Origin of the sequence: Rossellomorea arthrocnemi (genome assembly GCF_904424705.1) — a bacterium.
Classification (GTDB): Bacteria; Bacillota; Bacilli; order Bacillales; family Bacillaceae_B; genus Rossellomorea; species Rossellomorea arthrocnemi.
Genome location: NZ_CAJGBF010000024.1, coordinates 1 through 49,535 on the forward strand (window position 1 = coordinate 1; position 49,535 = coordinate 49,535).

A 49,535-nucleotide genomic window follows, 5' to 3' on the forward strand; every position below is an offset into this window, starting at 1 on the left:
ATTTCCCATCACGTAAGTGAGTAAGATCCCTAGAAGATGACTAGGTAGATAGGTCAGAGATGGAAGCATGGCGACATGTGGAGTTGACTGATACTAATCGATCGAGGACTTAACCATAAAGAGTCATGATTTTAATGAACAACAATTGGTCGATATTCGGCTTTCTTGACATCAATCCTTTATCTAGTTTTCAGGGAACAAATTTTATATGAAAATATAAAAAAGCCTTGAAAAATTATATCTACACGATATAATAATACTTGTCCTTAATAGAGACGAGACATAGTCTGGTGACAATGGCGAAGAGGTCACACCCGTTCCCATGCCGAACACGGAAGTTAAGCTCTTCAGCGCCGATGGTAGTTGGGGGATCTCCCCCTGTGAGAGTAGGACGTCGCCAGGCTATATATTATGGAGGATTAGCTCAGCTGGGAGAGCATCTGCCTTACAAGCAGAGGGTCGGCGGTTCGATCCCGTCATCCTCCACCAAAGATTTTTGCTTTAGCAAAATATCTTTCCTTGAACTGTTCTGGTGAAACACTTTTCTTAACGAGCGTTCTTGGAAAAAATAAACATAATCATACATGCCGGTGTAGCTCAACTGGTAGAGCAACTGACTTGTAATCAGTAGGTTGGGGGTTCAAGTCCTCTTGCCGGCACCATTTGGTTTGTGAGCCATTAGCTCAGTTGGTAGAGCATCTGACTTTTAATCAGAGGGTCGAAGGTTCGAATCCTTCATGGCTCACCATAGATTTTTGCGAAAGCAAAATATCTTACCTGGGATTTTCACCAATGTGAAAATCAAAAGTATATGCGGGTGTGGCGGAATTGGCAGACGCACCAGACTTAGGATCTGGCGCCGCAAGGCGTGGGGGTTCAAGTCCCTTCACCCGCACTTTTATTTTGCGGAAGTAGTTCAGTGGTAGAACACCACCTTGCCAAGGTGGGGGTCGCGGGTTCGAATCCCGTCTTCCGCTCCAGAAGTATTGCCGGGGTGGCGGAACTGGCAGACGCACAGGACTTAAAATCCTGCGGTAGGTGACTACCGTACCGGTTCGATTCCGGTCCTCGGCACCAACGTTTTTTGCGAATGCAAAATAACGTTCATTAATTTTGATTTTCAAATACTATTAATGAACAAATAAATATGCGCCCGTAGCTCAATTGGATAGAGCGTTTGACTACGGATCAAAAGGTTAGGGGTTCGACTCCTCTCGGGCGCGCCATATATTTCGGGAAGTAGCTCAGCTTGGTAGAGCACTTGGTTTGGGACCAAGGGGTCGCAGGTTCGAATCCTGTCTTCCCGACCACTTCATTTGGGGCCTTAGCTCAGCTGGGAGAGCGCCTGCTTTGCACGCAGGAGGTCAGCGGTTCGATCCCGCTAGGCTCCACCAATCTTTTTGCGAAAGCAAACTAAACTTCATTGGTTTTACGAAAGTAAAATTCAATAGAATATTACATGTTTCTTGGCGGTGTAGCTCAGCTGGCTAGAGCGTACGGTTCATACCCGTGAGGTCGGGGGTTCGATCCCCTCCGCCGCTACCAATAGGGACCTTTAGCTCAGTTGGTTAGAGCAGACGGCTCATAACCGTCCGGTCGTAGGTTCGAGTCCTACAAGGTCCACCAAGTACCATTTTATTAGGGAGGAATACCCAAGTCCGGCTGAAGGGATCGGTCTTGAAAACCGACAGGGGTGTAACAGCCCGCGGGGGTTCGAATCCCCCTTCCTCCTCCATAATTCCTTTAACTTATATCGTCGCGGGGTGGAGCACGACCGAATAATCTTCGGAGCGTACACATCAGCGCACCGACTGAGCAGCAGCTTGAATAAGCATACTGAAGTCGGGGTGGTTCTACGTGATGCACAATTGGATAGTAGGAACTCAATTATTTTATATCGTCGCGGGGTGGAGCAGTTCGGTAGCTCGTCGGGCTCATAACCCGAAGGTCGCAGGTTCAAATCCTGTCCCCGCAATACCATTTTGACTCGGATATGAATTAAGATGTTGATAATTCTCAATGAGTCACGTATGGATAGTTATTTTCGCTGTCGCGAGGTAATGAAACCTATTTTGCTAGCGCAAATAATGAAAGTTATTTTGACTATCGTCAAGGTAATGAAAGTTATTTTTGCTGACGCAAAAAACTCTGGTCCGGTAGTTCAGTTGGTTAGAATGCCTGCCTGTCACGCAGGAGGTCGCGGGTTCGAGTCCCGTCCGGACCGCCATTTTTAATTTGATTTTAATGAATGTTTATTGAAAAAGAAAAGGGTTTCGATAAGCAAGAAGGTCGAGGAAGCGATCGAAGGAACACCGGAGCGTATTCAACATACGTGAGGATGTGACTGAGTGAGCTGACGAAGAGATTCGAAGCTTAGTGGAAGCCGAATACTATTTGGCTCAGTAGCTCAGTTGGTAGAGCAATGGACTGAAAATCCATGTGTCGGCGGTTCGATTCCGTCCTGAGCCACCATTTTTTCTGTTTATTCACATTATGGCGATTGTGGCGAAGTGGTTAACGCACCTGATTGTGGTTCAGGCATTCGTGGGTTCGATTCCCATCAGTCGCCCCATATTTTCTTGAATAAATTGTGCGGGTGTAGTTTAGTGGTAAAACCTCAGCCTTCCAAGCTGATGATGAGGGTTCGATTCCCTTCACCCGCTCCAATTATTATGGGCCTATAGCTCAGCTGGTTAGAGCGCACGCCTGATAAGCGTGAGGTCGGTGGTTCGAGTCCACTTAGGCCCACCATTTTATTATTCCGCAGTAGCTCAGTGGTAGAGCTATCGGCTGTTAACCGATCGGTCGCAAGTTCGAATCTTGCCTGCGGAGCCAAATATGGGGAAGTACTCAAGTGGCTGAAGAGGCGCCCCTGCTAAGGGTGTAGGTCGGGCAACTGGCGCGAGGGTTCAAATCCCTCCTTCTCCGCCATTACGGCCCATTGGTCAAGCGGTTAAGACACCGCCCTTTCACGGCGGTAACACGGGTTCGAATCCCGTATGGGTCATTATGAAGAGACTATCATTTGGATAGTCTCTTTTTTTGTGTGTAAAGTAAAATACATGGCTAAAACAGGATTAAAATAAACGGTTTACGCTAGAAAGTATCTCCTGATTCTCCACGAATGATATATGATCAAACTTGATCATTTTATAATCGACTTTCTCCTTGCATTATCAACTTCTTCTCTTCTTCTCTTCTTTTCTACTCACATTTTCAATGAAAACAACAATGGATTTAAGTCATATTCTTCACCCCTTCATTCGACACCGCCATCTCCTCGCCCCTCCAGTCAAAAACTTTACAAAATAACGTAATCCTTCTGGGTTTTCAACAAATTCCACATTTATTAACAGAAAAATTTTCGACAAATTCCGCTACATATTCGCCATGATTTCCCAATGTAAACCCTGTCATTTCCTAAGACTTCCCTAATAGGGTCGCTAAAGCATTTGGTATGTAGGAAATTGTCGTAATTGAGCGACGATTATAAAGAGGATTTTATTGAAGTTGTTAGAAAGTAGTATATAGATTGAAAAAATGTAGGTGAGATGATGAACGCAATGACCATAACAGATTATGATGTTTTTTTGTTTCATGAGGGAAATTTGCAGCAGGCCTATCAGTTTATGGGTTCACATGTGCGAAGGGATTCCACTGGGACCTATACAGAATTTTGCGTTTGGGCACCGAAAGCAAGGCATGTTTCATTGGTGGGGTCCTTTAATCAGTGGAATGGAAATGGTTATGATCTAATAAGACGGAATAGCGAAGGTTTGTGGACGATTCGAGTCGATAAAGATTTATCTGGAGAGACGTATAAATATGAGATTACCACTCCCTCCGGAACAAAGAAGCTGAAGGCGGACCCATATGGTTTTGCCGCCGAGAAGCGCCCTCAAACGGCAAGCATCGTCTTTGAGCTTGCGGGTTTTGCCTGGGAAGATGAGAAGTGGATTGAGGACCGCTCTGCGTCATCGGTCTATGACAAACCGATGACGATTTATGAAGTTCATTTAGGCACGTGGAAGAAGAAAGCGGGAAAGTTTCTTTCTTATAAGGAATTGGCACAGCAATTGATTCCTCATGTGAAGGAACTGGGGTTCACTCATATCGAACTGCTGCCGGTCACAGAGCATCCGTTTGATCGTTCCTGGGGATATCAGGGAACTGGTTATTACTCCCCGACCAGTCGCTATGGCTCACCACATGAATTGATGACATTTGTGAATGAATGTCATTTACATAATATTGGCGTGATTTTAGATTGGGTTCCCGGTCATTTTTGTAAGGATGCACATGGCTTATATGAGTTTGATGGTTCGTTTGCCTATGAGTACAAAGAGGAAAGAGATCGTGAGAATTATACATGGGGAACGGCCAATTTTGATTTAGGCAAAGGTGAAGTGAGAAGCTTCCTGATTTCCAATGCTCGTTTCTGGATGGATAAGTATCATATCGATGGCTTTCGGATTGATGCAGTGGCCAATATCATATATTGGGCGAATCAGGGTCAGCTTGCTCCGAATGAAGGGGCCATTCAGTTTTTGAAAAACCTGAATAAAGCCGTTTTTGAGTTTGATCCTTCGATTCTGATGATCGCAGAGGATTCTACGGACTGGCCTCAAGTGACGTCTCCTGTTCATTATGGAGGACTGGGATTTAATTATAAGTGGAATATGGGATGGATGAATGACGTCCTTAAATATATGGAAACCGATACGTCTGAACGGAGGCATGTACATTCTCTTATCACTTTTTCACTGTTATATGCTTTTTCAGAGAATTATGTGCTGCCCTTTTCCCATGATGAAGTGGTGCATGGGAAGAAATCATTATTAAATAAAATGCCGGGGGATTACTGGCAGAAGTTCGCTCAATATCGGCTTCTCCTCAGCTATATGATGGCTCATCCAGGGAAGAAGCTTCTGTTCATGGGAAGTGAACTTGCTCCATTTTCAGAATGGAAGGACCTTGAAGAATTAGATTGGCATTTAATGGATTACGAATTTCATCACAAATTCAATTCATATTTTAAAGAGCTTATGCATTTATATAAAGGTGCTGAACCATTATTCCAGATGGATCATCGTTCAGAGGGATTTGAATGGGTGGATGTGAATAATACAGACCAGCAAATATTTTCGTTCATTCGTTATGGGATAGAGAAGCGGGATCATTTTGTGGTGATCTGCAATTTCAGTCCGATTGTGTATCACCAGTATAAGGTGGGAGTGAATAAGGTTTCTTCTTATGAAGAGATTTGGAATAGTGATGATGAACGGTTTGGCGGTTCAAACCAGGTGAATCCAAAGCCGCTTACCGTGCACAATGAGCCGTACCACGGAAGAGAAGGATATGTGGAAATGACGATTCCACCTTACGCAGCCGTTTATTTAAAACCAATTGATTGAAAGGGGAGAAGGAATGATGGCAAAAGGTAGATGTGTGGCCATGTTATTAGCAGGTGGAAAAGGGAGCAGGTTAAGTTCATTGACGAAGAGTCTGGCGAAACCGGCTGTACCATTTGGAGGGAAGTACCGTATCATTGATTTTACCCTGAGCAATTGCACGAACTCAGGCATCGATACTGTAGGGGTCCTGACTCAGTACCAGCCACTGGTATTGAATTCTTATATTGGGATCGGGAGTGCCTGGGATCTGGATCGTAAAAACGGTGGCGTGACCGTGCTGCCCCCGTACGCTGAATCATCTGAGATGCGGTGGTATACGGGTACGGCAAGTGCTATCTATCAAAATATGAATTACCTTGAGCAATATGATCCTGAGTACGTATTGATTCTATCTGGTGATCATATTTACAAAATGGATTATAGTAAAATGCTTGATTATCATATTGAGAAAAAAGCAGATGTCTCGATTTCAGTCATTGAAGTAGGATGGGATGAGGCCAGCCGTTTCGGACTGATGAACACGAATGAAGAAATGAGAGTCACAGAATTTGAAGAAAAACCGGCTTTTCCTAAGAGTAACCTTGCTTCGATGGGCATCTACATTTTCAATTATTCCGTACTGAAGGATTATCTGGAGATGGATGAACGCAACCCTGATTCCAGTCATGACTTTGGGAAGGATGTCATCCCACTCCTGCTTGATGAAAAGAAGAAACTGATGGCTTATCCATTTGAAGGGTATTGGAAGGATGTCGGAACTGTTAAAAGCCTTTGGGAAGCGAATATGGATCTGATTGATGAACAGAATGAGCTGAATCTGTTTGATCATGACTGGAGAGTATATTCGGTTAATCCGAATGAGCCTCCTCAATATATTTCAGAAGAAGCCCTTGTAGAGGGATCTCTAGTGAATGAAGGGTGTACGATTGAAGGGACGATTCAGAAGTCGGTACTTTTCCAGGGAACAACGGTGAAAAAAGGAGCGCATGTCAGCCGCTCAGTCATTATGCCGGATGCCGTCATTGGGGAAAACGCCTATATCGAGCAGGCGATCGTACCGTCGAATATAAAGATTCCGAGCGGTTTGTGTATCATGCCGGAAGAGGGGTCTGATGAAATCATCCTGGTGACGGAATCATTTATTGAAACACTACTGGAACAGGAAAAAGTGTAAGGTTTGAGACCAACATTACAATATTACAACATTAGAGGAGGAAGTGTTTTGAAAAATACAATGCTTGGTGTTATTGACGCTACGAGTTACTATAATTCATTGGAGGATTTATTATTACATCGCTCATTAGCAGCTCTTCCGATTGCAGGGAGATACCGGTTGATCGACTTTGTACTCTCCAATATGGTGAATTCCGATATTGGTTCCGTTGCCATTTTTCCTAAGTTTCAATACCGTTCCCTGATGGATCACCTGGGATCAGGAAAGAACTGGGATCTGAACCGGAAACGTGATGGATTGTTTTTCTTTCCTGCACCGGGATTGGAAGCAAATGAAGAGGGGGTAGGTTCCTTTAATCACTTTGCTCATCATCTGGACTATTTTAATCGCAGTACCCAGGAGTATGCATTGATCAGCAATTGCTTTACGTTGTGTAACATAGCCTATCAACCGGTTCTTGAACGACACATCAGGATCGGCTGTGATATTACGGAAATGCGTCACAACGGGAACTCGTTGGATATGTACCTGGTTAAGACGTCTACGCTTATCGAGTTGATTAAAGGACGCCGTGAAACAGGCTACACATGTATGAAGGATGTCGTAGATGATATGGATAGCGGCTTTAAAGTATGCGGCTATGAGCATGAGGGGTTTGTTCAAACGATTGATTGTATCGAGGAGTACTATGATGCCAGCATGAAGCTGTTGAATTTATCTTATTGGAAAGAGTTGTTTAAAAAGGATGCCCCGATCTATACAAAGGTGAAAGATGAGCCGCCGACTCGCTATACTTCTCTTGCCAGTGTGAAGAATAGCATCATTGCCAATGGGTGCTATATTGAAGGACAAGTACGGAATTCAATGATGTTCCGGGCGGTGAAGGTCGGGAAGGGTACGTCGATTTCAAATAGCATCATTATGCAAAAGAGCCAAATTGGAGATAACTGTGTACTAGAGAATGTGATCTTGGATAAAGATGTGAGAATAGAGGATGGCGTCAAGCTTATCGGAGATCCAAACAATCCAATTGTCATTCGCAAAGGGATGATTCAAGGAGCGCTGATGAATTCGTGAAAGTGTTATTTGTAGTATCGGAGTGTGTCCCTTTTATTAAATCTGGAGGCTTAGCGGATGTTGCAGGCGCTTTGCCTAAGGAGTTAAAGAGTTTAGGCACAGATGTCAGGGTGATTTTGCCTAAATACGGCGGGATCCCTCAAGAGTTTCGTTCAAAAATGAAACGAAAGAAAGAGTTTTTCGTGTCGGTTGGATGGCGAAACCAGTATTGTGGAGTAGAAGAGTACAGTGAAAATGGAGTAACGTATTATTTTGTCGACAATGAGTACTATTTTAATCGGGAACGTCTATACGGATACTTTGATGATGGGGAGCGCTTTGCATACTTTACAAGAGCAGTCCTGGAAAGTATCGCAGTACTTGATTTTTATCCTGATGTGATTCATTGTCATGATTGGCACACTGGCATGGTTCCCTTCCTGTTGAGAAGCGAGTATCAAGAGAGACCGGGCTATTCATTTATCCGCAGCGTTTTTACCATTCATAATCTGCAATTTCAAGGGATATACCCTAAACAGGTGATGACTGACTTATTAGGCATTCCGGAGAAGTATTTTCATCATGAGTACCTCGAGTTTTATGGAAATGTCAATTTTATGAAAGGGGCGCTCATCTCAGCGGATTTTGTCACAACTGTGAGCCCTACCTATAAAGAGGAAATCCTGACGCCTTACTATGGAGAAAAGCTTCATAATATCCTTGGTCAGCGGTATAACCAACTATTAGGAATCCTTAATGGAATCGACGATGAAGTGTACAATCCTGATGAGGGGGAGTTTCCTTATTTCAGCGGTAACCTTCATGGTAAGAAGCAGACAAAGCGTCTTCTGCAAAAGAGCCTGGGATTTGAGGAGAATGAAAGTATCCCTCTCGTGTCCATCATTTCAAGGTTAACGAACCAAAAGGGCCTTGAATTGGTCAGGGGCGTCTTTCATGAAATGATCCAGGAGAATGTTCAGTTTGTCTTATTGGGAACAGGGGATTGGGAGTTTGAACAGTTCTTCAGGGAGATGGAATGGACGTATCCGGATAAGGTCAGAGTACAGATCGGCTTCAATGAGGAATTGGCAAAACAGATCTATTCTGCCAGTGATTTGTTCCTGATGCCTTCTAAATTTGAACCGTGCGGACTGGGGCAATTGATTGCCATGAGGTATGGAGCCCTTCCACTTGTTCGTGAGACAGGTGGACTGAATGATACGGTAGAGTCCTACAATGAAGAAACAAAGAGCGGCAACGGCTTTTCTTTCAAAAATTTTAATGCTCATGATCTGCTCTATACCTATCGAAGAGCTCTTTCGTATTTCTATGAAGATCCGGAAACATGGAATCATATTGTACGAACCGCCATGAATAAGGATTATAGTTGGGCACAATCGGCCTTTAAGTATAATCAACTATATGCTGACCTGGTATCAAGGAGTGAAAGCCATGTTTTCTGATCCAATTGAATTTAAAGAAATGTTTCTGAAGAAGCTTGAAATGATGTATGGAAAGACCTTTCCTGAATCCACCACCCAGGACCAATTCTTCACATTAGGTCATCTTATACGGGAATATATCTCGATGAACTGGATTCATACGAATGAGCAGTACCGTTTCAGTAAACAAAAGCAGGTGTATTACTTATCGATTGAATTCCTCCTGGGACGCTTGCTTCGCCAGAACCTGATGAATTTAGGAATATACGACATAGTAGATAAGGGATTGAAGGACCTGGGAATAGAGCTTGCGGAAATGGAAGAAGTTGAGCACGATGCAGGGCTTGGAAACGGCGGTCTGGGCCGCTTAGCTGCATGTTTCCTGGACTCATTGGCGTCACTTAATTTACCGGGCCACGGCTATGGTATCCGTTACAAGCACGGGTTGTTTGAACAAAAGATCGTGAACGGATTCCAGATGGAACTTCCAGAGCAGTGGCTGCGTCATGGACATGTGTGGGAGGTTCGAAAGTCAGATCTTACCGTCGAAGTACCTTTTTGGGGTAAGGTGGAATCTTATAAGGAAAATGAAGTATTGAAGTTTCGCCATGTGGATGCAGAAGTAGTAGCCGCTGTTCCTTATGATATGCCTATAGTAGGGTATGAAACGTCGACGGTCAATACCCTTCGTTTATGGAGTGCTGAGCCCGCTGCCTATAAGGCTGGGAAAGATATGATGAAATATAAGCGTGATACGGAAGCCATCACCGAGTTTCTATATCCGGACGACACCCATGAAGAAGGAAAAATCCTGCGTCTTAAGCAACAATACTTCCTGGTATCAGCAAGTATTCGCTCCATTCTTGATTCCTATCTGTACCGGAATGGGGACCTGAAGGAACTTCATGAAAACATTTCCATCCATATCAATGATACCCATCCAGTTCTCGCGATACCGGAACTAATGAGGGTCCTGCTTGATGAATATTCCTTTGAGTGGGAAGAAGCGTGGGAAATCACGACGAATACATTTGCTTATACGAATCATACGACCCTTTCGGAAGCACTTGAGAGGTGGCCGATCCGTATCTTCCAGCCCCTCCTGCCCCGCATTCATATGATTGTGAATGAAATCAATGAGCGGTTCTGCAGGGAACTGTGGGAAGAGTATCCCGGTGAATGGAAGCGGATAGAGGATATGGCAATTATTTCCCATGATGAGGTGAAAATGGCTCATCTTGCGATTGTAGGAAGCTTTAGTGTAAATGGCGTGGCAAAGATTCATACTGAGATCTTAAAGCTAAGAGAAATGAACTTATTCTATCAATATTATCCAGACAAATTTAATAGTAAGACGAATGGAATCACCCATCGAAGGTGGCTTCTCAATAGTAATCCCTCCCTTTCGAATTTAATCACGTCTTCGATTGGGGAGGATTGGATTAAAGATCCAGCCAAATTGGTGAAGCTGCAGGATTACCACCATGATCCGGCATTCTTGAAGGATCTCTATGGTGTGAAGCAGGAGAATAAACGGAAGCTTGCCGACCGGATACTTGAAAGCAATGGAATCATAGTCGACCCGACTTCAATATTTGATATTCAGGTGAAGCGGCTTCATGCATATAAACGTCAGTTGATGAATGTCTTGCACATTCTTCATTTGTATAACCGTTGTGTAGAAGATCCGGGATTTGAATTTCATCCACGAACGTTTATTTTCGGTGCAAAGGCGTCCCCGGGTTACTATTATGCAAAGAAAATCATTAAGTTGATTCACTCTGTAGCCGATCTCGTGAATGATCATCCACTGGTGAAAGGGCGGATCAAAGTGGTGTTCCTTGAAAATTACCGGGTGTCACTTGCGGAGGAAATCATCCCGGCAGCAGATTTGTCCGAACAGATCTCGACTGCGAGTAAGGAAGCCTCCGGTACAGGGAACATGAAGTTCATGATGAATGGTGCATTAACTCTGGGGACATTGGATGGTGCCAACATTGAGATTCTTGAGCAGGTTGGAAATGAAAATATCTTTATATTCGGATTGACGGCTGAAGAAGTGATGAAATATCAGAACCATGGCGGATATTATGCTATGGAGTATTTCCATTATGATACAAGGATCAAAAAGGTGTTGAATCAATTAATTGATGATACGTTACCAGATGCAGGTCTTCATTTCGAAACGATCTATGATTCGTTACTGACCGAGAACGATCAATTCTTCGTCCTAAGGGATTTCGATTCCTACGTAAGGGTTCATGAACAGGCCGGAAAGGCGTATGAAGACAAAGAGAATTGGTCCCGTATGTGTTTACAGAACATTGCAAATTCCGGGTATTTCTCAAGTGACCGTACGATTGAACAATATGCGAAGGACATATGGGGAATTGCACAGGGAAGTTTAATAAAGTAGAAAAAGCCGCTTGGGTGACCTTTCCCAAGCGGCTTTTTCTATTTTTTCTTCTTATCGGAAACATAACTGTCTCCGTCTTTATAAGGGATGTCCCCCATTGTGGATTCCATATTGTTCTCGTCCAGCATATCCTCATATTCTTCATGGGTTTTAGATGGATAGGCTCTACGGTTTGATCCTTCCATATCAGTTCCGACGAATGATTCAAAATCCTCGGTGAACCCTTCCGAAGTGTCTTCATCCTGATACAAGTCGGAATAATCCTCGTGATCCCCTTCAAAGTCTGAGGGAGTTTCCGATGTACCGAACCGCCCGACTTCCTGAAAACTGTCTTGATCGTCTCTTACATTTCCATCTGTTTCATGTCTGAATTCATTATCTACAGGTGGCTGCAGTACATCTTCCTCCACAGGTCTATCCTGAGGTGTCGATTGCTCGGGTGTATGATTCTTACAATATAGAGTCGTCGGGATGACTTCCAGACGCTCATAAGGAATATCCTGTCCGCATTCTTTACATTGACCGTAGGTACCATCTTCGATTGCGTGCAAGGCCTGTTGAATTTTATTCAGCTCAAGCTTCGCATGATCATCAATGGCAAAGTCTTTCTCCCGTTCATATAACTCTGTTCCCATATCGGCTGGATGATTATCGTAAAGAGAGAGTTCTCCTGAGTTATCGCGCTCGTTTGTATGGTGAAGATTATCTAAATCCTGATGTAAATGTTCTTGTAACTGCTTTTCCTGCTGAACCAATTCTTGTTTCAGTGATTGTTTTTGGCTGTCTGTTAGCAATTTCTTCACATCCTTCATTATGTTCGCTTAAATCTTGTCCTAACCATACTTTATCCGAAAGTGGGATGGTTAAAACATAAAAAGGTTTTTTCTAAACAATAATTCTATTAGCGGGTGTTGGTTGATTTCCGCGCCAGGTGCTCGCTTTCGGCGGGGCTAGGCGGTGAGTCTTTAGGCTTTGGGGGGGGTCTCACTTTGTCCAGCTCCGGCGGCTAGCCCCTCGAGGTCATAAGCTAAATGGTCCAAGAAGGCAAAAAACGCCTTCCCGGCCCATTCATCTTATGCTTGTCGGGGCTGATCAAGCCGCCTCCGCTTTTCGTTGTGGTCCAGCTCCGGCGGCTAGCCCCTCGAGGTCATAAGCTAAATGGTCCAAGAAGGCAAAAAACGCCTTCCCGGCCCATTCATCTTATGCTTGTCGGGGCAATTATTATGGATGAATGCCAAGAGAAAAAAACAATAAAAGAAGCTGCTTTAGTCAAAATAAAATCCGAACGCTCATTCCAAATTACAAATTTGAATGAGCGTTCGGATTTTTTTGTTAAAGTTAAAAAGTATTTTTAGACGGTTCTAGGTGTTGATTGAGTGCAAGACGATGACTCCTACGGGAAAAGCGGAATTTTATAATATATAAGCTAGTAATAGTCCTATGGACAATAGGAATCCGAAGATGGTATTTGTCTGGGCCGTGGCTTTCATGGCCGGCATCATTTCGATGGGTTGTGATTTTCCGATGAATCCTGTCGTTGCCTTGACGGCTTTAGGCATGCTCAGAAAGGCTACGAACAGCCATGGAGATGATATTCCTGTAACGACCAATCCGATAATCCAGGCATAGGATACGACAAACATACCACCTAAGAGGATGATGGCCCCTTTCTTCCCTAATAGGATCGCAATGGTTTTACGGCCGTTTTCCTTATCACCATCCAGGTCGCGGATGTTGTTGGACAATAAAATGGAGCCTACTAAAATGGATACTGGAATCGAAATGAGGATGCTTTCCCCATTGATATAGCCGGTCTGGATGTAAAATGAAATCAGGATGATCACCAATCCCATGAAAAATCCGGCAACGATTTCCCCGAACGGTGTGTACGCAATTGGCATTGGTCCCCCAGTATAAAAGTACCCTACTGCCATGCACACTAAGCCTATGAGGGCAAGCCACCAAGTACTGTAAAGGCAGATATAAATCCCTAAAAGAAGGGCGATTCCATATAGTGAAAAGGCAAGGTTGATAACCGTTGAGGGTTTGACCCCGTTACGGACAATCGCTCCTCCTATCCCGACTGAATGCTCTGTATCCAATCCTCTTTTATAATCATAATATTCATTGAACATATTGGTAGCAGCCTGTATCAACAGGCAGGCAACCAGCATGGCTGTAAATAGCAATACGTTCACTTTCGTAAATTGCAGTGCGAGTACCGTTCCTAATAATACAGGTACAAATGCAGCTGTAAGAGTGTGGGGGCGGGTTAATTGCCACCAGATTTTCCACCCTTTATCTGATTCCAACACGTTGGATGCTTGTTGTTCCATCATTCTCTCTCCCTTACGCAATAAGGAATTTTCAGAAAACATTACAATTCCTTTACAGATTAAAGTGTAGGTAATGGGAGAGGGACTGTCAATCATTTTCTACAAATTCGTGAAGGTTCTATTTTCCAGTAATTGAGGACTTTTACAGAGCTTTTGGTTTCTCAAAAGAAGAAAAAGGGTTTATTATATAATAAGGATAAATATTGTAAACATGTCTTAAACTTCGTTGACACACTATAAAGACAGGTGTATCTTATAGTAAGTTTGAAATAGTGCACGTGATTTTGTTTGGGGGAATTCAGTTGGTTACCATCCATAAAACCAATATTGAAAAAGCATATGATACAGCCAAAATGAAGGCTAAACAAATACATCACCCCGTCCTTCTCAGCATAGTGGAAGAAGTCGATGCCGTGGATCCTCTCTCTTTTTATTATGGAGGAAGCTCTTTTCATGGAGAGCGTTTTTTATGGAAGGACCGTGATCATACCATTACACTGGCAGGGCTCGGAGCGGCACACATTTTGTCGACAAATGAGAAGAAAGAGCGCTTTTTTACGGTTGAGAATGAGTGGAAGCGCTTTATTGATAGGTCTGTGGTCGTGACAGGGCAAAAATGGGCAGGCACCGGTCCACTATTATTCGGGGGCTTCAGTTTCGACCCTTTGAACGACAATGGTCCTGAATGGAGGCATTTCTCGACGGGATCGTTCCAGCTCCCCGCGTTCATGCTTACAAAGACGGGTAAAACGAATTATCTGACTACGAATGTCATCTGTCATCCGGAAGAAGACGAAAGCATATTTCATGAACGCATCCGTATGAAAGAAGAACTTTTGGCAAACGCCCGGAAGACCATTATTCCTGAACGGCCCCATTGGCTTGGAACACGTGATGTGTTGCCGGAAGAATGGAAAGATTCTGTCCAAAGCGTGGTAAATCGGCTTCAGCAGGGTGAGATGGATAAGGTTGTACTTGCTAGAAAATGTGAAGTGTCGTTCGACAAAAAGGTGTCATCGGATTTCGTACTGGATAATCTGTGGAAGCAGCAGCCTGACAGCTTTGTCTTCAGCTTTGAAAGGGAAGAAAGCTGTTTTATCGGAGCTACTCCGGAGCGGCTCGTGAAAAAGACAGGAGAAGAAATCCTCTCAACATGCCTCGCAGGTTCCATTGCGAGAGGAGATACCCTTCTGAACGACGAAAAACTTGGGGAAGAGCTACTGGAGGATGAAAAGAACCGTTATGAGCACCAGCTTGTAGTGGACAGCATTCAACAGGCTCTGAACCCTTTTTGTGATAAACTTTCGATCCCTCCTTCACCACAACTTATGAAGTTGAAGGATATCCAGCATTTGTATACTCCTGTCATCGGACAAGCATCTGAGCATACCTCCCTCTTAAATCTTGTTGAAAAATTACATCCTACCCCAGCATTGGGTGGAGTACCGAGGGATAAAGCTCTTTATGTAATCAGACAAGAGGAAGAAATGGATCGTGGGCTTTATGCAGGTCCGATTGGCTGGATAGACGCCTACGGAAATGGTGAGTATGCAGTCGCCCTTCGTTCAGGGCTGCTTCAGGGAGAGAAGGCTTATCTGTATGCGGGGTGCGGAATCGTGGCGGACTCGGAGGCCGAAAGTGAATTTAAAGAAACACAGATGAAATTTAGGCCAATGCTCCGGGCTTTAGGGGGAACCGTACATGATTGACGAACATCAATTGAAACTGACAAATTATTTGGCGGCATTCATTGAAGAGTTGGTTGGAAATGGAGTAGACGAAGTAGTCATCAGTCCCGGCTCTCGATCTACTCCTTTGGCGTTGTTATTCGCCCACCATCCAGGTGTGAAAACGTATATTAACGTGGATGAACGTTCTGCGGCTTTTTTTGCATTGGGGATTGCAAAGGCAAGGAATAAGCCCGTCGCTATATTGTGCAGTTCCGGGACAGCAGGGGCGAATTATTATCCGGCTGTCATCGAAGCACGCTACGCAAAGGTACCGCTCATTGTCTTGACCGCGGATCGCCCTCATGAGCTAAGGGAAGTTGGGGCACCTCAAGCCATTAATCAAATTGATTTGTACGGGAAACACGTTAAATGGTCCATTGACATGGCCTTGCCGGAAAGTATCCCGTCCATGATACAGTATGCACGATCATCTGCTGTCAGGGGAGTGGCCATTTCAACAGGAAATCCTGAAGGTCCGGTTCATTATAACTTCCCGTTCAGGGAACCTCTTATCCCTGATTTGCAGAAGGTTGAATTTGCAGGTGATCAAAAGGGAAAAAGAGTCCTTCAAGGAGACCGTCAATTATCCCCGGACTTTCAACATGAACTTCAAGAAACAATAGAGAAATCAAACCACGCCATTATTGTGTGTGGCTCAGGATTATGTGAAGATGCTGTTCAGTCCATTGTTGATTTTGCCGAGGAAAACGCATTGCCAATCATAGCAGATCCATTATCCTTTGTCCGGAGTGGTCACCATTCCAAGGATACGGTCATCGATTGCTATGACACATTCCTGAGAATTGAAGACCTTCAAGAATCGTTACATCCTGATCTCGTAATCCGTTTCGGTGCCATGCCAGTTTCGAAAGCACTTATGTTGTTCTTGAAAGGTCTACCGGATATTCCAACGTGGATTGTGAGTAAAGGAGAAGAATGGCAGGATCCGACGGCACGGGGAACGGATTATATTCATTGTGATGAAAGCCTGTTTTGTAAGAGCTTAATGAAACATACTTCCCAAAAGACTCTGAGTTGGTTAAACCATTGGCAGGATGTCAATAACCGGACAAAGAACTTACTTATAAACGGGCATCAAGCCTGGGATGAAGGGGCAGCTGTCCATCAGCTGATCCAGCACTTGCCGGAAGGGTCCACCATGTTTTCAAGTAACAGCATGCCGATCCGTGACTTGGATACCTATTTTTTCACAAATGAACGTTCCCTTCGAATCTTTGCCAATCGAGGGGCAAATGGGATTGACGGAGTGGTCTCCACGGCCCTCGGCATGAGTACGAAATCACAGTCGATGTATCTCCTAATCGGGGATCTTGCCTTTTTTCATGATTTAAACGGTTTATTAACAGCCAGGAAATATCAATTGGATATGACGATCGTTGTGATGAACAATAATGGCGGAGGAATCTTTTCTTATCTGCCCCAGGCAGTTGACCAGACTCACTTCGAAGACCTGTTCGGAACCCCGATGGATCTTGAATTTGCCCACGCCGCAAAGCTTTACGGTGCTCATTATTTTCATGTGACATCCCAACAAGAATTTATTCCAGCCCTCCAGGAAGCGGAGCACAGCAAGGGGATAAAAATTATTGAAGTGATGACCAATCGTGAAGAAAATGTAGCAAATCATCGTAAATTGTGGAATTTTGTTTCCCGGGAAATGAAGCAAAACATGAAGGGTGAACACCATGATTCTTCAAGTGAATGATATTCGTTATTTTGTAGAAGTTAAAGGGGAAGGGGAACCTTTGGTTTTCCTTCACGGCTTCACAGGGGATACGACAACATGGTCACCAATCACCGATCATTTGTCTACAACGCATCAATGTATTAGCATTGATCTAATTGGTCATGGGCTTACGGAATCTCCCAAGGATTTTACACGGTATAAAATGGAACGGGTTTCCTTAGACATACGTTTCATTCTCGATGAACTCAACATCGAGGAAGCAGTGTTGATCGGATATTCAATGGGAGGGCGCTTGGCTCTTCACTTCAGCTTGACCTATCCTCAAAGGGTAAAGGCATTAATCTTGGAAAGCGCCTCTCCGGGATTGAAAACGACTGAAGAAAGAGTGGATCGCATGAAGAAAGACCATGGACTGGCTGATAGAATCGAGAAAGACGGAATCGAAAACTTTGTCGACTTCTGGCAGGAGATTCCCTTGTTTGCTTCTCAAAAAAGGCTGTCAGATAGAGAGCGTTTCAACATTAGGAAGCAGCGCTTGAATCAATCGGCAACAGGCTTATCGAATAGCTTGCGGGGAATGGGGACAGGTGCACAGGATTCTTTGTGGGACAGGCTTTGCGATCTCTCTCTCCCTGTCCAAATACTTGTCGGCGAGCTTGATCATAAGTTCATCTATATTGCAGAAGAGATGAAAAAACGCAATTCAGACTTTCAAATTGTGACATTTTTCAACACGGGACATGCAATTCATGTGGAAGAACCGCTAAAGTTTGGTACAATAATAAAGGAACTACTGTTAACTACATAAAGGAGGAACAAACCAATGGCTTTTGAATGGGTTTCAGAAAGAAACTATGAAGATATTTTGTACGAAACGTACAATGGAATCGCTAAGATTACGATCAATCGACCAGAAGTTCGTAACGCATTCCGTCCTAAAACCGTAATGGAATTAATTGATGCATTTGCTTATGCACGCGACGACTCCAAGGTCGGTGTCATCGTATTAACAGGTGCCGGTGAAAAGGCATTCTGTTCAGGTGGGGACCAACGGGTACGCGGTCATGGTGGATATGTCGGGGAAGATGAAATTCCACGACTGAACGTATTGGACTTACAGCGACTGATCCGTGTGATTCCTAAACCGGTCATTGCAATGGTAGCAGGCTATGCAATCGGTGGAGGACATGTTCTTCACGTCGTTTGTGATATTACGATTGCCGCAGACAACGCAATTTTTGGTCAAACAGGTCCTAAAGTAGGAAGCTTTGACGCCGGATACGGTGCTGGATATCTTGCTCGCATCGTCGGTCATAAGAAAGCGAAAGAAATCTGGTATCTATGCCGTCAATACAATGCACAGGAAGCACTTGAAATGGGCCTCGTCAACACAGTTGTCCCATATGAGCAGCTTGAAGCGGAAACGGTTCAGTGGGCTTCAGAAATGCTCGAGAAGAGTCCGACTGCCCTTCGTTTCTTGAAAGCTTCATTCAACGCAGATACAGATGGACTGGCAGGTCTGCAACAGCTTGCAGGTGACGCTACCCTACTATACTACACAACGGAAGAAGCCAAGGAAGGCCGCGACGCATTTAAAGAAAAGCGTAAGCCGGACTTCGGACAATTCCCTCGTTTCCCTTGATCTAAGGCGGCCTGATGAATCTTATATGGATTCATCAGGCTTTTTTAAATGAAAGGTTGTGCTGTTGGTACCCGGGTGAATTGGTTGTTCACCATTCAGCATATGTTCAGTGGAAGTGCCATAACTAAAGAAAAACAAAACCGAAAGACCAAGCAACTCTCTTTAATGAATGACGAACAGGGCAACAATACGAAAGGAATGGAGAATGATTGATGACAACACAGCAATTGCCTAATTGGCTAAAACAAAGAACATTTTTAACACCTGACCGAATGGCTCTAAGTAATGGTGATGGGGAGTATACATTTGCAGAGCTGTGGGAAAAAGTCATTTCCATCGGTGAACAGCTAAATACCATCGTTAAACAATCGTCTCACCCCTATTTGGGACTCATGATCAAAAATAAAGTGAATTCTGTGTTGCTTGTTCATGCCATTCAACAGCTGGGCTTCACGACCGTACTCTTAAATCATAAGTTGAGTGAGAATGAATTATCTTTTCAAATTCAAGATATGGAGTTATCTACGGTCATATATGATGATGATTGTGAAGAAAAGCTTTCTTTTTTAGGAGAGGGCGTTAAGGGAGTCTCCTTCTCTCAATTGTTCCGCACACACCGGACACCTTTTGAGGTGAAGGATCATTTTCAGTTAGACCAAGCATGCTCGGTCATGTATACATCGGGTACGACAGGAGCGCCAAAGGGAGTTCTTCAATCATACGGAAACCATTGGTGGAGTGCCATTGGGTCTTCCTTGAATCTCGGGATAAGTGAAAATGATACATGGCTTTGTTCGGTTCCTCTCTTTCATATCAGCGGGTATTCAATCCTGATGAGGAGTGTTATTTATGGAATGAACGTCCGCCTGTTTGAAAGTTTTGACGTGGAAGGAATCAATAAGGAGCTCGCGTCGGGAAAAGTCACCATCATGTCTGTTGTCAGCAATATGCTTATGCGTCTAATGCAAGACATGAAGGACAGATGCTATCATCCAAATTTCCGTTGTATGCTGTTGGGTGGGGGGCCGGCGCCTCTCCCATTGCTTCAGGCATGTAAGGAAAAAAACGTACCGGTCTTCCAGACATACGGAATGACAGAAACCTCCTCTCAAATCGTGACATTATCGCCTGAATACAGTATGACGAAGCTCGGGTCAGCAGGTAAGCCTCTCTTTCCTTCTGAATTAATGATCCAGTGCAAAGACGGCGCTTCAAAAGCGAATCAAGAAGGGGAGATCCTTGTGAAAGGGCCGAATGTGACACCTGGATATTACCGAAGAGAGGAAGCCAACGTCAAGAGCTTTGAATCAGGCTGGTTTCATACGGGGGATATCGGCTATGTGGATGAAGAAGGTTTCTTATTTGTATTGGACCGCCGATCTGACCTGATCATCTCCGGTGGGGAAAACGTGTACCCCGCTGAAATTGAAAGTGTCCTGCTGGGCTGTAACGGGGTGGAGGATGCAGGAGTGACAGGAATTGCAAGTGACGAGTGGGGACAGATTCCATGCGCTTTTATCGTAAAGAAAGAACATCTTGCGAAAGAGGAAATCATAAGACATTGCAAAGAGAATCTTGCTTCCTATAAACGTCCGAAAAAAATTGTATTTGTGGAAGAGCTTCCACGAAATGCTTCAAATAAACTGTTGAGAAGAGTGCTCAGAGATCAGTGGGACAAAGGAATGTATGCCGATGAAGATTAAATCCATCACTCTCCACATCATTACGATGCCCTTGAAAAGACCGTTTGTGACCCATCTCCAAACGGTTGAGGAGCGGGAAGGGATCATTGTTGAGGTGCAGGACACTGACGGGCTATGCGGGCTAGGAGAATGCGTTGCTTTTTCGACACCTTGGTATACAGAAGAAACCGTTAAAACGTCCCATCATATGCTGAAGGATGTATTGATCCCACTTATGAGCAATACTCCATTCCTACACCCTGAAGAAATCGGTAAGCGGTTTGAAGCCGTTCGAGGTAACGCTATGGCGAAGGCTGCACTTGAAATGGCGTTATGGGATCTTTATGCAAGGCAGCACAATCTGCCTCTTTGGGATATGATCGGTGGCGTGCGAAAACAAGTTCTTGCTGGAGCCGTGGTCTCAGCAGGCAACGTGGAGGAAATGATCAAGCAGACGGAAGAACTGGTTCGGGATGGATATCAGCGAATAAAGCTGAAGATTTCCCCGGGGGCAGATATAGAGATTGTAAAAGAGTTGAGGGCTCATTTTCCAACCCTTTCCCTTTTAGCCGATGCTAATTCTTCGTATTTCCTTAAAGACAAAACACAGCTCCAGGCATTGGATGAGTTCGACTTGGAGATGATTGAACAGCCGTTGGGAATCGACGATTTAGTAGAACATTCTCTTTTGCAAAGGGAGTTAGCCACTCCGATTTGTCTCGATGAAAGCATCGTTACTCTTCACGACATGAAGAGCGCCATTCATTTAAACAGCTGTGGGGTGGTTAACATCAAGCTTGGCAGGGTTGGTGGGTATACGAGTGCTTTGGAAATCTATCGGTTGTGCCGGGAACATGATATTAAAGTGTGGTGTGGGGGAATGATTGAATTCGGAGTTTCCCGGGCCCATAATCTGTCTCTCGCCACTCTTGAAGGTTTTTCAATTCCAGGGGATATCTCGTCCTCCTCAAAGTATTGGGACGAGGACATCATTACCACTCCGATCATTGTGAAAAATGGTGTGGCGGATCGATTGGAGGGTGCGGGTATTGGTGTAGAGTTAAACCGAAAGCGACTTGGTGTCGTCACCAAATACAAGGAAACTATTTACGTTTAAATCATCAAGCCTCTAAACCTCACGAAAAAGTAGGGAATATTCTATTCCAAAAAATTTCTTGAAATAGAAAATATTGTATTTGGGGAACCAATCCATTTATACTTAAGTAGTACATGCTCAAATGACAAATCTTTGAGGAGGAAGCATGAAACTAGGTGCATTTTCTGTAAGTTTAACCGTGAAAGACATTCATCGATCAAAGTCATTTTACGAAAGCCTTGGATTTGAAATCATGGGAGGGGATATTGCTCACAATTGGCTCATTATGAAGAATGAAAATTGTATCGTTGGCCTTTTCCAGGGAATGTTTGAAAAGAACATTCTGACGTTTAATCCAGGTTGGAATCAAAATGCAGAAAATCTGGAGGCATTCACGGACGTTCGGGAACTTCAAAAGAGTCTGAAAGCAAAAGGGATTAGCATGCTGTCTGAAGCGGATGAATCAAGCGAGGGACCTGCAAGTTTCACGATTGAAGATCCCGATGGCAATACCATACTCGTTGATCAACACAGATAAAAAGCCAGAGAGCAAATGCTCTCTGGCTTTTCTACATATTAAAATGGATTCGTCGCCCACTGAAGGGATTGTTTGATAAAGATTCTGGGATGTAATTTCAGCTGTGATATCATATGCTCCGCCAGGTCCTCCGGCTGCATGTATTTATCCTTGTCCGCTTCATCAAGCCTATCGCCAAAGGTCAGGTCCGTTGCCACCAGGCTCGGGTTGAGGGTCATGACTCTTATGTTATGTTTTCGGACTTCCTGCATGAGCGCTTCTGTCATGCCCTGGACGGCAAATTTCGATCCACTGTACGCAGTGCTTCCTTCCGTACCTTTCAATCCGCTGCTGGATGAAATATTAATGATGTCACCCCGATTCTTCTCCATCAACTGGGGCAAAACGGCACGTGTGACATAATAGGTTCCGAACACGTTGACTTCAAAGGTCCGTTTCCATTCTTCCGGATCGATTTCCAGGAATGATCCGTATGTTCCGATACCTGCATTGTTAATAAGGATGTCAGCCGGTCCTAAGTCATTTTGTAATTTTGAAATAGCTTGGTCCACTTGATCCATTTGGGAAATATCTGCTACTGCTACACTGGCTTTCACTCCTAGTGACCGTGCTTCCTCAGCCACTTTTTCAAGAGTGCTCTCTGTGCGCGCCAGAAGTCCGACATGGACGCCTTCACGGGCAAGTTCCAATGCGGTCGCCTTACCGATTCCCCTGGCTGCACCCGTAACATAAGCGGTTTTGCCCTTAATCGATTGTGCCATTATCCATCATCCTTCCAATAGGGTTTCTACCGTAAGTGTAAAGGTAAGAAGTGGGATAGGCAACTATTCTACTTTCCGGGGCCGAATGAGAAAAAGCTCCGGAGGGGCCGGAGCTTTCATTCACTTTTTTGCCGCAAGTACCGTTTATCATTCATAAATAAACTCCAGAAGTAGACAAAACCAGGGAACAGGATGATGAACCCGACGATATACGTGATGAATACAGCCTTAAAGGAGTTGGGGTCGGTAAATCCGGACTGAATCGTGACCTCAGGGTAGATGATATAGGGCAAGTGTGCCTTACCGTATACATAACTCGCCAATACATATTGAAAGGTAACGGCGATGACGGCGACCCTGGGCATTCCCTTCATTCCTTCCTTATTTGTCGGCAGGAATAGTGCGCCTCCGGCAACGAGGAACCCTAAGAGGGAAACTAATAATATAGGTAGATCTTCCATCATCCGATCATAGATCCAGGTGGCCTCATTTTTCATGGTGAACATAATAAGAAAGGCCATGATAACCGAAATGGGACCGATGATCAGAGCGTCCCGGCGATACATCTTGAAGGCTTCGAATTCCTTTGAAGCCTTGGAGTAATCAGCGAGAAGCAAGGATGACAGAAACAGTGTACTTGCGACGGCGAATCCGAAGAAAGCAAATTCATGTGGACTCGTAAACAGTTTCCCAAGAAGAAGGGTCTGTCCGCCATCGAAATCAATATAAGGTCCGTGGGAAATGGGAAGGACACTAATGAGCAAGCCGGGAATCAGTAAGCCGGTGATCCCTGTTACATAAGTCAGCGGCTTTCTGTAGTCATCTGCTACATGAGAGAATACAAGAAAGGCACTCCGCAGTGCCAGAAGCAGTAGAATCAAACTTCCTGGAACGAGTAATACGGTTCCTAACGAATAGGCAGCACCAGGGAACATGCTGTACACGGCCACGACTAAGGCGACGATGAATGTATTCGTGACCTCCCAGGTAGGGGACAGGTATCGATTGGCAATATTCGTTGCTTTCGTCTTGTCATGATTAATATAGATCATCGACCAGAAGCCGGCACCAAAATCCATCGTTGCCATAACGGCATAGATAAAGACGAATCCCCATAGTATCGTGATGGCAATCAATGCTTGTGTCATATCTTCACCTCCAATTCAGGCTTGTTAAGTTGATAGGGGAATATCTTTTTGGTTGGCTTCCGCTTTGTTAATATCCTTTTCAGGTGGATTCCGTTTGAAATAATAGAGAAGGACCAGAACGACGGACACGGCCAAAATCGCATAAACGGAAACGAATAGAATGAAAAGGGTTCCTAAGTTCCCTGAAGTGGTCACCGAGTCTTCCGTACTGAGAATACGGTAGATCGTCCAAGGCTGGCGTCCTGTACAGGCGAAGATCCAACCGAATTCGATGGCCAGGATCGACAGTGGTCCTCCCGCAACAAATGCCCACATCAACCATTTTGGGAAACGGTCCTTTTTCAGTAGCTTGTTCCACACATAGGCGATGAGTGACAGTAATATTAGCAGTGATCCTATCCCTACCATCGCGTTAAATAATGTATGAACGAACAAAGGTGGCCAGTATTCTTCAGGGAAGTCGTTTAACCCGATGACTTCCGTATCGAAGCTGTTCCCGGCCAGGAAACTGAGTGCCCAAGGAACCTCAATCCCCCATTTCACTTCCTGGGTAATAGGATCGGTGAATCCCCCAATAGCAAGAGGGGCATGGGTCTGTGTTTCAAATAACCCTTCCGCTGCAGCTAATTTCTCCGGTTGATATTCATGGAGCTGCTGAGCTGATTCATGCCCATTGATTGCCGTCAAGAATGAGAATACTCCCCCGACTAATAAGCAAATCATGAGTGACTTTCGATGGAATACATAGATTCTTGAACCAAAGGAAGTCTTTAGCATTTTATAAGCGGAAACGGTGGCGATCGTAAATGATCCCACGACATAGGCGGATAAAGCTACATGTCCCGCCGTAACGAAAAAGCTTGGATTAAAGAATGCCTTCCAAGGATCCACGTTAGTGATTTCCCCGTTTATGATTTCAAAGCCGGCAGGCGTCCCTTCAAATGCATGGACATTCGTAATCAATACGGCTGAAGCGAGTCCGCCAATCGCCACAAGCACGAGGCTCACAATTCTCATCCAAGGTGCGATGCGATTGGCTGCATATACATAAATGGACATAAATAATGCTTCCACAAAGAAGGCATAGATTTCGATTTGAAACGGCAGGGCCATGACGCGCCCGATGACCTCCATGAATCCAGGCCAAAGGAGGGACAGTTGTACACCGGCAATCGTTCCGGTAGGAATGCCCACCCCTAACAAAACGGCAAAAGCCTTAGTCCAGCGTTTTGCCATCACGGAATAATCCAGATCATTGGTCCGTTGAAACATAATTTCTGCGACGAGAATCATTAACGGAATACCCACTCCAAGTGTGGCAAAAATGATATGGAACCCCATTGTGACTCCAAACATGGAACGAGCAATTACTAATTCATCCATTCTCAAAATCTCCCTTACTAGTCTTTAACATTTCCTTATTGTCCACTTAATGGAAAATAATATTCATGATATATGGGAGAAAGAGGTGATGTATATTTTCAGAGTCAATCATTGATGGTGGAAGATCGATCATATAATAATTGTTGGATCATAATGATCATCCGAAGTCTGATGATAATAGGGTCTGAAAAATAGGATGGTCAGTTTTGAATTAAACCTCATTAATAAGAAAAAAGAGCAGCCACCAAGGCTGCCCTCCCCACATTTTCTATTGCAAAGCTTGTTTCAACGTGTCAATATTTCTTTTCATCAGTGAAAAATAATCTTCATCCTTCTTACGATCTTCATCCGTGAGAACGGATAAGTTGTGAAGAGTGAGCGACTTCGCACCCAATTCATTTTGGACAACTTCTGTCAGTCTTGAAGAGACGTTCTGCTCAAAGAGGATATATTGGACATTGTCTTCTTTCCCTTTTTCAATGATTTTTTTCAGCTCCTGCTGGGACGGTTCGTCAGCAGTATTCAAACCGGCTATGGCTTCCTGATGAAGTCCGTAGCGTTCTTCCCAATAGCTATAGGCAGCATGGGAAACGTAGAATGTTTTCTTCGGTGCATGGTCAGCCATGTCTTTAAATTCAGAGTCTAATTCGTCCAATTCTCTGGTTAACGCTTCAAGATTCGCCTGGAACTCCTCCTTATGTTCAGGCAATTCCTTTGAGAGAGTGTCCGCGATGTTTGTTGCCATAGCCTTGGAGTACACAGGATCTAGCCAAATGTGCGGATCCACATCATGGTTATGCCCGTCGTGATCATGTTCATCTGCACTTTCCTTGTGGTGCACCTCAATTCCTTTACTTGCCGGCACAACGACGACATCTTCATTTTCTAATAGGGATTTGGAATCTTCAACGAATCCTTCAAGACCCATCCCGACGTAGAGGAAAATATCACCATCGGCCATTTTCATCATATCTTTCTGGGAAGGTTCGAAGGTGTGTTCATCAGCACCTGGAGGGTATATGCTTTCGACATTCACATATTCCCCACCGATTTTTTTCGTGAAATCCTCCAATGGATAGACAGTGGTGTAAATCTCTAATATATCTTTCTTTTTACCATCACCCTGGCCGGAATCGGCTCCACAGGCAGACAATACTAAAATCAATAATAATAGTGAACCTAAACGAATATAGTTCAAGAGGAATCCTCCTTTTTAAACAGATTTATTAATAACTGTAATGATTACGATTTAGCACAATGGTTATTTTACTACCGAAATGGGGAATAAGCAAGATAATTGGATGGATTTAATAAAAAAAAGACTCCCTCACGATTTGGAGTTAGTCTGAGTCACTTATCTTTTTCCTTGGCCATTCTTCTGGAACGTGGTCAATCCCTCCAGGATGAAACGGATGGCATTTTACAATCCGCTTCATCGTCAACCAGCCGCCCCTGAGTGCACCGAACCGGCTAACTGCCTCGACACCGTAATGGGAGCAGGTAGGATAAAAGCGGCAAGTAGGGGGTTTAAGAGGGGAGATGACGCGCTGGTATAGCATGAATAAAAACAATAATAATTTTTTCATAACCTGTCTCCTCATAGATTTTCTTTTACTATATCAGAACCCGGATGGGGAATGAAATGTTTCGATTGTCAGCACGTGGAGAAACAGAATAATGATAGGTTTTATGCCTAATTCATATTAAGTTGATGAAATAACTATGAATTTACGTTATACTATGAAGTAGAAACTAAATTGGGAGTGATATTAATGCCTTCAGTAGAAAGCTTTGAATTAGATCATAATGCAGTGAAAGCACCGTTCGTCAGACATTGTGGTGTGCATAAAGTAGGAAGCGACGGACTTGTGAACAAGTTTGATATCCGTTTCTGCCAGCCGAACAAGCAAGCAATGAAGCCTGATTCCATTCATACTCTTGAACATCTATTAGCATTCACGATCCGAAAATATGCTGAGCCTTATGCTCATTTTGATATCATTGATATTTCCCCGATGGGTTGCCAAACGGGCTATTATTTAGTCGTGAGTGGCCAGCCGAAAGTGGAAGAAATCATCGATCTGTTGAATGCAACGATGAAAGAAGCTGTAGAAATCGAAGAAATCCCGGCAGCCAATGAAAAACAATGCGGGCAGGCGAAGCTTCATGATTTAGAAGGAGCCAAGAAACTGATGCGCTTCTGGTTAAGTCAAAGCGATGAAGAGTTGAAACAAGTATTCGCATAAAAAAGAAAAAGAAATCCACCGTTTTATAGGGAACGGTGGATTTCTTTATGGGTTACTTTTTATTTTCTTTTTCTTCGTCCTGTTTCATCTTTTCGAGATGAGGATTATTTTCAAGTGGATCGACTGTATGTTTAACGGTTGTATAGGCCTTGGACGTTGTGAGGGCACTTACGAAAATCACAAGAATACAAATGACAACCGCAATAATTAGAACAAGAGTTACCGACATCATGCAACCCCCTTTTTTTTAACTATTTTACCATAGAAAGATCGGTCATTCATGGGGGAAAAACAACATTTTTATGACGTTTCCTATGTTTTCCAATGGATGTTTGTTATTCTGAATAGAGTGAATGTTTATAGTGTGCACTATTCTTAAAAGTCAAAGCGAGGGGGAAGTTTCCATGGAAATCTCTTCTATGATGGGGAAACAGGTTGCAGAGCTTCAAAGGACACTCAGTATGAATCTGCTGAAAAGTCAGATGGCGACTCAAGCGGCACAAGTCACGGTGATGATGAAGGATATGCAGGTAAGTCAGCCTGTTCCCCATCCAAGTAAAGGACATACAGTGGACGTGAAAGGATGAAAGAAAGACATAACTAAATGAAGGAGTCTTCGTCTTGCACTTCAATCCACAGCTAGAACCAGCTATATACACTAAGTATGCTTTATTAAATCCGAACGATCATTCGAAATTCTTTAATGAAAATCGAAATTGTTCGGATTTTTATTTGACTAAAGCACTTTCGTCTCAGCCTCTTTTTGTATGGGTAGTCCCTCGAGGTCACAACGGAGAAAATCCCCAAAGGCCAAGAGCGCCTTCAGGGATTTTCCCCGTTGTGCTTGTCGGGCCTGACCAACCCGCCTCCGCTTTTTGATTTGTCCAGCTCCGGCGAGTAGAGGCTCGAGGTCATAAGCGGGGAATGCCAAAAAGGCAAAAAGCGCCTTTCCGTCATTCCCCGCTTATGCTTGTCGTCTCTGACCAACCCGCCTCCGCTTTTCGGTTTGTCCAGCTCCGGCGGGTAGTCCCTCGAGGTCACAACGGAGAAAATCCCCAAAGGCCAAGAGCGCCTTCAGGGATTTTCCCCGTTGTGCTTGTCGGGCCTGACCAACCCGCCTCCGCTTTTCGGTTTGTCCAGCTCCGGCGGGTAGTCCCTCGAGGTCACAACGGAGAAAATCCCCAAAGGCAAAGAGCGCCTTCAGGGATTTTCCCCGTTGTGCTTGTCGGGCCTGACCAACCCGCCTCCGCTTTTTGATTTGTCCAGCTCCGGCGGGTAGAGGCTCGAGGTCATAAGCCGGGAATGCCAAAAAGGCAAAAAGCGCCTTTCCGTCATTCCCGGCTTATGCTTGTCGCCTCTGATCAACCCGCCTCCGCTTTTCTTTAATGAAGGCTCTTTTTTTCGAGTCTTACCCGTTCTTCACTGTTGGACCATTTTTCTTTCAATGTTTCGAATATGTATAAGCGGAAGAAGTATTGTAATTCTTCTGTTTCCATTTCCTGTATCAGTTCTAATAATTCATTCCTAGAGGTATCTTCTAAGATTGTAAGGGCAATGAGGTCTAAGTCTTCGTCGGTACCTTTGATTCTTCTGCGGTACATTTCATAAATTTCTTCGATCAACTTCATGCACTTCACCTCCCTTTTGTTCCATTTTAACATGAACGTTTATGAATTACTCTACATATTATGCTAGGACAACTCTTATTTGTCTTTTACCCTTTGTCGGACTTTTTAACCATGAGAAGAGGTTCTTGGTTGTTTCTGAGTTAAACTGAACGATCGTTTTGATACCTTGTAATGGTTTGTCTCACAATAACCAACTACTAGAAAAAGGAGATGCTTTCATTGGAGAAAAGCTTGCTGTTCGTTGGGTCGGGTCTCAGTGCCATCATTCTTAACCTATTCGGAGAGTGGGACATGTTAATCACTTTTCTTTTGATTACCGTGACTCTTGATTATTTCACCGGGATGATTGCAAGCGGGATTGAAGGAAAGCTGTCAAGCAAATTCGGGGTGAAAGGGATCGGCCGTAAGGTGCTGATATTCTCTCTTGTCACGGTCGCCCACCTTATTGATACTATACTAACAAATAGCCACTTTATTCGTAATGCGACGATTATTTTTTATTTGTGTAATGAAATGATTTCAATCATTGAGAATGTCGGGAGAGCCGGGGTACCTGTACCGGATTTTTTGCGGAAAGCGGTTGAGGTGTTAAAGAAGAAATCGAAGTGAATAGAATTTCGTCAATTGAGGAAAATGAAGGATAAGTACTGTGAAGGAGTGGGAAGATGAACGAAGAACGACACGATTATTATATTGAAGTAGCCACTGGTGAGATTTCAAGAAGCTCGACAGATTCCGAATGGAACTTTAAAATATCCGCTACCGATGAAGAAATCACCAAGCTTCGGGAAGTGTTCGATTCCAATCACTCAGTCGATTGGCAAAATTTCTACCGGTCTCACGTTCCTTATGTTCAATATCATTTTGACCGGGAAAATGATGCCTATGATGAAAACCTTCATCAAGTGTATGAAATGCTCCACCGGCTGGGAGATGAAGACGTTAAGACATTCATTGAAAGTATAGGAATCCTGGATTCTCAGCCGCATGAAAACCATGAGTAAGAATAAAAGTATTGGTTCAGGAGTAATATCTGTGGACCAATGCTTTTTATTTATGGTTAGATGGAAGAAAGCGTGTACGGATGAGGTGAGGTCAGATGGAACAGTTTATAGATGAAAATGGGAAGCGAGTGGAATTATCCTTTGAAAAAGGGAGATTCCAACAGGAATCGTATCATGTCCTGATTATATGCCGCTATAAGAGAGAGTGGCTGTTGACTCGCCATAAAATGAGAGGTCTCGAATTTCCAGGGGGGAAGAGAGAACAAAGAGAAACCCTGGAGGAAGCGGCGATTCGGGAAACATTTGAAGAGACCGGGGGAGTGATCAAAGAACCTTTATTTATTGGGGAATATAAGGTGTATGACCGCTCTCCATTTGTCAAAACGATTTTCTTTGCTGAAGCAGAAGAACTCATCCGCAAAGGGGATTACTTGGAAACAGAAGGATCCGTGCTTTGGAACGGTGATTTCTCACAGATTCAAGAGGATCCTTCCTTTAGCTTCATTATGAAGGATCAGGTGGTGGAATTGGCATTGAAACGACTAAACGAACTCGATCTTATGACTTGATCCATTTTTTCTCGAGCTGCTCCACAAGCTTATACATAATAGTGGCAAATACGGCAATCACGAGGAGGGAGAGAAGGACAAGGGTAAAGTTAAAAACTTGGAATCCGTATATGATCATGTAACCGAGGCCCTTGGCGGACACAAGGAATTCCCCTACGATGACCCCCACCCATGATAACCCTACGTTTACTTTCAAGGTTGAAATGATCGTCGGGAAAGAGGCTGGAAGGATGACTTCTTTAAACATCTGTCCCCGTTTTGCCCCAAATGTCTGCATTACCTTTAAGTAATTAGGGTCTACTTCCCGAAAGGATGTATAGACGACGATGGTGGTGATGATGACGGAAATGACCGTCCCCATGGCGATGATGGAAGTGAAGCCCGGTCCCAGTCCCACAATTAATAGTGGTCCAAGGGCTACCTTGGGCATGGCGTTCAGGATGACAAGATAGGGATCCAATACTTTGGAAAGGAACGGTGACCACCATAATAAAGCGGCGAGCATTGTTCCGAGCAGGGTGCCGAGGATGAATCCGATGACGGTTTCACCAAGGGTTACAGAAAGATTGGCTATAAGGCTTCCGTCCCCTAACTTCACGATAAATAATGTCCATATTTTAGAAGGTGAGCTGAAAATGAGTGGATCTACCCAGTTGTTTCGACTTGCTATTTCCCAGAGGGAAAAGAATACGGTAAAGATGAGGGCTTGATAAAACCAAACCCAGCGCTGCTCTCTTTTCAATGATTGAATATAATCCTGGTGTTTTTGTTTAATCGATTCGTGATTCAAGTTTTTCAAGCTCCTTCCATATGGTTTGGAAAAATCCCGGGTATGTTTCATGATTCCTGACTTCAAAGGGCATCATTTCTTTTAACGTGGAAGGCACTTCGAATATGGTGTGGATACGTCCCGGTTTCGAGCCGAATAGAATGATCCGGTCACTCATGGATATGGCTTCCCCGATATCATGAGTGACAAGAATGGCCGTTTTCCCAAAAGATTTCAAGGTTGAATGCACCAAATCCTCTAATCTCAATTTCGTTTGATAGTCAAGTGCGGAGAAGGGCTCATCCAAGAGCAGTAATTGAGGATCTGTGATAAGTGTACGGATTAGTGCTACCCGTTGACGCATACCCCCTGATAATTCACGTGGGTAAGATGACTCTACACCTTCGAGTCCCATTTCGCTCAATAGAGCTCGTGCTTCTTTTCTTTTTTCCTCTGTCAGGTTCCCCATAATGTCCAAGCCTAAAAAAATATTTTCTTCAATCGTTTTCCAGGGAAATAGATAATCCTGCTGGAGCATGTATCCCAATTTCTTTTTCATTTTTCCTATAGGCATATTGTTTAACGTTACCTTCCCTTGTGTCGGGAGTATGAGGCCGGCAACAATGGAAAGCAGTGTCGTTTTACCACATCCCGATGGACCGATGAACGAGACGAATTCACCTTCTTCTACTTGTAAGGAAATGTCTGAGAGGGCATGGGTGGCCGTTTTCGGTGAGAAGTAGGTGTGGTGGACGGAATCAATCGATAGAAAGTTCACTGTAGTAAGCCTCCATTTTCTTTTTTTATAACGGAAGGGCTGACATGAGAAGTCAGCCCCCGGGATGTTGCTACTTTGCCGCTTTTTCTGCAATGGATGTATTCACCAGTGTTTTGTGATCGACGGACTGAGGAAGCTCACCTGCTTCGTCCATGATGGTTTGAAGATTGTTCCATTCTTCTTCGTCGAGGATCGGGTCGGTGGCGAAAGATCCTTGCGATTTATAGCGGTCTACAACAGTCTCGATTAAATCCAATTCTGTATCTTCAAAGTAAGGTTCAATCATCTTGGCAATATCGGCTGCTGAGTTTTTTTCCACCCATTGCTGGGCTTTGTATAGGGCTTTCGTGAAATTCTCTACGGTATCTTTGTTTTCTTTCATATAACTGTCTTTGGCCATGAAGGTTGTGTACGGCACATGACCTGATTCCGTTCCAAAGGAAGCGACGATATGCCCTTTTCCTTCTTGTTCGAAGATGGAAGCAGTCGGTTCGAATAATTGGACATAATCCCCCGTACCTGATGCAAAGGCATTGGCTATATTGGCAAAATCAATGTTCTGAATGAGATTTAAATCGTTTTGTGGGTCAATGTCGTGGTTCTTCAATACAAACTCTCCGACCATTTGCGGCATTCCGCCTTTACGTTGGCCAAGGAAGGTTGAACCCTTCAGTTGATCCCATTCAAAGTTCTCCACCTTTTCCCTTGAGACGAGAAATGTTCCGTCGGTTTGAGTTAATTGAGCAAAGTTGATGACAGGATCATTCGACCCTTGTGCATGAACGTAGATGGACGTCTCCGAACCGACCAAAGCGACATCAGCGCCGTTTGATAATAGGGTGGTCATCGTTTTATCCCCTCCCCACGTGGTGGTCAGTTCAATGTCGAGCCCCTCCTCTTTAAAGAATCCTTTTTCGATCGCAACATATTCAGGTGCATAGAAAATCGAACGGGTCACTTCCGCTATGCGAACTTTTTGAACAGTTTCTTCTTTTTCTCCACAAGCGGTCAACCCGATGGTCAACGTGAGAATGAGGAGTATACCTAGACTACTTCTAAGCCATTTTCTCAATTCAATCTTCCTCCTTTAATCCTTCAGGGTGATCAATAGTTGGGATGAGTGCAATTCTCTTCGCCTTGTATATCTATACGGCAACTGGGTAGGATGGTCATAAAGCTTTCTTTCCATCGCCTATTTAGATTTGCTAAAATATTCTATGTAGAGTATAAAAATGTGTGAATACCCAATGCACGTTTTGAAAGGAAGAGAATATGAAGAACGGAACGATCATGAAAAAAACGTTATTCCCCTCTCCGAACCCACATGTTGAAATGTATGAAATCACCTATTTATCCTCAGGACTCAGGGTGAAGGGATTACTCGCAGAACCTGTTCTAAAGGGGGAGTATGATGGTTTCCTCTATTTGAGAGGCGGAATAAAAGGTGTCGGGATGGTCCGGCCAGCACGGATCGCTCAATTCGCTTCCCACGGGTTCGTTGTGTTCGCACCATTTTACAGGGGGAACTTGGGAGGAGAAGGGAATGAGGATTTTGCAGGTGATGACCGGGAAGATGCTATTTCCGGAATGGATTTATTGAGAAATCACCCCAACGTCATACGGGACCGGATCCATGTCTTCGGTTTTTCCCGAGGGGGAGTAATGGCTCTCATGGCGGGCGTCGAGTGCAGGGATGTTACTTCCGTTGTCACATGGGGAGGCGTTTCGGATATGTTCCTGACGTATGACGAGCGGAAAGACCTTCGGAGAATGATGAAGAGGGTTATCGGAGGAAGTCCTAATAAAGTTCCCGAGAGATACGTTTGGCGCACTCCTCTTTACACCCTAGAAGGCCTGGAGGCACCGGTGTTGATCATTCATGGAGAAAAGGATCAGAACGTTTCCGTGGAGCATGCATATAGATTAGAAAAAAGATTGAAGGAACTTGGGAAGCGGGTCTCGTCCCATTACTTCAAAGAATATACGCACTACTTTCCGCCCAGAAAGAATCAGCAGATCGTTTCCCTGCTCTGTTCCTGGATGAAAAATCAATAGATTAAAAAGGATCGAGGTCATATAAAATGGGCATGGGCCTGGAATTAAACACGATGATTGTCACAAAAGGAAAAGAAGTGAGAAGAGAAGAGAATTTGTTCCAGCTACAAAAGGAAGGATACCGCCTTTATCCAATGCATCTTCCCATCGATGTGAGAAAGACGAAGCATAGTGACCCGAGTGGTTTCGGCAGGATTGAAAAGATGGAGTGGAAGGATGAGAAAACAACGATAGTCTACCGGTTGATTTCACTTAATTCCACTAATTGAAAAACGAGTGGCTGTAAACATACGCTTACAGCCACTCGTTTTATTTGATTTCCTCATATAAAAGATAACGGTTATCCTTCGTTTGTGCGATAAGGTAGTTCTTATGGTCTTTTACACTGTAGATGGGTGTCCCTTTCGCCAGTGTGTTGGCCGTAAAATCATTGACGGGATGATACTTGGTTTCGATCTTTTCTTTGATGGATCCCACCTTTTCATCAAGGGTCAGCTTCTTCTCCACAGATACCTTCACGTACTCCCTGTCGTTTACAACCATCATATCCCCATATCCGCATAATTCATAGGATGCCGGTTTTTTCTCCCCGCACGCACTCAACACAAACACACATAATAGTAAAAATACCAGACGCTTCATGTTTCTCCCCCTTTTCCATTCCGCACATATTCAAAGGATATTCAAGCTCGTACGGTAACATGTTTGTTTTTTTGGACAATCTGATTTATTTTCTACATATGATAAAGTAGAGGAACACTATAAGGTAAGGAGAAATCAACATGAGTAAACTGGAAGTGATTGTATTAAATGAGGAAGATGCGAGAGTGGCAGATGCATCCGGAGCAGATAGACTTGAATTAGTGTCTGCCATACACGAGGGAGGATTAACGCCTGATTTTCATGTGATAGAAAAAGTGTTAAGGGCTGTTTCGATTCCTGTCCAGGTAATGATTCGATTACACAGTAAATCCTTCTATTATCAGCCTGATGAATTACATTCCATGGTCGAACAAGTTAGAACCATCGTTGAAATGGGCGGCGGGGGTATCGTTTTTGGCTCATTATCCAATGAAGGGAAGCTTGATTTACCTTCTTTAACCGAAATCGTACAAAGTGCCAAGGGTCAATCGATTACTTTTCATCGAGCTATCGACGTATCAGATGATCCGGTGGCTTTATGTAAAGGAATATTCCATTCAGGCTTAAACATTGACCGAATTCTCACATCTGGGGGAAGGTCTGAAGTGAGTAAGGGAATGGATACGATTGATGAAATGAGAGAAATAGAGAAAATGGGCGGTCCGATTGTCATGCCCGGTTCAGGTTTAACTGTAGATAACATAGGAAAAATACACAGTAAGCTAAAGGCAAGAGAATATCATGTTGGATCAGGTGTCCGTCATCATGGGAGCTATGACTTAGGAATAGACTCAAAGAAGGTAATGGAAATCAAACGTGTGATTACGTCCTGATTTGATTTGTTACTATACGACTATTTGAAAAAAGAATGAATTATGGTAAAAATAGTATGTAATACAACAGTATACTATCAATATTTCTACTAGGGGAGTCCGATACATTGCTTGGACTGAGAGGAGAACGCATAAGTTCTTTGACCCTTTGAACCTGATCTGGATGATACCAGCGTAGGGAAGTAGTACGGATGCGTTTGGTGTTTATTTTAGCGCATACTACTTTTTGACATTCGGGTTCTGATTATTCAGGACCTTTTTTTGTGTCTTCATGTCCTTTTTCAATAAAGGGAAATGCCCGGCGCAGGAACTTCGGATCCAATTACAAGGAGGAGAAGTGAAGTGCCAATTGAATTGAAATCGCAATTTACAAACAGTAAAAAAGTATATGTTGGAGGATCAAGGCCTGACATACATGTACCGATGAGAGAAATTGAACTGAGCAGGACGGATGCTGCTTTGGGTGTGGAAGAGAATGAACCTGTCCGTTTATATGATACAAGCGGACCTTATACAGATGAATATTACCAAGTCGATAGTAGTAAAGGATTACCCTCCGTTCGCACTGAGTGGATTTTGGAACGTCAGGATGTATTGACTTACCCGGGACGTGTAATCGAACCGAAAGATAATGGTTGTAAAGTGGAAGATTCCCTTGGAAACGTAGACTCGTTCCCGACTATCAAACGTACCCCGATGCGGGCAAAACCGGGTCGTAATGTGACTCAAATGCATTATGCGAAAAAAGGAATCATTACACCGGAAATGGAGTTCATCGCTATCCGGGAAAATGTTGAGCCCTCATTTGTCAGAGAAGAAGTAGCAAATGGCAGGGCCATCATTCCGGCTAATCTTAACCATCCTGAATGTGAACCGATGATCATCGGTCGTCATTTTCATGTGAAAATAAACGCGAATATCGGAAACTCGGCCGTATCCTCTTCCGTTGAAGAAGAAGTGGAGAAAATGACGTGGGCAATTCGATGGGGTGCCGACACCATAATGGACTTATCAACAGGGAAAAACATCCATACAACAAGGGAGTGGGTCATTCGCAACTCCCCTGTCCCAGTAGGTACCGTACCGATATATCAAGCACTTGAAAAGGTTAAAGGGATCGCAGAAAATCTTACATGGGATGTGTACAGGGATACATTGATCGAACAGGCAGAGCAGGGTGTTGACTACTTCACCATTCATGCAGGTGTATTATTGCGGTATATTCATCTGACAGCTAATCGTACAACGGGAATCGTATCCCGGGGAGGATCCATCATGGCACAATGGTGTCTTGCCCATCATAAGGAGAATTTCCTTTATTCACACTTTGAAGAAATCTGTAAGATAGTAAAAAGGTATGATATTTCCCTATCATTAGGGGATGGATTAAGGCCCGGGTCAATAGCTGATGCAAATGATGAAGCACAGTTCGCAGAGCTTGAAACGTTAGGTGAGCTAACCAAAATGGCTTGGAAGCATGATGTTCAGGTGATGATAGAAGGACCTGGTCATGTACCGATGCATAGGATTAAGGAAAATGTGGATAAGCAAATGAAAATCTGTCATGAAGCTCCTTTTTATACACTTGGCCCATTAACAACAGATATTGCTCCTGGGTATGATCACATTACTTCCGCCATAGGGGCTGCCATGATTGGCTGGTTTGGAACCGCTATGTTGTGCTATGTAACACCTAAAGAACATCTGGGATTACCGAATAAAGATGATGTGAGAGAGGGTGTCATTGCCTATAAAATCGCGGCACATGCAGCGGATTTAGCGAAAGGGCACCCCGGGGCACAAGTAAGAGATAATGCCGTTTCTAAGGCTCGATTTGAATTTAGATGGAATGACCAATTTAATTTATCCTTGGACCCGGAACGTGCAAGGGAGTATCATGATGAAACTCTTCCTGCAGAAGGGGCAAAAACGGCCCATTTTTGTTCAATGTGTGGTCCGAAGTTTTGTTCAATGAGGATTTCACATGATATAAGGGGAATGAAGGGACATAACCTTGATGCTGCTCATCAGGAAATCGAAAAAGGATTGAAAGAAAAATCGAAGGAGTTTACTGAAAATGGATCAACCATCTATCGATAAACCCATCTCTCATGTTCTCAAGTTGAAAAATGATATCGTAAAGCTCAATCAGAGAATCACTCAACTCGAGAAAGAAGTGAAGAGCATTCAGGAAAACTGCAGGCATGTCTTCTATGAGACGGATGTAACAAGGTCTTGTATCAAATGTCATTATGCAGAAAGTACCTATTATTAGGGAAGTGTAAGGTATTAATAGAATTTCTTTTGACAGCTCTTGTATACCGTGCTACGATTATTACAAATTTCGGAATAGTAAATGAATATATGAAACTCTTATTGAGAGAGGTGGAGGGACTGGCCCTGTGAAACCCGGCAACCATTCAACGAACTTGTTGAAAAGGTGCTAATTCCTGCAAAGCAAATGGCTTTGGAAAATAAGAGAGGATTCTATAATATGAAACCCTTTCTAGATGATTGAGAGGGTTTTTCGTTTTTCTGAAAGAAAAATAAATAAACAAATGCAATAGGTGCTGAGACATATTCAGCTAAAAGGGAAGACCGGTGAAAATCCGGCACGGTCCCGCCACTGTAATGGGGAGCGACTTATCATTCAACCACTATTTCTGTTGAGATGGGAAGGGATAAGAAGCTGTGAACCGAAGTCAGGAGACCTGCCTGTTGTATGCGCTTATGCTCTACGTGGATATAGAGAGGGGTGATGAATGCGTGTTGAGAAAACCAGTTTGTCTCAACTCCAGTTAGATGTGCGCATGAATCTCTCTTTCATTTGAAAGGGAGATTTTTTTGTTGTTGGGACTGCGTGCCAAAAATGAAATCGACGGGGAGTGTGAAAGTGGTATGGTTATGAGTTCGAGTTTAGGGTATCCGAGGATTGGAGAAAATCGAGAATGGAAAAAGACATTGGAGCAGTATTGGACAGGTAAGGTAGATGAAGATTCCTTCCAGGAAAGAATAGAGAAGATTCGTCTGGAACATGTGAAGAAACAGCTGGAACAAGGAGTGGAATTGATTCCCCTTGGGGACTTTAGTTTATATGATCATGTATTGGATACTGCGGTTATGTTCGGAATGATTCCCGACAGATTTAACTATAAAGGAGGGAAAGTCACTCTGGGTACATATTTTGATATTGCCAGGGGGGCAAAAGGGGCTGCGGCAGCAGAAATGACGAAATGGTTTAACACCAATTACCATTATATTGTCCCGGAGATTGGCGAATCCGTACCGGAACTGGTGGAAAATCGTCCGCTATTCTATTACAGGGAAGCAAAAGAAAAGCTTGGCATTAAGGGGAAGCCGGTAATTGTGGGACCATTCACCTTCGTGAAATTATCGAAAGGATATGAAGAAGCTGATTATCAAACACTCGTAAACGACTTGGTCCCTTTGTATGGAAAAATCTTGCGGGAACTGCAGGAGGAGGGAGTAGAATGGGTGCAAATCGATGAGCCGATCCTGTGTACTTCCATTACAAAACAAGAGATCAATCGTTTCAAAGATGCTTACGGAATATTAAAGCAGGCCGCTCCTGACGTAAAGATTATTCTTCAAACCTATTTTGATCATGTAGAACATTTTAAAGAGGTGACAGCTATTCCTGTAGACGGGATTGGAATGGATTTTATACATGACCGGGGTGAAAATATGACTGCACTAAAGGAGAACGGATTCCCTGGAGATAAAATATTGGCAGCAGGAGTCGTGGACGGCAGGAATATCTGGAGGACAAACCTTGATAAAGCTCATTCATTTTTATCTCAATTGACTGAACATGTATCAAAGGACCGCTTAATCATACAGCCATCATCCAGTTTGCTCCACGTACCGGTGACCGTGGGGAATGAAGAAGCTCTGGATCAAACGCTTCGTAATGGTCTTTCATTCGCTGATGAGAAATTGCAGGAAGTTGTCATCCTAACAAGAGCCCTCGGGAAAGGAATATGGACAGTACAGAAGGAGGTGGATGAATGTTTGAAGTCCATAGGTGACTTACATTCTTCGTCAATTAGAAACGTACAATCTGTTCAAGATGAGATCAATGGATTGACTTCAGTAGAGGTTGGACGAAGGTCCCCATTTTCGATTCGCAGGGAAGCACAGACAAAGCTTCCTCTTCTTCCCACTACCACAATTGGCAGCTTCCCTCAGACTAGGGAGGTAAGAAGACAGCGGATGAAGTGGCGTAAAGGAGAGCTTGAAGAGGGTGAATATCAACAGTTCATCCGTGCAGAAATAAAGCGGTGGATTGACATCCAGGAAGAAATCGGCCTGGACGTATTCGTACATGGAGAATTTGAACGAACCGATATGGTGGAATTTTTCGGAGAGAAACTGGAAGGATTTCACTTCACTACATTTGGGTGGGTTCAATCCTACGGGTCCAGATGTGTGAAGCCTCCAATCATTTATGGAGATGTGAATTTTAAAGAGCCGATGACAGTTAAGGAAACCGTATATGCCCAATCTCTAACTGATAAACCGGTAAAGGGAATGGTAACGGGACCTATTACCATTCTAAACTGGTCCTTTGTTCGGGATGATATTCCCCGCCATACAGTAGCAAATCAAATAGCGATCTCTCTCCGGAAAGAGATCAAATCTCTTGAAGATCACGGAATATGGATGATTCAGGTCGACGAGCCGGCACTTAGAGAAGGTTTACCTTTGAAAAAGGAACGTTGGGATGAATATTTACAGGCGGCCGTCTTTTCATTTAAGTTAGCAACGTCATCTGTGCAAAATGAAACCCAAATTCATACTCATATGTGTTACTCCGATTTTGAAGATATCATTGAAGCCATCCGTAACCTTGATGCTGATGTACTCTCTATCGAGACATCAAGAAGTCACGGTGAATTAATCAATGTATTTGAAGAAAACACGTATGACAAAGGAATAGGCTTGGGTGTTTATGATATTCACAGTCCCCATATCCCGGGGCGTGAGAAGATCATTTCGCATACTAGACAATCTTTAAATGTGTTGGATCCAAAACAATTCTGGATCAATCCTGATTGCGGTTTGAAAACAAGAGGGGTGCCTGAAACCATTTCATCCCTTAAAGTAATGGTGGAAGCAGCGAAACAAGTTCGTGAGGAGTTACTGGTAAAGAGAGAATCGTAAAAGGGAGGGACGCAATTCATTCGTTGAATTGCGTCTTTACTCAAGAAAAGGAGCTCGGAAATTTGTCATACATAGCTATCGGAAGAATCATACAAGTGTACAATGAACGATACCCTGACTGCACTTTTCTATATCTGATCAGTGATAAAGGGGAAGATGAATTGCAGCATGGCAGAATATCATTGAGAACGGCATTGAAGCTTGAGGAATGTAAAAAAATCTGTAATATATATGCGCCGAGTTAAAATGAAAATCGACTTGATAAGATGAAGGGCAAAAATTTCTTCCCTAACTCCCGGACTTTGTGTTAACTTATTGTTATATATAGTTTACATACATAAGGGGGATTTTGAACATGAATGGGGAAAAACTGCGGATGATCATTCACTGTGCCATCTTTGCGGCAATGACTGGAATTCTCGCTCAAATTGAAATACCACTTCCACTTGTTCCCATCAGCGGACAAACTCTGGCTGTCGGGATTACAGCTACGATTCTTGGAAGCAGATACGGGGCATTGTCTTTAATATGCTATGCTGCCCTCGGCGCTGTCGGAGTTCCTGTATTTGCAGGATTCAGTGGAGGGGCACAAGTACTTGTCGGTCCGACTGGCGGTTATATATTCGGTTTTATCATTGCGGCTTACTTTACAGGACTTATTCTTGAGAAAACGAAATTCACCATTCCGATGGCAATGATCGCCAATACGGTGGGGATGGTCATTACGCTGATCCTGGGTACCATCCAACTGAAATTTGTGGCTGATCTGGGTTGGAGTCAGGCGATGGCAGCGGGTGTTTATCCGTTTATCGTAGTAGGGCTGATCAAAGCATTCCTCGCAAGCTGGATCGGTATTACCGTAAGAAAACGGTTGGTCCAGGCGAAATTGATTCAGAATCGTAATGTCGCTGCATAAAGAAAAGTGGACTCCTATTTTTAGGAATCCACTTTTCTTTTACTCGAATTTATACATTGACCAATAGCCGATATCTTTAAATCCGATGCGTTTATAAATTTTACCTGCTTCAGGATTATCGTAGAAAAGGCAAAGTTCTTTGCCCTCGTTCAAAACGTCCCGGCAAAGCTTAGTCATGCATTCTGTGGCAAAGCCCCGTTTCTTATAATCAGGGTGGGTGCATACGGCAACAATCATGGCAGACATGCTGTTTTCTGCCGTTGTGGAAGCGGAAGAAACAAACCTTCCGTCTTGTTCAACGTAATAGCTGCGGGCGACCCCTTTTTCCATCCCATGACTTCTTTTTTCCACGGTGAAATTTCCACCATTGAATTCCGGAATACAGTTCAACAGGTCCACAAGTTGTGGTAGATCAGTGACAGAAGCCTCCTTCACGTGTGCCAGGTCATGATCATCCATAGAGGAAGTGTTGTCGCATTTCGCATAATACATATGTCTTTTTGATTGGATTTCTCTGGATAAAAAGGGTTCTACTTTAGTGACAATCCCCTTTAATCCCGAAACGATGCTGTAGTCTTCAGTCTCATTAATAATAGCGGCGAATCCTTCAGCATCAAACTCACCCATGGAAAACGGAATAAAGTTCTCCCGGTATTTGAGGAGGATCCCCCTTAGGTTTCCTTCCTCATCAAAATCTCCCCAGATTTTCTGAAAATCCTGTTCATAACCAAAAGCTTCAATATCCCCAATGATGAACAAATTCTCAGCCGGCTGCTGCTGAATGAGTTGTTGACACGTATCATGATCTTTTACTGTAAGCTGTCTGATCATCTCTATTCCCCCTGTAAATTTTAATCATAATCATACCAAAATTAGTAATATTTAGTAAAGTCTTAATTTATAAAAGTTTTCAGGGAATAGGTAATGGTTTTAAAATGTGTATATTAGGGAATCTTAGAAGCAATAACAGTTATAAGGAGGAGCACACATGCTTTGGACCATCATCGGAATCTTATTAGTTCTTTGGCTACTTGGATTGATCTTTAAAATCGGTGGAGCCGTCATCCATGTTCTACTGATCATCGCCGTTGTCGTATTCTTATTTAACAGAATCACCGGCCGTAAAAAAGGGCTATAACCATAACAAAGGTCCGTCCCTCTGGATAGAGGGACGGACCTTTGTGTTTCACGATAATTTATTTAACGGCCGGACCGCCTTTTTGTTCGATGTCAGAAGGGACGTTCGAGAATTTTTTGAAGTTCTCGTTGAATTTGTGAGCAAGTTCTTTTGCTTTCACTTCATAGGCGCCTTCGTTGGACCAGGTTTTCTTAGGTTGAAGCACTTCGTCTGGAACACCAGGAACGTGAACCGGGATGTTCAAGCCAAAAATGTCGTCCGTTGCCGTTTCGACATTTGTAAGCTCGCCTTCTAGAGCTGCCTGGATCATGGCACGGGTGTAGGAAAGCTTCATGCGGTTTCCTACGCCGTATTCTCCGCCGGTCCATCCTGTGTTCACCAGGAATACCTGTGCATTGTGCTCGTCGATCTTCTTACCAAGCATCTCTGCATAACGAGTGGCAGGAAGCGGCAGAAACGGTGAACCGAAGCAGGTCGAGAATGTTGCCTGTGGCGACGTGATTCCGCGCTCTGTGCCTGCAAGTTTCGATGTATATCCGCTTAAGAAGTGGTACATCGCCTGTTCTTTTGTCAACTTGCTGATTGGAGGTAATACTCCGAATGCGTCAGCCGTTAGGAATACAATCGTATTTGGATGTCCTGCGATACTCGGCTCCACGATGTTTTCCATCGCTTGAAGGGGGTAGGCAGCACGTGTGTTTTCTGTTAGAGTGTTATCATCATAATCCGGGATGCGGGACATGTCATCCAGAACCACATTTTCAAGCACCGAACCGAAACGGATCGCATCGAAGATCTGTGGCTCTTTTTCCCGTGTCAAACCGATACATTTCGCATAGCAGCCGCCTTCGATATTGAATACACCGTTCGGAGACCAACCGTGCTCATCATCGCCGATCAAACGGCGGTTTGGATCGGCGGATAGAGTCGTTTTCCCAGTACCGGACAATCCGAAGAACAATGCTACATCGCCTTCACGGCCTACGTTTGAAGAGCAGTGCATAGAAAGGATATCGGATTCTGGAAGTACATAGTTCATGACAGAGAAAATCGATTTTTTCATTTCACCGGCATATTCCGTTCCGCCGATCAATACGATTCTTTTTTCGAATGAAACGATGATGAATGTTTCAGAGTGAGTGCCGTCGACTGTTGGATCAGCCTTGAAGTTCGGAGCTGAAATGACGGTGAATTCTGATTGGTGATCTTTTAACTCTTCTGTTTGTGGACGGATGAATAATTGGTGAGCAAAAAGATTATGCCAAGCGAATTCATTGATCACTTGAATCGGTAGTCTATGTTTTGGGTCGGCACCAGCAAACCCTTTAAATGAGAAAACTTCTTCTTTTTCTTTTAAGTAATTGATCACTTTTGTATATAATTTATCGAAGGATTCTGAAGAAATCGGTTGATTGACAGAACCCCATTCGATTTTATCCTTCGTTGATGGTTCTTCTACAATAAATTTATCTTTAGGAGAGCGTCCTGTGTATTTACCAGTTTCTGCTCTGACTGCTCCTGATGATGTTAAAACGCCTTCATTTCTTTGAAGGACCTTTTCTACTAGTTGAGAAACAGATAATTGCTCTTGAATGTTTTGACCGTTAAGTAATTCCGTTAATTCATTAGACATGCTCACTGAATTCATTAGAACCCTTCCTTTATATAAATTTATTTAATGGTACCGTTTTCTTCACAAAAATAGTATAACACAATCAAGCTATTAGTCTATACTATTTATTTAATTTTATAATGTGTCTTCATTTTGTCACATTTTTTGAGGGAATAAAGCTTGTTTCTTCTTATATATATGAATGGGACAAAGGAATGTTTAGCCTCATTTCCCCATTAGGTTATTTGATGGAGAAAAACAGGCTGAAGTCATAGAGTGAATGGTTAAACCTGTCATTCGAAAAAAGTTGACACCTCTGATACTAAACGTTATCATTGTTCCTTGAACGGATACTCTTATCCTGAGCTGGTGGAGGGAGCAGACCCTATGAAACCCAGCAACCTGCTAAATAGTGAATGGATCGCTTTTCTTGAAACGGATCCGATTAAGCGAAGGTGCTAAACTGAGGCAAGGTCTCTAAAACCTTGAACGATAAGAGAGAAAAGGCGCGGCTATGATCTGAAACCTTTCCTCTATTGCTTTTTTGAGGAAGGGTTTTTTCTGTTTATAGTGGACCACATGCACATAAATCATGATTTATTGATAAAAGAATCATGTTTACTTCATACTACTTAGGGAAATGAGTACCGTATCTGTTTACTGTTTTGTTGGAAGTTTTTCTGACAAATATGCTTAAGGAGGAACCTTGATGTCAACTAAACGTCGTCTGTTTACATCTGAGTCCGTAACCGAAGGACACCCAGATAAAATTTGTGACCAAATCTCTGATTCAATTCTTGATGCAATTCTTACCAATGACCCGAATGCCCGTGTAGCGTGCGAAACGTCTGTCACAACGGGTCTTGTTCTTGTTGCTGGTGAAATTACCACGAATACGTATGTGGATATTCCAAAAATCGTTCGTGAAACGATCCGTGAAATTGGTTACACCCGTGCGAAATACGGCTTTGATGCTGAAACATGTGCTGTTCTTACATCCATCGATGAGCAGTCCGCTGATATCGCTCAAGGTGTAGACCAGGCTCTTGAAGCCCGTGAAGGCCAAATGACGGATGAGGAAATCGATGCAATAGGTGCAGGTGACCAAGGACTAATGTTCGGATTCGCCTGTAATGAAACGAAAGAGCTTATGCCTCTGCCGATTTCCCTTGCACACAAAATCTCCCGCCGCTTAACGGAAGTTCGTAAAGAAGAGATCCTTCCTTACCTTCGTCCTGACGGAAAAACGCAAGTAACTGTTGAATATGATGAAAATGATAAACCGGTCCGTATCGATACGATCGTTATCTCTACTCAGCATCACCCTGAGGTGACTCTTGAGCAGATCCAACGTAACTTGAAAGAATATGTCATCGACCCGGTTGTACCGAAAGAACTGATCGATGAACAAACAAAATACTTCATCAACCCGACTGGCCGCTTTGTGATTGGTGGACCACAAGGTGATGCAGGATTGACTGGACGTAAAATCATCGTTGACACATACGGCGGATACGCTCGTCACGGTGGAGGTGCATTCTCTGGTAAGGATGCAACGAAAGTGGACCGATCTGCTGCTTATGCAGCGCGCTATGTAGCGAAGAATATTGTTGCAGCGGGACTTGCAGAGAAGTGTGAAGTTCAATTAGCGTATGCAATCGGGGTTGCGAAGCCCGTATCCATTTCCGTTGATACATTTGGAACAGGGAAAGTATCAGAAGATGTTTTAATTGACGTTGTCAGCAATAACTTTGACCTTCGTCCTGCAGGAATCATCAAAATGCTGGACCTTCGTCGTCCGATCTACAAGCAGACAGCCGCTTACGGTCACTTCGGCCGGAACGACATCGATCTTCCTTGGGAACGCACAAACAAAGCGGAAGCATTAAAAGCAGAAGCATTAAGCGAATAAGGGAAGAGAGAAGAGACCAACACTGATTAGGTGTTGGTCTCTTTTTTTGGTGAGTGTAATGGCGGTTGAAACGTATGTAAGGTCAATTAATTTTAAAAACAGCAAATGAAAATCCGTACCTGACTACCCCCGTACAAGAAAATCTTCCATGAGTATTCTCAGGAAGGATGGGGTATCCCAAGTATAGGAAGTTAAAACGGTTTGATGCTCTTATAATACTGTCCTTTTTCTGCGTATTCCCGGGAAATGCGCTTCATTTCACTAATATCATGCTCATTGAGCTCCCTCACGACTTTTGCCGGTCGTCCGAAGGCGAGTGTATTCGGCGGTATGACCTTCCCTTGGGGAACAAGGCTTCCGGCCCCGATAAAAGCCCCTTCCCCTATTTCAGCATTGTCCAGTATGATTGATCCCATTCCGATCAATGCCCTTTTCCTGATTTTGCAGCTATGGAGGATCACCCCGTGTCCGACAGTCACTTCATCTTCCAGGATAAGGGGATTATTTGGGCTTTGATGTAGAATGGAGTTATCCTGTATATTTACTTTATGACCGATCTTAGTGGGAGCAACATCCCCCCTGATGACGGTATTGAACCAAATACTTGATTCTTCACCGATCTCCACGTCTCCTGATATGGTCACATAATCGGCGATGAAAGCGGACTCTGCGATGATTGGTTTTTTATCATAATACGGATAAAGCATTTTATACTACCCCTTTCAATAATATTTATTATAATAATGGTAGCAGAATTCATTCTTAGAGAGAACTACAAAGGAGGATTTGTCATGTGGAAATGGGAATCAGATCAAGAGGCAAAGGCAGTCATCGTCATTATTCATGGCGCTATGGAACATCACGGCAGGTACGGTTGGCTCATTGAAATGTGGCGAGCAGCTGGCTTCCACGTCGTCATGGGTGACTTACCCGGTCAGGGAATGACTTCAAGGAGTCAAAGGGGACATATCGATTCCTTTGATGAATACATTGTGGAAGTGAAGGATTGGGTTCAGGCAGCGTATCAATTCGAATTGCCTGTCTTTGTGATCGGCCATAGTATGGGTGGGCTTATCGCCGTCCGCCTGTTGCAGGAATCCCATGTGAACGTAGCCGGTGTCATTCTATCCTCACCATGTTTGGGATTGGTAACGACCCCGGCAAAACCGATGGATTTATTGTCCCGCGTTTTAAATAAAATAGCTCCGATGGTGAAATTTCCATCTGGATTAACAATCGATATGGCAACACGTAACGCTGACGTCCGTGAAATTGACAGCAATGACACTCTCTATATAACCAAAGTGTCTGTTCGATGGTACAGGGAACTTGTCCTGGCTATGAAGGCGGCTTTTACAAACCTGGAGAAAATGCCTGACGTCCCATTACTTGTGTTGCAGGCCGGGGACGATAAGATTGTTGATAAAAAAGTTGTGAAAAAATGGTTTAACGAGCTGTCCTTATCTGAAATGCATTACAAGGAATGGCAAAAGTGCTATCATGAAATTTATAATGAACCAGAAAGAGAAGAGATCTATGAGTACTCAAAGAATTTTGTTGAGAGCAGGTTAAAAGCACTGGGATACATTTTGTAAAAGAGGTGAAGGAATTGTCGATACCAAGTGATCCCTTTTCATTAATGACAAGAGTATACCGCACTGTTTTTCCAATCGTGCATAAAGAATTGGACGGCTGGAAGAAGAGGGCAGAAGAGATACCGAATCAGGAGCTGAGAAACCAGGCCATTGCGAGCATTGAACATAAAACGTTCCACTGTGAGGGAGGAGCGATTCTTTCCCTGTTGGCTCTGGACAGAAAAGCAGAAACGATTCGATTCATCGTGGCCTATCAAACGATCAGTGACTATTTAGATAATCTATGCGACCGGAGTGTCTCACTGGATCCTGAAGATTTTGCCCTTCTTCACCAGTCCATGAAGGATTCATTGACGGTGGGGGCAGAACCTGTTAATTATTATGAATTAAGAAGAGACCAGGAGGATGGAGGGTATCTCAGGGATTTAGTCCTGACCTGTCAGTCCGTCCTCGCAAATTTAAGTCACTACGACAGCATTAAGAAGGATCTGCTTGAATTATGTGAGTATTATTGTGATCTGCAGATACATAAGCACGTGAAGAAAGATGAAAGAGTGGGAAGGCTTCAGGATTGGTTTGAATCCCACCGCCTCAATCTGCCTGAAATGAATTGGTACGAGTTTTCCGCCTGCTCGGGTTCTACCCTGGGAATCTTTTGTTTAGTGTCATATGCTTGCAGAGGAGATTTTCATCCATCCTATACAGCAAAAATAAAGAACGGGTATTTTCCTTACATACAAGGCTTACATATACTCCTTGATTACTTCATTGATCAGGATGAAGATCAGGAGGGCGGAGATTTGAATTTCTGCTTCTATTATGAGAATGATGAGCATTTAAAGGAAAGACTTCTCCACTTCTTACAGAAGGCAGATGAACATACCCATGACCTTCCACATGCTCACTTTCACCGTTTGATCAACAAGGGGCTCATTGGAGTCTATCTATCAGACGACAAAGCGAGCAAGCAGGCTAACGTCCAATCCTTTTCCAAACAGTTCATCGGACAAGCCGGCTGGATCACCAGATTCTTCTACCTGAACGGCAAAATCTACCGAAAATGGAGAAACCGCAAAAAAACATCTTAATAGAGTAAAAAGAGGGACGGACCTTCGAAGTATATTCGAA

Annotated in this window: 47 protein-coding genes, 21 tRNA genes, 2 rRNA genes and 4 riboswitches; of the genes, 54 read left to right on the plus strand and 16 right to left on the minus strand. The window is 43.7% G+C overall.

The features are described 5' to 3' along the window. The 28 genes from BAA9072_RS20635 to BAA9072_RS20770 all read left to right on the plus strand — a co-directional run. A 23S ribosomal RNA gene (locus tag BAA9072_RS20635) occupies nt 1-117 on the plus strand; the annotation flags it as partial. Between the two features lie 169 nt (nt 118-286). Further along, nucleotides 287-403, plus strand: a 5S ribosomal RNA gene (rrf, locus tag BAA9072_RS20640). Nucleotides 404-413: 10 nt separating this feature from the next. Then, nucleotides 414-489 (plus strand) — tRNA-Val (locus tag BAA9072_RS20645). A gap of 97 nt (nt 490-586) precedes the next feature. Next, nucleotides 587-662 (plus strand) — tRNA-Thr (locus BAA9072_RS20650). Nucleotides 663-672: 10 nt separating this feature from the next. After that, a tRNA-Lys gene (locus tag BAA9072_RS20655) sits at nt 673-748 on the plus strand. 65 nt (nt 749-813) lie between these two features. Further along, a tRNA-Leu gene (locus tag BAA9072_RS20660) sits at nt 814-895 on the plus strand. Nucleotides 896-905: 10 nt separating this feature from the next. Continuing rightward, nucleotides 906-980, plus strand: a tRNA-Gly gene (locus BAA9072_RS20665). Between the two features lie 8 nt (nt 981-988). Beyond that, nucleotides 989-1,077 (plus strand) — tRNA-Leu (locus tag BAA9072_RS20670). Between the two features lie 72 nt (nt 1,078-1,149). Continuing rightward, nucleotides 1,150-1,226 (plus strand) — tRNA-Arg (locus BAA9072_RS20675). A 7-nt stretch (nt 1,227-1,233) separates the two neighbouring features. Next, nucleotides 1,234-1,310 (plus strand) — tRNA-Pro (locus tag BAA9072_RS20680). A gap of 8 nt (nt 1,311-1,318) precedes the next feature. Beyond that, nucleotides 1,319-1,394, plus strand: a tRNA-Ala gene (locus tag BAA9072_RS20685). 74 nt (nt 1,395-1,468) lie between these two features. Further along, a tRNA-Met gene (locus tag BAA9072_RS20690) sits at nt 1,469-1,545 on the plus strand. Between the two features lie 4 nt (nt 1,546-1,549). Further along, nucleotides 1,550-1,626, plus strand: a tRNA-Ile gene (locus BAA9072_RS20695). 16 nt (nt 1,627-1,642) lie between these two features. Beyond that, a tRNA-Ser gene (locus BAA9072_RS20700) sits at nt 1,643-1,735 on the plus strand. 166 nt (nt 1,736-1,901) lie between these two features. Then, a tRNA-Met gene (locus tag BAA9072_RS20705) sits at nt 1,902-1,975 on the plus strand. Nucleotides 1,976-2,150: 175 nt separating this feature from the next. Next, a tRNA-Asp gene (locus BAA9072_RS20710) sits at nt 2,151-2,227 on the plus strand. A 169-nt stretch (nt 2,228-2,396) separates the two neighbouring features. Beyond that, nucleotides 2,397-2,472 (plus strand) — tRNA-Phe (locus BAA9072_RS20715). Between the two features lie 24 nt (nt 2,473-2,496). Next, nucleotides 2,497-2,572: transfer RNA gene (locus BAA9072_RS20720), tRNA-His, on the plus strand. Nucleotides 2,573-2,592: 20 nt separating this feature from the next. After that, nucleotides 2,593-2,666: transfer RNA gene (locus BAA9072_RS20725), tRNA-Gly, on the plus strand. Nucleotides 2,667-2,674: 8 nt separating this feature from the next. Then, nucleotides 2,675-2,751: transfer RNA gene (locus tag BAA9072_RS20730), tRNA-Ile, on the plus strand. 9 nt (nt 2,752-2,760) lie between these two features. Next, nucleotides 2,761-2,835 (plus strand) — tRNA-Asn (locus BAA9072_RS20735). Nucleotides 2,836-2,840: 5 nt separating this feature from the next. Further along, nucleotides 2,841-2,931 (plus strand) — tRNA-Ser (locus BAA9072_RS20740). A 4-nt stretch (nt 2,932-2,935) separates the two neighbouring features. Then, nucleotides 2,936-3,007 (plus strand) — tRNA-Glu (locus BAA9072_RS20745). A gap of 544 nt (nt 3,008-3,551) precedes the next feature. Further along, on the plus strand, nt 3,552-5,414 hold the full coding sequence (gene glgB, locus BAA9072_RS20750; protein WP_330999321.1) for a 1,4-alpha-glucan branching enzyme: 1,863 nt from the start codon (nt 3,552-3,554) through the stop codon (nt 5,412-5,414). Between the two features lie 16 nt (nt 5,415-5,430). Further along, complete coding sequence (locus tag BAA9072_RS20755) at nt 5,431-6,588, plus strand: glucose-1-phosphate adenylyltransferase (RefSeq protein WP_330999322.1); 1,158 nt, start codon at nt 5,431-5,433, stop codon at nt 6,586-6,588. A 48-nt stretch (nt 6,589-6,636) separates the two neighbouring features. After that, entirely contained in the window at nt 6,637-7,665 is a 1,029-nt protein-coding gene (locus tag BAA9072_RS20760; RefSeq protein ID WP_201716537.1) for a GlgC family sugar phosphate nucleotidyltransferase, read from the plus strand. Continuing rightward, a complete protein-coding gene (glgA, locus tag BAA9072_RS20765; RefSeq protein ID WP_201716538.1) occupies nt 7,662-9,107 on the plus strand; it encodes a glycogen synthase GlgA in 1,446 nt (481 codons plus the stop codon). Before BAA9072_RS20760 ends, glgA begins: the two co-directional genes overlap by 4 nt. Further along, on the plus strand, nt 9,097-11,502 hold the full coding sequence (locus BAA9072_RS20770; protein ID WP_201716539.1) for a glycogen/starch/alpha-glucan phosphorylase: 2,406 nt from the start codon (nt 9,097-9,099) through the stop codon (nt 11,500-11,502). Before glgA ends, BAA9072_RS20770 begins: the two co-directional genes overlap by 11 nt. Nucleotides 11,503-11,540: 38 nt before the next feature. On the opposite strand, the gene BAA9072_RS20775 is transcribed toward BAA9072_RS20770, so the two are convergent. Further along, nucleotides 11,541-12,305, minus strand: a complete 765-nt coding sequence (locus BAA9072_RS20775) for a TraR/DksA C4-type zinc finger protein (RefSeq protein WP_408015252.1) — start codon at nt 12,303-12,305, stop codon at nt 11,541-11,543. A 228-nt stretch (nt 12,306-12,533) separates the two neighbouring features. Between BAA9072_RS20775 and BAA9072_RS20780 the strand changes: the two genes are divergently transcribed. Next, nucleotides 12,534-12,857 carry a hypothetical protein gene (locus BAA9072_RS20780; protein ID WP_201716541.1) on the plus strand — a complete coding sequence of 108 codons (324 nt, stop codon included), beginning with the start codon at nt 12,534-12,536 and terminating at the stop codon, nt 12,855-12,857. Between the two features lie 57 nt (nt 12,858-12,914). On the opposite strand, the gene BAA9072_RS20785 is transcribed toward BAA9072_RS20780, so the two are convergent. Further along, nucleotides 12,915-13,838, minus strand: coding sequence for a 1,4-dihydroxy-2-naphthoate polyprenyltransferase (locus tag BAA9072_RS20785; protein WP_201716575.1), 924 nt, complete (start codon nt 13,836-13,838; stop codon nt 12,915-12,917). A gap of 302 nt (nt 13,839-14,140) precedes the next feature. Between BAA9072_RS20785 and BAA9072_RS20790 the strand changes: the two genes are divergently transcribed. The 8 genes from BAA9072_RS20790 to BAA9072_RS20825 all read left to right on the plus strand — a co-directional run bounded on the left by BAA9072_RS20790 (nt 14,141) and on the right by BAA9072_RS20825 (nt 22,234). Next, nucleotides 14,141-15,547, plus strand: a complete 1,407-nt coding sequence (locus BAA9072_RS20790) for an isochorismate synthase (RefSeq protein ID WP_230980960.1) — start codon at nt 14,141-14,143, stop codon at nt 15,545-15,547. Further along, entirely contained in the window at nt 15,540-17,294 is a 1,755-nt protein-coding gene (gene menD / locus BAA9072_RS20795) for a 2-succinyl-5-enolpyruvyl-6-hydroxy-3-cyclohexene-1-carboxylic-acid synthase (protein ID WP_201716542.1), read from the plus strand. Before BAA9072_RS20790 ends, menD begins: the two co-directional genes overlap by 8 nt. Beyond that, nucleotides 17,275-18,084, plus strand: a complete 810-nt coding sequence (gene menH, locus BAA9072_RS20800; RefSeq protein WP_201716543.1) for a 2-succinyl-6-hydroxy-2,4-cyclohexadiene-1-carboxylate synthase — start codon at nt 17,275-17,277, stop codon at nt 18,082-18,084. Before menD ends, menH begins: the two co-directional genes overlap by 20 nt. Before the next feature lie 15 nt (nt 18,085-18,099). Then, on the plus strand, nt 18,100-18,918 hold the full coding sequence (gene menB / locus BAA9072_RS20805; protein WP_044340358.1) for a 1,4-dihydroxy-2-naphthoyl-CoA synthase: 819 nt from the start codon (nt 18,100-18,102) through the stop codon (nt 18,916-18,918). A gap of 48 nt (nt 18,919-18,966) precedes the next feature. Continuing rightward, nucleotides 18,967-19,131 carry a hypothetical protein gene (locus tag BAA9072_RS20810; RefSeq protein ID WP_201716544.1) on the plus strand — a complete coding sequence of 55 codons (165 nt, stop codon included), beginning with the start codon at nt 18,967-18,969 and terminating at the stop codon, nt 19,129-19,131. Continuing rightward, nucleotides 19,131-20,621, plus strand: a complete 1,491-nt coding sequence (locus tag BAA9072_RS20815) for an o-succinylbenzoate--CoA ligase (RefSeq protein WP_201716545.1) — start codon at nt 19,131-19,133, stop codon at nt 20,619-20,621. The genes BAA9072_RS20810 and BAA9072_RS20815 overlap by 1 nt, the downstream gene beginning before the upstream one ends. Continuing rightward, nucleotides 20,611-21,717, plus strand: coding sequence for an o-succinylbenzoate synthase (gene menC / locus BAA9072_RS20820; RefSeq protein ID WP_201716546.1), 1,107 nt, complete (start codon nt 20,611-20,613; stop codon nt 21,715-21,717). Before BAA9072_RS20815 ends, menC begins: the two co-directional genes overlap by 11 nt. A 145-nt stretch (nt 21,718-21,862) precedes the next feature. Next, on the plus strand, nt 21,863-22,234 hold the full coding sequence (locus tag BAA9072_RS20825) for a VOC family protein (protein ID WP_201716547.1): 372 nt from the start codon (nt 21,863-21,865) through the stop codon (nt 22,232-22,234). A gap of 38 nt (nt 22,235-22,272) precedes the next feature. Here the strand turns inward: BAA9072_RS20825 and BAA9072_RS20830 are convergent, their stop codons facing one another. The 5 genes from BAA9072_RS20830 to yidD all read right to left on the minus strand — a co-directional run bounded on the left by BAA9072_RS20830 (nt 22,273) and on the right by yidD (nt 27,112). After that, a complete protein-coding gene (locus BAA9072_RS20830; protein WP_201716548.1) occupies nt 22,273-22,995 on the minus strand; it encodes a 3-ketoacyl-ACP reductase in 723 nt (240 codons plus the stop codon). A gap of 116 nt (nt 22,996-23,111) precedes the next feature. Next, nucleotides 23,112-24,143 (minus strand): cytochrome d ubiquinol oxidase subunit II, encoded by a 1,032-nt coding sequence (locus BAA9072_RS20835; RefSeq protein WP_201716549.1) that lies wholly within the window; start codon nt 24,141-24,143, stop codon nt 23,112-23,114. A 24-nt stretch (nt 24,144-24,167) separates the two neighbouring features. Then, nucleotides 24,168-25,526 carry a cytochrome ubiquinol oxidase subunit I gene (locus tag BAA9072_RS20840; protein WP_201716550.1) on the minus strand — a complete coding sequence of 453 codons (1,359 nt, stop codon included), beginning with the start codon at nt 25,524-25,526 and terminating at the stop codon, nt 24,168-24,170. Between the two features lie 268 nt (nt 25,527-25,794). After that, complete coding sequence (locus BAA9072_RS20845) at nt 25,795-26,724, minus strand: metal ABC transporter substrate-binding protein (protein WP_230980961.1); 930 nt, start codon at nt 26,722-26,724, stop codon at nt 25,795-25,797. A gap of 142 nt (nt 26,725-26,866) precedes the next feature. Further along, the gene (yidD, locus tag BAA9072_RS20850; RefSeq protein ID WP_230980962.1) at nt 26,867-27,112 is read right to left on the minus strand and encodes a membrane protein insertion efficiency factor YidD; all 246 of its coding nucleotides are present in this window, start codon (nt 27,110-27,112) and stop codon (nt 26,867-26,869) included. A gap of 186 nt (nt 27,113-27,298) precedes the next feature. Between yidD and BAA9072_RS20855 the strand changes: the two genes are divergently transcribed. Then, on the plus strand, nt 27,299-27,772 hold the full coding sequence (locus BAA9072_RS20855) for an S-ribosylhomocysteine lyase (RefSeq protein WP_201716552.1): 474 nt from the start codon (nt 27,299-27,301) through the stop codon (nt 27,770-27,772). A gap of 52 nt (nt 27,773-27,824) precedes the next feature. Here the strand turns inward: BAA9072_RS20855 and ytzI are convergent, their stop codons facing one another. Next, on the minus strand, nt 27,825-28,004 hold the full coding sequence (gene ytzI / locus BAA9072_RS20860; RefSeq protein WP_230980963.1) for a YtzI protein: 180 nt from the start codon (nt 28,002-28,004) through the stop codon (nt 27,825-27,827). A 172-nt stretch (nt 28,005-28,176) separates the two neighbouring features. On the opposite strand from ytzI, the gene BAA9072_RS20865 reads away from it, so the two are divergent. Continuing rightward, entirely contained in the window at nt 28,177-28,359 is a 183-nt protein-coding gene (locus tag BAA9072_RS20865; protein WP_201716553.1) for a hypothetical protein, read from the plus strand. Between the two features lie 795 nt (nt 28,360-29,154). Here BAA9072_RS20865 and BAA9072_RS20870 read toward each other — a convergent pair. Continuing rightward, nucleotides 29,155-29,400: a DUF6154 family protein gene (locus tag BAA9072_RS20870; protein ID WP_201716554.1), complete on the minus strand. Its 246-nt coding sequence runs from the start codon at nt 29,398-29,400 to the stop codon at nt 29,155-29,157. Between the two features lie 219 nt (nt 29,401-29,619). On the opposite strand from BAA9072_RS20870, the gene BAA9072_RS20875 reads away from it, so the two are divergent. The 3 genes from BAA9072_RS20875 (at nt 29,620) to ytkD (ending at nt 30,973) form a co-directional block, all read left to right on the plus strand. Continuing rightward, nucleotides 29,620-30,009, plus strand: coding sequence for a phage holin family protein (locus BAA9072_RS20875; RefSeq protein ID WP_408015253.1), 390 nt, complete (start codon nt 29,620-29,622; stop codon nt 30,007-30,009). 56 nt (nt 30,010-30,065) lie between these two features. Then, nucleotides 30,066-30,404 carry a hydrolase gene (locus tag BAA9072_RS20880; protein ID WP_201716556.1) on the plus strand — a complete coding sequence of 113 codons (339 nt, stop codon included), beginning with the start codon at nt 30,066-30,068 and terminating at the stop codon, nt 30,402-30,404. Nucleotides 30,405-30,499: 95 nt separating this feature from the next. Next, the gene (gene ytkD / locus BAA9072_RS20885) at nt 30,500-30,973 is read left to right on the plus strand and encodes an RNA deprotection pyrophosphohydrolase (RefSeq protein ID WP_201716557.1); all 474 of its coding nucleotides are present in this window, start codon (nt 30,500-30,502) and stop codon (nt 30,971-30,973) included. Here ytkD and BAA9072_RS20890 read toward each other — a convergent pair. The 3 genes from BAA9072_RS20890 to BAA9072_RS20900 form a co-directional block, all read right to left on the minus strand. Next, nucleotides 30,963-31,763, minus strand: coding sequence for an ABC transporter permease (locus BAA9072_RS20890; RefSeq protein WP_408015254.1), 801 nt, complete (start codon nt 31,761-31,763; stop codon nt 30,963-30,965). The genes ytkD and BAA9072_RS20890 overlap by 11 nt on opposite strands. Then, nucleotides 31,744-32,520 carry an ABC transporter ATP-binding protein gene (locus tag BAA9072_RS20895; RefSeq protein ID WP_201716559.1) on the minus strand — a complete coding sequence of 259 codons (777 nt, stop codon included), beginning with the start codon at nt 32,518-32,520 and terminating at the stop codon, nt 31,744-31,746. Before BAA9072_RS20895 ends, BAA9072_RS20890 begins: the two co-directional genes overlap by 20 nt. Nucleotides 32,521-32,590: 70 nt before the next feature. After that, nucleotides 32,591-33,562 carry an ABC transporter substrate-binding protein gene (locus BAA9072_RS20900; RefSeq protein WP_408015256.1) on the minus strand — a complete coding sequence of 324 codons (972 nt, stop codon included), beginning with the start codon at nt 33,560-33,562 and terminating at the stop codon, nt 32,591-32,593. 230 nt (nt 33,563-33,792) lie between these two features. On the opposite strand from BAA9072_RS20900, the gene BAA9072_RS20905 reads away from it, so the two are divergent. Both BAA9072_RS20905 and BAA9072_RS20910 read left to right on the plus strand, forming a co-directional pair. Further along, nucleotides 33,793-34,575, plus strand: a complete 783-nt coding sequence (locus tag BAA9072_RS20905; protein WP_201716561.1) for an alpha/beta hydrolase family protein — start codon at nt 33,793-33,795, stop codon at nt 34,573-34,575. A gap of 26 nt (nt 34,576-34,601) precedes the next feature. Beyond that, nucleotides 34,602-34,844 carry a DUF2584 domain-containing protein gene (locus BAA9072_RS20910; protein WP_201716562.1) on the plus strand — a complete coding sequence of 81 codons (243 nt, stop codon included), beginning with the start codon at nt 34,602-34,604 and terminating at the stop codon, nt 34,842-34,844. 40 nt (nt 34,845-34,884) lie between these two features. Here the strand turns inward: BAA9072_RS20910 and BAA9072_RS20915 are convergent, their stop codons facing one another. Continuing rightward, nucleotides 34,885-35,217, minus strand: coding sequence for a hypothetical protein (locus BAA9072_RS20915; RefSeq protein WP_201716563.1), 333 nt, complete (start codon nt 35,215-35,217; stop codon nt 34,885-34,887). Between the two features lie 140 nt (nt 35,218-35,357). Here BAA9072_RS20915 and BAA9072_RS20920 point away from each other — a divergent pair, with 140 nt between their 5' ends. The 6 genes from BAA9072_RS20920 (at nt 35,358) to BAA9072_RS20945 (ending at nt 42,150) form a co-directional block, all read left to right on the plus strand. Then, complete coding sequence (locus tag BAA9072_RS20920) at nt 35,358-36,050, plus strand: copper homeostasis protein CutC (RefSeq protein ID WP_201716564.1); 693 nt, start codon at nt 35,358-35,360, stop codon at nt 36,048-36,050. A gap of 81 nt (nt 36,051-36,131) precedes the next feature. Further along, nucleotides 36,132-36,248: riboswitch (TPP riboswitch) on the plus strand. A 144-nt stretch (nt 36,249-36,392) separates the two neighbouring features. Continuing rightward, on the plus strand, nt 36,393-38,150 hold the full coding sequence (gene thiC / locus BAA9072_RS20925; RefSeq protein WP_408015255.1) for a phosphomethylpyrimidine synthase ThiC: 1,758 nt from the start codon (nt 36,393-36,395) through the stop codon (nt 38,148-38,150). Next, a complete protein-coding gene (locus tag BAA9072_RS20930; RefSeq protein WP_201716566.1) occupies nt 38,128-38,325 on the plus strand; it encodes a hypothetical protein in 198 nt (65 codons plus the stop codon). The genes thiC and BAA9072_RS20930 overlap by 23 nt, the downstream gene beginning before the upstream one ends. Before the next feature lie 95 nt (nt 38,326-38,420). After that, nucleotides 38,421-38,531: riboswitch (SAM riboswitch) on the plus strand. A gap of 67 nt (nt 38,532-38,598) precedes the next feature. Beyond that, a riboswitch (cobalamin riboswitch) is annotated at nt 38,599-38,783 on the plus strand. A 165-nt stretch (nt 38,784-38,948) separates the two neighbouring features. After that, nucleotides 38,949-41,234 carry a 5-methyltetrahydropteroyltriglutamate--homocysteine S-methyltransferase gene (gene metE, locus BAA9072_RS20935; RefSeq protein ID WP_201716579.1) on the plus strand — a complete coding sequence of 762 codons (2,286 nt, stop codon included), beginning with the start codon at nt 38,949-38,951 and terminating at the stop codon, nt 41,232-41,234. Between the two features lie 62 nt (nt 41,235-41,296). Beyond that, a complete protein-coding gene (locus BAA9072_RS20940; protein ID WP_201716567.1) occupies nt 41,297-41,479 on the plus strand; it encodes a hypothetical protein in 183 nt (60 codons plus the stop codon). Nucleotides 41,480-41,589: 110 nt separating this feature from the next. Continuing rightward, a complete protein-coding gene (locus BAA9072_RS20945; protein ID WP_201716568.1) occupies nt 41,590-42,150 on the plus strand; it encodes a biotin transporter BioY in 561 nt (186 codons plus the stop codon). Nucleotides 42,151-42,189: 39 nt separating this feature from the next. Here BAA9072_RS20945 and BAA9072_RS20950 read toward each other — a convergent pair whose 3' ends face one another. Next, nucleotides 42,190-42,981 carry a GNAT family N-acetyltransferase gene (locus BAA9072_RS20950; RefSeq protein ID WP_201716569.1) on the minus strand — a complete coding sequence of 264 codons (792 nt, stop codon included), beginning with the start codon at nt 42,979-42,981 and terminating at the stop codon, nt 42,190-42,192. Nucleotides 42,982-43,138: 157 nt separating this feature from the next. Here BAA9072_RS20950 and BAA9072_RS20955 point away from each other — a divergent pair, with 157 nt between their 5' ends. Beyond that, nucleotides 43,139-43,288 carry a lmo0937 family membrane protein gene (locus BAA9072_RS20955; protein WP_106298475.1) on the plus strand — a complete coding sequence of 50 codons (150 nt, stop codon included), beginning with the start codon at nt 43,139-43,141 and terminating at the stop codon, nt 43,286-43,288. Nucleotides 43,289-43,346: 58 nt separating this feature from the next. Here BAA9072_RS20955 and pckA read toward each other — a convergent pair whose 3' ends face one another. Continuing rightward, nucleotides 43,347-44,936, minus strand: coding sequence for a phosphoenolpyruvate carboxykinase (ATP) (gene pckA / locus BAA9072_RS20960; protein WP_201716570.1), 1,590 nt, complete (start codon nt 44,934-44,936; stop codon nt 43,347-43,349). A gap of 317 nt (nt 44,937-45,253) precedes the next feature. Continuing rightward, nucleotides 45,254-45,399: riboswitch (SAM riboswitch) on the plus strand. Nucleotides 45,400-45,609: 210 nt separating this feature from the next. Here pckA and metK point away from each other — a divergent pair. Continuing rightward, complete coding sequence (gene metK / locus BAA9072_RS20965; RefSeq protein WP_201716571.1) at nt 45,610-46,812, plus strand: methionine adenosyltransferase; 1,203 nt, start codon at nt 45,610-45,612, stop codon at nt 46,810-46,812. A 191-nt stretch (nt 46,813-47,003) separates the two neighbouring features. On the opposite strand, the gene BAA9072_RS20970 is transcribed toward metK, so the two are convergent. After that, nucleotides 47,004-47,519, minus strand: a complete 516-nt coding sequence (locus tag BAA9072_RS20970; protein ID WP_201716572.1) for a gamma carbonic anhydrase — start codon at nt 47,517-47,519, stop codon at nt 47,004-47,006. A gap of 84 nt (nt 47,520-47,603) precedes the next feature. Between BAA9072_RS20970 and BAA9072_RS20975 the strand changes: the two genes are divergently transcribed. Both BAA9072_RS20975 and BAA9072_RS20980 read left to right on the plus strand, forming a co-directional pair. Next, a complete protein-coding gene (locus BAA9072_RS20975) occupies nt 47,604-48,407 on the plus strand; it encodes an alpha/beta fold hydrolase (protein ID WP_201716573.1) in 804 nt (267 codons plus the stop codon). A gap of 14 nt (nt 48,408-48,421) precedes the next feature. Further along, on the plus strand, nt 48,422-49,495 hold the full coding sequence (locus BAA9072_RS20980) for a tetraprenyl-beta-curcumene synthase family protein (RefSeq protein ID WP_201716574.1): 1,074 nt from the start codon (nt 48,422-48,424) through the stop codon (nt 49,493-49,495). Nucleotides 49,496-49,535: the final 40 nt, after the last annotated feature.

Excerpts from the sequence above, each read along its gene's own strand:
- BAA9072_RS20840 (WP_201716550.1), bottom strand. The coding sequence starts at position 25,526 with ATGGATGAATTAGTAATTGCTCGTTCCATGTTTGGAGTCACAATGGGG.
- ytzI (WP_230980963.1), bottom strand. The coding sequence starts at position 28,004 with ATGATGTCGGTAACTCTTGTTCTAATTATTGCGGTTGTCATTTGTATT.
- BAA9072_RS20770 (WP_201716539.1), top strand. The coding sequence starts at position 9,097 with ATGTTTTCTGATCCAATTGAATTTAAAGAAATGTTTCTGAAGAAGCTT.
- glgB (WP_330999321.1), top strand. The coding sequence starts at position 3,552 with ATGATGAACGCAATGACCATAACAGATTATGATGTTTTTTTGTTTCAT.
- BAA9072_RS20880 (WP_201716556.1), top strand. The coding sequence starts at position 30,066 with ATGAACGAAGAACGACACGATTATTATATTGAAGTAGCCACTGGTGAG.
- BAA9072_RS20955 (WP_106298475.1), top strand. The coding sequence starts at position 43,139 with ATGCTTTGGACCATCATCGGAATCTTATTAGTTCTTTGGCTACTTGGA.
- BAA9072_RS20905 (WP_201716561.1), top strand. The coding sequence starts at position 33,793 with ATGAAGAACGGAACGATCATGAAAAAAACGTTATTCCCCTCTCCGAAC.
- BAA9072_RS20970 (WP_201716572.1), bottom strand. The coding sequence starts at position 47,519 with ATGCTTTATCCGTATTATGATAAAAAACCAATCATCGCAGAGTCCGCT.
- yidD (WP_230980962.1), bottom strand. The coding sequence starts at position 27,112 with ATGAAAAAATTATTATTGTTTTTATTCATGCTATACCAGCGCGTCATC.
- BAA9072_RS20865 (WP_201716553.1), top strand. The coding sequence starts at position 28,177 with ATGGAAATCTCTTCTATGATGGGGAAACAGGTTGCAGAGCTTCAAAGG.
- menC (WP_201716546.1), top strand. The coding sequence starts at position 20,611 with ATGAAGATTAAATCCATCACTCTCCACATCATTACGATGCCCTTGAAA.
- pckA (WP_201716570.1), bottom strand. The coding sequence starts at position 44,936 with ATGAATTCAGTGAGCATGTCTAATGAATTAACGGAATTACTTAACGGT.
- BAA9072_RS20930 (WP_201716566.1), top strand. The coding sequence starts at position 38,128 with ATGGATCAACCATCTATCGATAAACCCATCTCTCATGTTCTCAAGTTG.
- BAA9072_RS20755 (WP_330999322.1), top strand. The coding sequence starts at position 5,431 with ATGGCAAAAGGTAGATGTGTGGCCATGTTATTAGCAGGTGGAAAAGGG.
- BAA9072_RS20870 (WP_201716554.1), bottom strand. The coding sequence starts at position 29,400 with ATGAAGTTGATCGAAGAAATTTATGAAATGTACCGCAGAAGAATCAAA.
- BAA9072_RS20910 (WP_201716562.1), top strand. The coding sequence starts at position 34,602 with ATGGGCATGGGCCTGGAATTAAACACGATGATTGTCACAAAAGGAAAA.
- BAA9072_RS20815 (WP_201716545.1), top strand. The coding sequence starts at position 19,131 with ATGACAACACAGCAATTGCCTAATTGGCTAAAACAAAGAACATTTTTA.
- BAA9072_RS20785 (WP_201716575.1), bottom strand. The coding sequence starts at position 13,838 with ATGGAACAACAAGCATCCAACGTGTTGGAATCAGATAAAGGGTGGAAA.
- BAA9072_RS20835 (WP_201716549.1), bottom strand. The coding sequence starts at position 24,143 with ATGACACAAGCATTGATTGCCATCACGATACTATGGGGATTCGTCTTT.
- menH (WP_201716543.1), top strand. The coding sequence starts at position 17,275 with ATGATTCTTCAAGTGAATGATATTCGTTATTTTGTAGAAGTTAAAGGG.
- BAA9072_RS20950 (WP_201716569.1), bottom strand. The coding sequence starts at position 42,981 with ATGATCAGACAGCTTACAGTAAAAGATCATGATACGTGTCAACAACTC.
- BAA9072_RS20830 (WP_201716548.1), bottom strand. The coding sequence starts at position 22,995 with ATGGCACAATCGATTAAGGGCAAAACCGCTTATGTTACGGGTGCAGCC.
- BAA9072_RS20855 (WP_201716552.1), top strand. The coding sequence starts at position 27,299 with ATGCCTTCAGTAGAAAGCTTTGAATTAGATCATAATGCAGTGAAAGCA.
- BAA9072_RS20915 (WP_201716563.1), bottom strand. The coding sequence starts at position 35,217 with ATGAAGCGTCTGGTATTTTTACTATTATGTGTGTTTGTGTTGAGTGCG.
- menD (WP_201716542.1), top strand. The coding sequence starts at position 15,540 with ATGATTGACGAACATCAATTGAAACTGACAAATTATTTGGCGGCATTC.
- menB (WP_044340358.1), top strand. The coding sequence starts at position 18,100 with ATGGCTTTTGAATGGGTTTCAGAAAGAAACTATGAAGATATTTTGTAC.
- BAA9072_RS20825 (WP_201716547.1), top strand. The coding sequence starts at position 21,863 with ATGAAACTAGGTGCATTTTCTGTAAGTTTAACCGTGAAAGACATTCAT.
- BAA9072_RS20975 (WP_201716573.1), top strand. The coding sequence starts at position 47,604 with ATGTGGAAATGGGAATCAGATCAAGAGGCAAAGGCAGTCATCGTCATT.
- metE (WP_201716579.1), top strand. The coding sequence starts at position 38,949 with ATGGTTATGAGTTCGAGTTTAGGGTATCCGAGGATTGGAGAAAATCGA.
- BAA9072_RS20945 (WP_201716568.1), top strand. The coding sequence starts at position 41,590 with ATGAATGGGGAAAAACTGCGGATGATCATTCACTGTGCCATCTTTGCG.
- BAA9072_RS20920 (WP_201716564.1), top strand. The coding sequence starts at position 35,358 with ATGAGTAAACTGGAAGTGATTGTATTAAATGAGGAAGATGCGAGAGTG.
- BAA9072_RS20810 (WP_201716544.1), top strand. The coding sequence starts at position 18,967 with ATGAAAGGTTGTGCTGTTGGTACCCGGGTGAATTGGTTGTTCACCATT.
- BAA9072_RS20780 (WP_201716541.1), top strand. The coding sequence starts at position 12,534 with ATGGTCCAAGAAGGCAAAAAACGCCTTCCCGGCCCATTCATCTTATGC.
- metK (WP_201716571.1), top strand. The coding sequence starts at position 45,610 with ATGTCAACTAAACGTCGTCTGTTTACATCTGAGTCCGTAACCGAAGGA.
- ytkD (WP_201716557.1), top strand. The coding sequence starts at position 30,500 with ATGGAACAGTTTATAGATGAAAATGGGAAGCGAGTGGAATTATCCTTT.